The following is a 57671-nucleotide window of genomic DNA, read 5'->3' as shown; positions in this document are numbered from 1 at the left end:
CTATAGGAAAGACCGCGCACCGCACTGCCGTGATCATGGTTACGTACAATGCCGTCGAATACAACAAGGGCGCCCATGGCTTCTGTCATGACCTGAGCCTTCGCGGCGGCGGCGAGCGGCTCTAAGGCTTCCTCGGTAATATCGGTGAAAATGACTACCGAACCGGTGGGCTCAGCGCCGTGCGCCCCGCTGTGGTCGAGCCCCTGCGGCTTAGTGGTCATGATAGTCCTCCATCTGGCGGCAAATATGTTCCACGAGTGGGTCTAGGGTTTTCACTCCGTCTTTAACACCGCCGCGCGACCCGGGCAGAGTCATTACGAAGGTTTTATCGATCACACCCGCAACCCCACGTGAGAGCACGGCGGAAGATACGTTCTGCAGACCGTTCGCCCAGAATGCGTGCATGATTCCGGGGATTTCCTTATCCAGATGCGGGCGTACCGCCTCTACGGTCTGATCGTCCGTGTTCAGCCCGGTACCGCCGCTGGTGAGAATAAATGTGGGCAGGTTATTATTCTTCTTCCCATCGGCAATGAGGGAGTTGAAGTAGTCGATAATCTGCCGGTCTTCGATCACGACGGCGTCCGGGGTCTTAAACCCGCGTGAACGCAGCCATTCAACCGCGATAGGCCCCGATTTATCCTCATAGATACCGCGGGCGGCGCGAGTAGACGCCACGATAACAAGCCCGGTCAGATTCTCGGGAAGCTGGATTTCTTCTGCACTCACGATGTGCTCCCTCTCATGCTGTTGTTCATAGGTTTTCCTTCTGGGGCTTCACAAAATAGCAAAGTGCGAAACGCTAAACAGCCCAGTCGCCGGATTTTCCGCCGGATTTCTCTAGTACCCGAATATTGCTGATCACGGCGTATTTATCGATCGCCTTAATCATGTCGAAAATCGTCAGCGCTGCGGTCGAAACAGCGGTCAGCGCCTCCATCTCAACCCCGGTAACGCCCCGGGTTTTCACCGACGCCACGATGCGCACAAAATCCTCACCACGATCAAAATCCAGGGTAATTTTACCCAAGGGCAACGGGTGGCACAGCGGAATAATATCCGGGGTGCGTTTAGCGCCCATAATACCCGCCACACGCGCAACCGGCAGGGCATCACCCTTAGGCAAATCAGCATCAAAAATCTTGGCGATCACATCGGCACGAGTGTGCACGGTTCCCTCAGCGAGCGCCGTGCGTGTGGTGACGTCTTTCAAAGTCACATCAACCATATGGGCAGACCCGTCGGCGCGCACATGAGTCAAGTCTTGAGCTGGCTGTGCCGCATCGGGGTGAAGATTCTTCTCAGTCACGATTTATCCTTAAGGTCTGTGTTGGGGTGAGGGTTCAGCCGGGTTTAGTTATCCGTAAGCCGGATGCGGTGGTACCGCACCGCTTCTCCTCCAGTGTACGTGGTGCCCGGCGCCAGCTCGATGAGCACATCTGCGGTCGCAGCGTGATGCAGCAAATGCGATCCGGGCAAAACATCGGGGTATAGTTCCACCTGGTAGGTTCCCGGTTTGGACTCAACCATCGCCAGGTTACCGCGCAAAAATTGGCGTTTATTGGGCGGTGCCGTCAGCGGTTTGTCAATGACGAGCACGCCGCGCGGGGCATTTTCGAGAGTCGCCATGCGCGAGGCCACCTCGTGTGGAGTACCGTAGGGACCGCCCGCGCGCAGGTAGGGGCGAAGCATCAGCACATAGGAAATAAGGGTACTGACGGGGTTGCCGGGGAAAGAAATCATGGGCAGACGGTGCCCGTTGAAATCCAGCACGTTCACGCCCTGCGGTCCGCCAGGCTGCTGGCTCACATGTCCGAACCAACTAAGCGGAATTGGCAGCCCCAAAGACGGTGCCATAGCGATGGCATTACGCACAACCTCGTATTTTCCGTGGCTGATCCCGCCGGAGGTGATAATAATATCCGGTGCGAAAGTCTCATATTCTTCCCGCAAATGCTCGATCAGAAGCTCCGGGTCGTCTCCAATCGAGATGCGCCGCACCACGGCGCCGTCCTCGACCAGCATTGAGGTGAGCATGGGACCGTTAGCATCATAAATCTGGCCATAGGCGAGCTCTGTGGCCGTATCGTCGCCGTCTTCGGTGAGGGTGGGGCGAATCTCGTCGCCGCCGGTGCACACCAGCACGCGCGGTCCGCAGGCAACCGTCACGCGAGTATACCCCTGTGCGGCGAGTGTACCCAGTAACGCGGGGGTCACGCGCTCGCCAGAGCGCGCCATGATTTGCCCAGCCACCACGTCTTCGCCACGGCGACGTATAAATTGCCCTTTGGGCGCCTGAGGGAGCCTAATTTTTTCGCTGGGACGACCGAAAGATTCGGGTAAGTCGGGATATTCGATGCGCTCAGAATACTCAACCGGAACCACCGCCACATATCCCTTAGGAATGGGGGCACCGGTCATAATTGGATAGGTTAAATCGTCGGATGCGCGCGAACGCTGCAGCGGCCGTCCCGCCGGAATTTCACGCCCCACCGTAAAGATGCGGTTCTCACGGCTGGCGCCCTCGGCGGTTAGGGCATAACCATCCATCTGGGAGTTATCGAAACTCGGTACATCAAGCCTGGCCAGCACATCCTGCGCAAGGATGCGGTCGGTAGCACGCGCCAGCGGCAGGTTTTCGGCGCGACCAATAAAAGTATCACGCAGTAAAAGCGCCAGATAGGCGCGATACTCTTCGGTGCTGGGGGTGCCATCGAACTGGGGCTTGTGCATCTGTACTCCCAAATGGTGATGAATTATCTACTAGCTATTGTAAGAGGCTTTGGCACGCAGTTTCTTCACCACGGAAAATAGGCCGAGCAGGCCAAAGATGCACACGTATAGGCTTATGAGCATGAGGGCGTTGCCCAATGCGGAGCTCATGCTTCCACCAGCGATCGCCAATTCGATACCGAGCGGAATAGTTTCGGTTTTGCCCTGCACATTACCCGCGAAGGTGACGGTGGCGCCGAATTCGCCGAGCGCACGTGCGAAGGAAAGCAGGAAAGCAGTGGCAATTCCTGGTGCTGCTAAGGGAAGGAGCACCCTATAGGTGATTTCGGAGGATTTTGCCCCTTCCACCCGAGCTATCTGCTCATATTCTTCAGGGATAGCCTGCAGGGTTGTTACGGCGGTCGCCACGAAGAAAGGCAGCGCCACGAAAGTTTGGGCAAGAATAACTGCGGTGGGTGTAAAGGGAATTATGATGCCCAGGTGGTAAAGATGTTCACCGATCATGCCCTTGCGTCCCCAGAAGAAGAGCAGCCCCAAACCCGAAACCACCGGGGAGAGGATCACGGGCGTATAAATAATCGCGTACAGTACTCCCCCAAATTTTTTCAGGCGAGAGCGGCTGAGCACTTTAGAGAGCACCAGCGCTAAGGGGGCGCCTAAAAGCCCGCAAATCAGCGTTGAAATACTGGCGGTGGTGAGCGAGAGACGCGCGGCGTCAAGAACTTCTTTGTCGATAATGTCGTGCAGGCGCATCCAGGGGATGTTGTACAGCAAACCCACGAGCGGACCCAGAATGAGCAGGAAACCCAGGAGCGCGGGAACGGCAAAATAACGGGGAACGGCGGTGAAAGCGGTATGTTTTTTCACGGGTACGTCTTTCGGAATCTGCGGCGACACAGCCGCCTCCTGTAAGAATCTCGCAAAGTTCTTTCAGGAGGCGACCGTTACGTGACAGCTGTTGTGCGCTGAAGATTCTAGTTTGCCTGAGGAGACTCGAAGTCGTACTTCGCCAGAATCTTCTGGGCTTCATCCGAAGAGAGCCATTCGTTGAACTTCTTCGCTGCGTCTGAGGAAGAACCCTTGGTGGTCAGTGCTGCGGGGTACTCGTTCCTGGGAACATCCGGCAGGTCTACCGAGCCCAAGTTCTTGCCGTCTTTCTTAGCGGCGGCAAGGTCGGTCGTATAGATGAAGCCAGCATCCGCGTTACCGGTAGTGACCTTGGTGGTCACCTCGCTCACATTGCCTTCGGTGGTCGCGTTCTTAAGCTCAATATGATGCTTCTTGAGCTCTTCATCCGCCAGGGTACCGCAGGGTACGTTCACCTTGCATACGGCGACAACGCCTTCGGTGTTCTTTAAGTCGTCCAGCGAATTGATCTTGCCGGGGTTACCCTCGGCGGTGACCAGCACCAACTTGTTGGTGGCGATAACCTCGCGCTTGGCGTCCTTGAATTCGTCGAGTTTAGCCGCCTTATCCATGTTCTGGGTGTCGGCGGTAATCAGGAGATCCGGGCTTGCGCCCTGCTCGATCTTCTGCACCAGCTTGGAGGAACCTTCGAAGGAGTAGGTGATCTCAACGCCGGGGTTTTCCTTCTCGAATGCTTCCTTCAGCTCAGTACCCGCATTGCGCAAGGAAGCAGCCGCATAGACCTCAACCTTGCCAGACACGGATCCGGATGCTGCCGAAGAAGCAGCAGAGGCAGACGCATCGGTGTTAGAGGAGTTGGAACCGCATCCGGTCATGGCGACAGAGGCAAAAAGTGCCGCGCTGGCACTGGCAACCTTCAACGAAGTTTTCATAGTGTATGTCTCTTTCCGGTGGTGTGATGACGCACAATAACGTGCATTCCCGCCGCGATAATAATGTGCCGTACGTTTGCGCTCGATGTAACTTAAGGTACGCACACTATCACCCATACCCGCAGACATGGAATAATCTAATTGTCACCTCTAATATACGAATTTTCTTTGAGGTCATTCCATGGCATACACCGCCGGTTCAGGCCGGACACAGCTTATTGCGGGCCCCGTGTTACGCACCTTAGCTTCTGAGCAGGATGCGAACACGGCTTTTGTTACGCCCGAAAATTCTGGTGACGCCCAAAAGCCCTTACATAAACCCGCACGCAAGACCCCATATATTACAAACCGCGGTCCGCTCTTAGATAGGTGGGGGCGCATCGCCACCGATTTGCGGATTTCACTGATTGATAAATGTAATCTTCGTTGCATTTATTGCATGCCTGCCGAAGGTTTGGAGTGGCTGCCTAAAAATAATCTGCTGACATCCGCTGAAATTGCACGCCTTGCCGACATCGCCATTCGTGAACTTGGAGTCGAAGAAATTCGTTTTACCGGCGGGGAGCCCTTGGTGCGCGCAGACCTCGTCGATATTATCGGGCGAATTCACCGCGAACACCCCACGATTCCGCTGGCGATCACCACCAACGGCATAGGACTTGAAAAACGTGCGCAGGCGCTCGCCGATGCCGGGTTGAGCCGTATTAACGTCTCGCTCGATACCATCTGCCCCGAAACCTTCGCCGAGTTGACCCGCCGCGATAAGCTGGGGTCGGTTCTTAAAGGTATTGACGGCGCGGCAGACGCGGGTCTAAAACCTATCAAAATTAACGCTGTGCTCATGCCTGGTATCAACGACGCTCAGGCCCCCGAACTTCTGCAATGGGCGCTTGACGGCGGCTATCAGCTGCGGTTTATCGAGCAGATGCCGCTAGATGCCGATCACAAATGGACGCGTGAAGGAACGATTACGGCGGCACAGATTCGCACGATGCTCTCCGAACACTTCGTTCTGGGCACGGTCGCCGAAAAACGCGGCGACTCCCCCGCCCAGCTTTGGGAAGTCTATCCGCTGGGTACCGCCCTCGACAGTGCCGGGTTCCCGCGCGAAGATACCGCTTCGCTCGGGCGCGTGGGTATTATCGCCTCGGTCACCGAATCATTCTGCGGAGCGTGCACCCGCACCCGCTTGACCGCCGACGGCAAAATCCGTTCCTGCCTCTTCTCGGATTCCGAAACCGACCTGCTCGACCTGCTGCGTTCGGGCGCCAGCGACCGCGAGATTGCCTTGAGGTGGCGCGAAGGTATGTGGTTCAAACCGCGCGCTCACGGCAAAGAAGACGCCGATTTCGATATTGAAGAATTCGCTCAAGCAAGCCGCTCAATGAGCGCTATCGGAGGTTAAAACGTGCAGATACATTTCTTCGCTGCCGCACGTGCCGCATCCGGCGTTGCCGAGACACAGGTGAGCCTTACAGATTTGGCCGAGCCGACCCTGCGTGCGCTCGTCGAAAAATTGGGTGAGGCGTTTACCGGAAAAACTGCCTCCGGCATGACGCTCGCACAGGTTATGAACCAATGCTCGTTCCTGATCGACGGTACCCGCTCCGAACTCGATACTGTGCTCACCGAAAATGCGCGCGTAGACGTTCTGCCGCCCTTTGCTGGCGGGTAAACTCAGATTTATGGGCTGTCGTTCGCTTTTGACGGTTGCTTCATGTTTTCCGCCAGGATGCGCACCACGCTACCCTTGCTGCTATCATCCCGGAAGGTCTCACCTCTGTGCACACACCGCATGACCCATTACGTGCGCCGGATAACGGTACACGAACCCAGCATTCGGTGACCCGCGCCGCCCAGATTCCCGCGTTCTGCGCCATTATTGTGGCGGGCGGTAAATCTTCGCGCCTCAATCACACCCCGAAGGCCGGGCTTTCCAATGGTTCCCAGACCCTTTTGGAACGCGCGCTTGATGCCGCCGGGCAGGCGCAGCTGCGCGTAGTCGTCGGCCCCGAAACCTTACCGGTGCCATCGGATACACTGCATACGCGCGAAGACCCTCCCTATTCCGGTCCTGCGGCGGCGCTTCATGCCGGACTCGAAAAACTAGCGGCAGCCTATGCGGCGCGCGAGAAGGCTCCTCCCGCGTGGTGCCTTATTCTAGGAGTAGATACCCCGCAGATAGCGCCCGCAGTGCAGAAACTTCTCGCGTACACAGTAGACGCATCGACCGAAGCTCAGGGGTACTGGGGTGTAGCGGAGGGAGTCTTCCAACCGCTCGTCGGCATCTACCGGTTCGCACCCCTACGCGAAGTCTTTGCAGAGGGCAGCACCAACGCCTCCGTACGCTCTTTTGTGAAGCGTCTTGCCCCGGTCGCCGTCGAGCTCGATCCCGCGCATACTGCCGATGTCGATACCTGGGAACAGGCACACGAACTCGGTTACAGCACCCCACGCTGGCTCGACTACTAATAACCCATCAACTTCAGCAGAGGATTCCATGTCTCACCACCATCCACCCGCCGTTTCCTGGCATGAAGCACGCGAACTGCTTCACGCCGCCGCGAGCGCGCTCACCCCAACACTGAGCGCCGAGGCTCTCCCCCTGCAGGCGACCATCGGCAGGTATGTAGCGGAAGATCTGACGGCGCGCATGCCTGTGCCGCACTATAGTTCTTCGGCGATGGACGGGTATGCGGTCGCCGGTGCACCCCCTTGGCGTCTCGTATCGCCGGATTACCCCGAGGATGCGCGCACAAACGTTCACCGTCTGGCGGTTCCCATTGCCGCTGGGGAGGCAACTCCGATTCTCACGGGTGGGCTTCTGCCCGAGGGAACCGAGGCGATTGTGCGTGAGGAGCATTCGTACCGGTACGAGGGTGCTGGTGCGCTCGGTTCGGGAATTCACTATCTTGACATGGCGGAGGGTTATACCGTCCCGAAGCCCGGAACGGATATCCGTTATGCGGGCGCGGAGCTTTCTCCCGGCGCGATTCTAAGCTCTCGCGGCGATCTTATTACGGCGCAGCGCGCGGCATTCTTGGGAGTCAATGGTTTTGACGAGCTTCCCGTACTTAAGAACGTTCCGGTGCGGTGCGCTTTCACGGGGAACGAGGTTATTACCTTCGGCATGCCCTCTCCCGGCCAGGTGCGGGATGCGTTCGGCGGTTTTCTGGAGGTCTCTCTCGCCGGCGCCGGGTGCGAGGTGCGTCCTTCCGCGCGGCTTGCGGATATTGCCGAAGAATTCCACACCTTTGTGACGACCTCGACGGCGCGCATCCTGATTTTTACGGGCGGGTCGAGCACGTCCGGGGTAGACATGGTACGGCAGACGCTAACCGATATTGGTGCCGAGTATATTTTCGAGTCAGCGCGGGTGCGACCGGGGCATCCAGCGTTGGCGGCGAAGATTCCCGCACCCAAAGAGGGCATGAATGCGGGACAGGAGCGTTTGGTGCTGGGCCTTCCCGGTAACCCGTTGGCAGCGTATACGGCGTTATATTCGTATCTTCCCGTAATCCTGGCGGGGCTGCGTGGTCTGCCAATTCCGGCGCTTGATCGGGCCGAACTCGCTACAGATATTCCGCCTTTGCGCAAGCGTTCTCAGCATCGTCTTATGCCGGTGCGGGTTTCTGAGGGTAAGGCGTATCCTCTGGACGCTCTAGCCTCTCATATGCTTTCGGGACTGGCTCAGGCGACCCACTTCGCTCTCGTGGATGCGACCGGACAGAGGGCGGGCACGCACGCAATTCTCGTGCCTGTTTTCTAGCCCGCACATCGTTCTGCTGTACAGGCCGCGTTACCCAAGTACCCCGATCCCCGCTCAGTAAAAAACTTGCCGCATGAGGGAAGATATTCCGTACTTTAAACACGGGCCCGCATAGGGTTCTCGGGGTGTACAAGAGACTGTATAGTGTTGGGAGATTATCTGACACGCGAAAGGACGCGCTATGGCACAGCCTAAACTCGGCGATGTCGCCGCCCGTGCCGGGGTTTCGCCCACGACGGTCTCGCGAGTGTTGAATAACCGCGGCTATTTGAGCCAAAAGACTCGTGACAAGGTTTTTGCGGCTATCCGCGAGCTAGGTTATCGCCCTAATGCCATTGCCCGTTCACTTCAGGAACGGCGTTCGCATATTATCGGACTTATTTTTCCGACCGTGGCGCATCCTTTTTATGGGGAAATGGTGTACCGTTTGGAGTCTCGTTTGGCGAATGCGGGTTACCGGGTGATTCTGTGCAATAGCGATGAGCAGCCAGAGCTTGAGCACCGTTATTTAGATATGCTTTTTGCCCACCAGGTGGACGGAATTATTACCGGCTCTCATTCGCAGGCCGTCGCCCAACTTCCTCAGATACAGGCGCCGCTGGTGGCTATCGATCGCCCCGAAACCGGCCCTTACCCCAATATTCGTTCCGATAATTATGCGGGCGCACGGCAAGCGACCGAGCATCTGATCGGCACTGGGGCGCGGCGTATACTGCACATTACCTCGACCCTAAGTGAACAGAATTTACGGCAGAGAGGTTATGCGGATGCGCTTACCGCCGCCGGGCTGTCACCGGATTTTCTGGAGCTTGGGTTTCACGAGTCAGCGGAGCATCAGCGCAATATGCTGTACGAATATCTTGATGCGCATCGCGGCTCCCAACCCGTTGAGGCGGTTTTCGCGTCGAACGATACCTATGCGTCGCTCGCCTTGGCTTGGGCTCAGAGCCGCCGGGTGCAGGTGCCCGAGAAATTTCAGGTTATAGGTTTTGACGGCACGGATACGATTCACACACTTCTGCCCGAACTTGCGAGCGTGGTACAGCCGATTGATGCTCTTGCCGAGCGTGCCGTTCGGCGTTTAACGGAGGCGATCGCAGCCGAGACCGAGGAAGATATAGAACCCGCAGACGCTAGGGGCGGTGAGGACGTTCTGCCGGTAACCCTGCGATTGGGCGGCACGGTGCGACCTGCACGAGATTGAGTGTTGTGCATACACCGTATCATGTGTCTAATATGCCCAAACGACCGCTACAGTTTCAAGGTATTTCCTCTCAAGTACTTCAGATAAAAAATACGTGTCTTGAGCACTCGCAACGTCAGAATTACGAGTGCTCAAGACACGCGGCGATGAATTGGGTGCGTTCTATGAGGAGGAGCCGACGAGCTCCCGCATCATGAAATGTCCCTCGTCGTGAGAGTCTTCTTCACGGACAGATACGCTGTGCTCATCATCCTGAGCAGTTTTAAGATTCATGGGGTACAGCATGCCCATATAGGGGTCTCCCGAGGCGAAGGTGCCCATAGGAATGAACCCAAGACGCTCGTACAGAGCGGCACTGCGCGGGGTGGATGCCTCCAAATATGCAGCGGTACCGTCAAAGCGGTCAATCGCGTGGCGCAGGAGCTCCGTTCCAACCCCAAGACCCTGAGCTGCCTTTCGTACCGCAATCGTGTGCAGATACCAGTGCTTAAACTTCGGACGGTACTTGTGCAGTTCACGGTTTTCAGCCATCACATGCCGCATAGTACGTGGTCCCAAGATCCTCATGAACTTCGCGTTATCTCGAAGCTCTTGTTTGACATCGGTCTGCTGATTTTCGGGAGAAAGCCACAGGGCAGTACCCAAAATCTTTCCGTCGAGATCAACGGCGACGTCTACGCATCCGCGAGGCATATAGGTGCCTTCGAGCTGGATTTCAAAACGTGCGCGCAGTTTATCTTCCTGCGGTTTTTCGCCCAAGACCTTGTACATATAGGGGTCGTTCAGGAACGCCTCGGTGAGCGTATCAAGAACCTGCGATACTTCTTCTGGACGAGCTTGGCGGACGGTGTACGGGGTGGTATTCATGATGATCACCTTTCATGTGGTTGGGTACTGGCTATCGGCTGGGTTGGGTTCTCATCCCCTCTCAATCTCTGCATTTTTATGCAGAAAACACTGACATATATAACGTTATCTAACTCACCAGAAGCGAACAAGGAGGTACGACACATTTCCCTACAGCGTCACACCCCGTTCAATGTAACGCGGAATTCTGCGAAACCATTGTCACCACAACGAAAAACGTGGCACCCCATCAGAGATTTTCATGATGGGGTGCCACGTACTTTATGCACCTCTGAGCGTAAATTTATGTCTCGCTCAGTGAAATCTATGCCGATGTTTTCTCTTTGAGACCAACTTGAAGCAGGTTGTCACCGGCAGCAACCGAGGCACCCGAAGTCTGAGCATCACGTACGGCGGTGGTGAGTTTCTTCGCGTTGGTGATGACCAGCGGGGTCACCAGCACATACCCGGCATCCTTGATGGCGGGAATATCGAATTCGGCGAGAACATCGCCGCGTTTGACGGTATCGCCCTTGGCAACCTTGGGGGTAAAGTGCTTGCCGTCCAGCTCGACGGTATCCATACCGATGTGCATGAGCAGATCCAGCCCGTCTTCGGTGCGCATGCCGTAGGCGTGACCGGTGGGAAATGCCACAGTAATCTTACCGTCGGCGGGCGCCAGCAGCTTACCTTCGGTGGGTTCCACGGCGGTTCCATCGCCGAGCGCACCGGATGCGAAGGTCGCGTCCTTCACCTCGGCCAGCGGCACGACGGTCCCCGCCAGGTGGGTGGTGAGTTCGGTCTTCTCACCCTCAATCTCGGGCTCTTGAGCTGCCGCCGCGACGGTATCGGTCTTAGAAGCACCGTCCGCAGCGAGTACGGCAGCATCCGGCGAGGAAGCCTCGCTGCGTGCCACCTTCAGACCCCAGAAATATGAGGCGGCAAAGGCGAGAGCGGTCGTTACCAGCAAACAGGTAATGAAGCCAAGCCAACCGGCTCCAATCTGAGGATTAACGGAGGGAATACCCAAATATCCGGCAGATCCAAGGGCCGATGCTTTAACACCCAAAATTGCTGAGAGTGCTCCGCCGAGACCAGCCGAAGCTATCGCGATATAGAAAGGCCAACGCAATACCAGGTTCACACCGAAAAGTGCGGGTTCGGTAATACCCAGGAATGCCGAAGGGGCCGAAGCCGAGGCCACACCTTTGATCTTCTTGTTCTTGGTGGTCAGCGCGACGCCTGCCGCTGCTGCGCCTTGCGCAACGTTAGAGATCGATGCAATCACGAAGATAAAGGAACCGCCGCTTGCCCAGAGTGAGGTTTCGATGGGTGGGAAGGACTGGTGCAGACCGGTTATTACGATGGGCGCGTAAAGCACACCAAAGATCAGCCCGCCGATGGGACCAGCGGCAGTGTATAGCCAGTTCACTCCTTCACCCAGCCAAGTACCCAGCTGGAACATAGGCGGCCCCACCAGGAGGAAGGTGACAAAGCCGGTAATGAGCAGGGTCAGGGTGGGGGTAAAAATAAAGTCGATTGTGCCCTTGAGAATCTTATGGAAGAATTTCTCGATATTCGCAAGGATAAAGGAAACCAGCAAGATAGGAAGCACGGTTCCCTGATAACCCGCCTGCTGCACCTGAAGACCAAAAAGATCCCAGTACTTCATGGGGTCTGTACCCTCGGTGTGGGCGAGCGATGCCGCAACTTTATACCCATTCATCAGCGCGGGAGAGACCATAGCTGCACCCATCGTTAAGCCAAGGTAGGGGTTGCCTCCAAAGACCTTAGTTGCGGAGTATCCCACAAGCACGGGCAGGAAAGCGAAAGGCGCCGCCGAAAGCAGGTTCACAATATCCGCGAAGCCTTCCCAGGCGGGATACATTTCAATCAGAGGCTTTGGCCCAAAGATGTTCTTGGCACGTAGGACGTTATCAAGCGCCATCAGCATACCGCCGCCGACCAGCACCGGGATCAGTGGGATAAAAATATCGGCAATGGTTTTGATGAAGCGGGAGAAGATATTTCCCTGATTTGCCGCAATGGATTTCAGATCATCTTTGCTAACCTCGGGGGCACCCGATGCCACCATATGCTTGAAGACTTCGTTAACATCGCCAGGGCCCACAATAATCTGGAACTGTCCGGCATTCAGAAAACTGCCTTTAAGGTCTTCGTCATTGTCAATAGCACTTTGATCAACGGAATCCTGGTTCTTCAAGACCAGGCGCAGACGAGTTGCACAGTGAGCCGCCGCGCGGATGTTGTCCACGCCTCCGACATCCTGCAGCACGCGCTCTGCCACTGATTTGTGGTCCACGCTACTCTCCTTTGGATTGGCATCCCGAGGTGCTGTCTGTGTTAAAGGCGGTGAAAAATCACCGTTTCGTGATATGTCAATCGCTTGACATGTTAGCATGCAGTATACCCGAAGATAAGAGCCTGGGACCATGAAATCCCAGGCTCCTGCACAATATATTTTTTCTACTTATGAAACTCCCTAATGGGGCTAGTTTTTCCGGGCATACTCCAGCGAAAGAACCTTCCCGCCGGTCAGACGAACACGGCGTTTCTCACCTTTAAAGAAGGTGCGGGCGCTAAATACCTCTGCCCCCAGCGAAGCCGCAAGCTTACCGCCCACGAAGAGTTCGGCAGCCGAGCCATCGACGAGCAGCTCGAACTGGCGGGTCTTAGCACGTTTGAGGGTGCGGCGGCGCAGGCTGCCTCCCTCGGTGTAGCGGGTTCCGCCGCGATCCATCTGCACGAAATCCTGATCCAGTACGATACTCAGCGCCACGCCGTGCGTATCCTTAATCTTGATTTTCACGCGCTCATCGGCAACGTTCACGCGGCCGCGCAGGCGGAAGACACGCGCATCCTTAAGCTCTTTGAGCTTACCTTTCTCGTCTGGCTCGATTGGCTGAAGCGGCATGGCGTCGTCAAGCTGAGGCACAGGATGCTGATAGAGCTTACCATCGCGCAAGTGCAGTTCGCGGGGGAAGGTCATCATATGCACCCAGCGTTTCGACCAGGACGGCTGGTCGTCCTGCTCGGCATTGCCGAACCAGGCGATCATCACGGTTTCGTCGTGGGGCGCATCCTGAGCCGCTGAGGTTCCGGTGCCCGAGATAGTCTGCGGGGCGTAGAATTCGAAGCCTGCATCCAGCTCGGTAAAGGGGGTTTCTACCTTGAATTTGAGGGTTTTCGGGTTGAACTTACCCACAATATAACCGCTCTGGTAGATGTTGAGGTACTTCTCCCCCATCGGCTTCAAACCCTGCGGGCTGAAGATGAGCACATCCCGTATCTCGCCGGTGACTTCGTCACGCAGCTGCAGCAGAGAAGGACACTCGAACATGTAGCATTTCTCAAGTTCTTTAGCCTTGATGCCCAGCTCGCCCTTGAATTTCCAGTCGCGGCGATCTTTCGAGGTGTACACGACCACGGCACCGGTCTTATCTTTGCGCTGCGCGCCGATGACCATCCACCATTTTCCGTCACGCTCAAATACGTGAGGGTCACGATAATGAGCCGTGTAACCATCGTGAGGACCAGAAATAAGCGGCGGAAGCTGGCGAACGGGGCTCGCATCTTTACCTGCGGTGGCAAGAATCTGGTAGGATTCACGCTTATTCTTGGAGTCTTTGACGTTGCCCGTGTAGAAGAACTCGAAACCGCCCTTCACGCGAATACCCGAGCCCGAGTAGCATCCGTGGGAGTCGTAGCGGGTATTCGGAACCAGCGCGGTCCCCACGTCTTTCCAGTCTACGAGGTTGGTGCTCATGGCGTGGCGCCAGTACACTTTGCGTTCGGGGTGAAGCGGCGAGTACTGGTAGAAGGCGTGGTAGTTGTGCCCATCATAGACCAGCCCGTTGGGGTCATTCAGTCTTCCTACCGGAGGCGCTAAATGCAGCGCCGGATAGTCGCGGTCAGATCGAACAGCAGCGCCGAAGGTATCCAGAACGTCTTGTGCCTCAAGGGCTAGGTCTCGTTCGGGGCGTGCTTTCGATGCGTTCTTTGAGGTCTTGGTTTTCTTCGGGCTCATGGTCTCGATCTTTTCAACTCTCAGATATCTGTGCTCTGCTCCCCCGGCTGTTGGCAATATACCTCTGCGTGGGGGTTCAAGCGTTTATCATACCAGCCTATGAACGCCTTCCCTAGGGTCATGCGCCTTTTATTGTCCGATGTACAGGCAGACTCAGCATCGCCACAGCTGGCGTACAGCTTAAAGGTTTCTCCGGGGTTAGATTCCTTCCTGCGTATTGTAAGAACAACACGTTTCGTGTTTAAGGATTAAAAAGCCGCTGGGCGGCGCATCCGTAGTGGATGCGCCGCCCAGCGTAATAAGAATCGAGAAGAAATCGATTACTTGAGGGTAACGGTTGCGCCTGCGCCCTCAAGCTGCTCCTTAGCCTTCTCAGCGTCTTCCTTGGAAGCGCCTTCGAGGATGGGCTTGGGTGCGCCGTCAACGAGGTCCTTTGCTTCCTTCAGGCCGAGGGAGGTCAGGGCACGAACTTCCTTAATCACGGCGATCTTCTTGTCGCCAGCGGATTCGAGGATAACGTCGAATTCGGACTTCTCTTCAGCAGCGTCGCCGCCGCCAGCGCCGCCTGCTACAACTGCAACGGGAGCTGCAGCGGTAACGTCGAACTCTTCCTCAAATGCCTTAACGAACTCAGAAACCTCTACGAGGGACAGTTCCTTGAAAGCTGCAATGAGTTCTTCGATGGACAGCTTAGCCATGTGTGGCTCCTTCACTATCAGGTGCGGGTCTTGCCCGCGGTCTGGTTTATTAGTACCCTGCCCGGGCGGGCGGGTTGAAGTTTTGGTGCGTTTTCACGCGGTGAGGTGCGGGGAGCTTATGCTTCCTCCGAAGCCTCCTCGGCTGCAGCGGGGGCTGCGCCTTCCTGCTCTTCCAGCTTGACGCGCAGTGCATCCACAGCCTGGGCAACGCGGGCAATAGCAGCCTTTGCGCCACCGGCAACCTTGGACAGCAGAACCTCGCGAGATTCGAGGTCAGCGTAGCGCTTCACATCGTCCTCGGTCAGGGTTTCACCCTCGTAGTAACCGGTCTTCACGATAAGCTGGGGGTTTGCCTTGGCAAAGTCACGCAGTCCCTTAGCAGCATCAACGAGGTCACCCTTGATGAATGCCAGCGCGGAAGGACCCTGAAGCTGACCCTCAAACGAGTTGATGCCAACTTCCTTTGCTGCAATAGCAGCAAGCGTGTTCTTCACCACGGCGTATTCGGTCTCAGCACCGAGTGCGCGGCGCAGCTCCTTGAGCTGTGCCACCGTGAGACCGCGGTATTCGGTCAGGATGACTGCGTTCGAGGCTTCGAAGAGTTCCTTCAGCTCGGATACTGCAGCGATCTTTTCCTGAGTCGCCATGGTAGTTCCTTCTTCCGATTCTTGTAAGGTCGCCGAATAAGTGCAGTATTTGGGGCAATAAAAAATGCCCCGACGCGCAGACGTACGAGGCAGACAGCATGAAAATGCATCCATATAGGATGCAACTGTCACATCGGGCACCTGCGCGGGCGGCGATTTCCCGATAGGAAATCTGCTCTTATCAGAGATTATGCTGTATTTCGTGACAGTAAGATACCGAAATTTGCACAGCACATAGCTCTAGACCGGCGGTCTTTGGTCTAATCATCATGACAGGTTAAATCGGCAAAAGCAAGTTCTTCCTTCCCAGAAAGCGTACCTATGCGAAAAATCATTCTTTGGCCTGTCGTTCATAAAAACAATTGGTTGCTTTAGCTCATTATGCCCATGAGGCCGGTGAAGTTCTAGGACCTTGTGCTTTACAGATAGTGCCGCGTGCCGTCGGCAAAGATAAAACAGCGATGCGGAGGAACCTGCACCTGTACCCGTTCCCCCGATGTAAGGACGGGTAGGGCAAGCGCATCCGGCTCAAAAAATTCGAGGGGCTGCCCACCGGGAACCTGCAGAGGAACTCGCGCCGAACCGTCATGCGACGCGGCATATAAAGTCACCTCTGCCTGTGTTACAGCACGGTAGAGTGTGCCGCCCACCTGCGGGAGTACGCTCCGAATTTGCACCGGTATCGTATTCTCTGTGGGGTTCTCAACAATGCTCTCTACACGCCGCAGCGAGGTTGCACGCACATAGAGCGAAGCCCCTTCCGGAAGATGCTGCCCCTCCGTGAGAGTCAGTTCGTTCAGAGCTGGCGCTGCTATCAGCCGCGCCGCCTGCAGCGTATGTGGATTTGCCAACAGATGCTCGGGAGTATCGACCTGCACCAGGTACCCGGCGTCCATGACCGCCACGCGCTGCCCAAGCTGCAGTGCCTCATTCTGATCATGCGTCACGTACAGCCCCGTGAACCTGTATTCGGCGTGCAGACGCGCAATATCCACCCGAATACTTGCGCTCAGTTCCTCATCAACACTCGCCAATGGCTCATCGAAAAGAACCACAGGTGCTTTGCGAATGAGGGCACGCGCAATACCCACACGCTGCGCCTGCCCGCCTGAGAGTTCCTGGGGTTTGCGGTGCTGAAGCTCGCCAATCTGGAGCGCATCCATAAGATCCGTATAGTAATTTTTATCGACCTTTTGGCGGTAGCCGCGCAGGGTAGTTGGAAAAAGAATATTCTTACGAACCGACAGATGCGGGTACAGAATCGGGTGCTGAAAAACGAACCCTACTTGCCCGGCGCTCAACGGCTGACCCGCATAGGTAATACGCCCGGCGTTGGCTTCCTCAAGCCCCGCAATAATGCGCAAAAGCGTAGATTTACCGGTTCCGGATGCGCCCACCAGCGACACCATCTCGCCCGGCTCCACCTCAAGGTCGATCTCGCGCAGAACATGAGTATCCGCTCCAAAGCTCTTCGCGACACCACGAATCTGAAGCCCCCCGTGAGTCGTCGTTGAGGAAGGCTGAGGTGTTGAACCTTGAGTTGTCATGCTTCTATTATGACCTCCCGGCATTCTACCCGAAAAGCAGCGCCACAGCCCGCACGTTCCTGAGGATCTGTGTTCGATGAAGCTACCGCACTAAAAGCCTGCCGCGTATCGCCAGCATCAGCATCCCGAGCCAAAGCACCGCGATCAGTACGGTGCCAAGAATCCACAGCGCCCAGCCGAGCTGCACGAGCTGAGAAACCGCGACCAGGTGCATTCCGGTGCCAGCCATAGCGCCCAATCCGAAGGAGAATCCCCACAGACTCATGGTGTACCCGGCTTTGAGAACCCACGGCACTAAGCGAAGCAGGAACAGCAGCTGAAGCACCCCGTAACCCGTGAGCACTAGGAAAACCCAGTCCACGTGCCCGCCATTAGCTGCCAGATAGGCATTACCGCCCACAAACGGAGGGGCAAGCTGAACCCCTATAATGCCGCGTACTGCAGGATCCAATGCAGGTTCGGTGCGCAGGCGGCCCAGGATTGCAGCCTCCACGCTAAACCACGAGAGAAGACCCATACCGAAGAACAGCATCGCCCAGTCGTGGTGCCCCAACGCCCCTAACCCGGACGCGGAGGCAAAGTTCGCGGCAACCGTTGGTAGGTAGATGACCGGGGTTGTAGCCGCAACCGTGTGCGTTCCACGCCAAAGCCCGGCGGTGCGATACATCGAAAATGCCAGCTGCCCCAGCACACCGATAAGAATCAATGCATACCCGAGCGGTGCCGCATAGGGGTACGCGGATATCCCAACCTCAATGGTGGTGACCGGAACCAGCGCCAAGAAGCAGCACATCACGAGGTCTCGAAGTTCGCTCTGGAGCGCATCGCGACGGGTTATAAGTTTGACGGCAAACGCCGCGATCAGCGCCAGCCAGGTTGCCGAGGCGAGCGCCAGTATGCTCTCCCCTACCCAGGACGGTACCAGGTGTGCGGTGGCACCGTACCGCCACGACAGCCCCAGCGCGCTCGTTCCCAGCGCCACCGAAAAGTAGCTCGTTGGAATAGGGAACGGTTTTGTGGTGGTGGGCGTACCCAAAGGTACGGAATGCGCGGCGGCAGTACTCATGTAATCCTCCCGGGGTATATGCACAGTATACGGCGGCGCTCGCCCCTTCGAGAGCGATGCGAAGATCGTGTGTCAGCGTTTTAACGCCACGAAACATAAGGGGAAAGAAGCTCCGTTTATTCCCGGCGGCTTCATCCAGAATAGATATGTCGGCAGAACCGCTGGGAAATACCATGGGAGCGGAAATATGGATCGGAAGCGTGTTCCTCTAAGCCTGCTTCAGGCTGGGTGGTTCTTCTACAAATCTTGTGGGATACGGTGCCAGAATAAAGAAAACCCGCCGCCCGTGCGTGCAATACGCATGGGCGACGGGTTCTTTCACGTCTGAGAAGCCCACAGGCTTCCTAGAATCCCAGCCTTAGGCTGCAGCCGAAACTACGGATGCGGGATCAACCGGAATACCGGGGCCGAAGGTGGTCGCAACGGTAGCCTTCGAGATGTAGCGACCCTTAGCCGAGGAAGGCTTCAAACGGTTGATCTCTTCCAGAGCGGCGTTGAAGTTCTCTTCCAGCTGCTGAGCAGAGAAGGAAGCCTTGCCGATAATGAAGTGCAGGTTCGAGTTGCGATCAACGCGGAAGTCGATCTTACCGCCCTTGATGTCTGCAACAGCCTTCTCAACGTCCATGGTCACGGTGCCGGTCTTGGGGTTCGGCATGAGGTTACGGGGACCCAGAACCTTACCTAGGCGACCAACTTTGCCCATCATATCGGGGGTTGCAACTGCCGCATCGAAGTCGGTCCAGCCGCCAGCGATCTTAGCGATCAGTTCGTCCGACCCCACGAAGTCAGCGCCCGCTGCCTCAGCTGCGGCAGCCTTATCGCCAGCTGCGATAACAACCACGCGAGCGGTCTTACCGGTGCCGTGGGGCAGGTTCACGGTGCCGCGAACCATCTGATCGGCTTTACGGGGGTCAACCGAGAGGCGCAGAGCCACCTCAACGGTTGCATCAGTTTTAGCGGAGGAAGTCTCCTTCGCCAAGGCTACTGCCTCAGCGGGGGTGTAGAGTTTACCCTCTTCAATCTTGGCTTCAGCCGCCTTGTACGCCTTGCTGCGCTTTGCCATCTGCTTATCTCCTTATGCAGTTGTGGTCTCGTGAGCCGCGCTCGACTCTGCCACATCCCACGCTCAAACGTGGGCATTTACAAGTTAAAATGCGGAAAACCGCGGTGCCGAAAACGGCTTAATTACTCGACGGTAATACCCATGGAACGAGCGGTACCGGCAACGATCTTAGTTGCGGCGTCTAGGTCGTTCGCGTTCAGGTCGGGCATCTTGGTCTCAGCAATTTCGCGTGCCTGAGCCTCGGTAATAGAACCAACCTTCGTGGTGTGGGGAACAGCCGAGCCCTTAGCAACGCCAGCAGCCTTCTTGATAAGCTCAGCAGCCGGAGGGGTCTTCGTGATAAAGGTGAAGGAACGATCCTCGTATACGGTAATTTCAACGGGGATCACGTTACCGCGCTGCGATTCGGTAGCAGCGTTGTATGCCTTGCAGAACTCCATGATGTTCACGCCGTGCGAGCCCAGTGCCGGGCCGACGGGCGGAGCCGGGTTAGCGGCGCCTGCCTGGATCTGCAGCTTAATAAGGCCGGTGACCTTCTTCTTGGGAGCCAATGTTAGGTCCTTTTCTTAGCTGGGAAACTGACGTACAGGAGCGTACGCCAGCAGACGGTGACCGTGGCGCGGTCACCCGTGCGGGCGCATGAAAGCGTGAGCATGCGCATACACAAACGAATATTCTAGCGTTAAAGCAGCTTTAAATCCACCGGAATTTCTTGCAACGAGCCTTTTAGCCGAGGGCTTGCTCTCTAGGATGCAGAGACGAAGTGCGCACCTGACCTGGTTAGCTTGGAGTGCACGCAGGTTCAGGAAAACTCTTGGTTATCACAGAACTCGAAGGTGTACCGTTTTTGCGGACAACGGTACACCTTCGTGTCTATGAGCATGATGTTACGACTAAAGCACGGTGAGCATTGAAAATGGGGCTTCCACCACCGCTCACGATTACAGCTACCCAGGGTTATTTTTAATGTTTTGCAGTCGAGAAAGCATATCTGCACGTTGTTCTTCGGTCAAAGGAGCAGGAGCGTTTCCGCGCTGAGATTTGATGGTATTTACACGATTAATCAGCTCTGGAATGCGGGGATAGTACACGCCGGGACATAACCTACTAACGACATCCCGATGTCCGATGATATAGAGGGTATGCCCAATCTTGGTTTCAATATCTACGATAAGTTCGGCAAGGGTTGCAAAGTCATCGGAGTCGGCCTCAGGGCGGTTCTCGACTCCGATTGAGGCAACGTTCATATTCCAGTTACCCGCATGAAGCGCTACATCCTCGTTTTCTGCGATCTGCGCTACGCGACCGCCCTCCGAAACATAGTGTGCGGAAACTTTATTGTTATTTTTGCACAAAAAATTCACATTGCTATCAAAAGACAGTCCTTTTTTATCATCCCACCAGTGAACAACAAGGAAGAAAATATCGTTGACCTGGCGGTAATTTTTATGACGATTCTCGGTTTTACGGTTCGTCAAAAGCTCATAACTCATCTATTTCTCCTTATCTCTGTCCGCTCACATGGCGAAGCGATTTTCAAGGCGGGAGTATTCTCTATGGCAGACACTACCCACCCTGCCATTTCACCCTTCCAGATGCAAGGAATTTATCATGCTGATATGTAAAGTTTATTCGGTGAGTATCCTAAATTTTTAGAGTTCTCTTAAACATAATGAAAGGCTCTTTATTCAATATAAAGAGCCTTTCATATAGTGAAAAACAAAAGATTAGATCTTTTCGATCTGGTTGAATTCCAGGGTCACCGGAGTATCGCGCTCGAAGACCGAAATCAGGGTTACGACCTGCTGCGACTCCGGCTTGATCTCGGAGATAGTAGCATCCATGCCCTCGAACGGGCCGGACTTCACGCGCACATTCTCGCCCACCGTGTAATCGGATTCCACTACGGGCTGCGGGGTCGGCAGTCCCTTGCTCTGCTGGTCTTCCTCGAACACGGGCAGGAGCATGTCGAAAACTTCATCCATGCGCAGCGGCACCGGGTTGTATGCATCCTGACCTACGAAACCGGTTACGCCGGGAGTGTGGCGCACCACGCCCCACGAGTGGTCGGTCAGATCCATACGCACCAGCACATAACCGGGAACACGCACACGGCGAATAGTCTTCTTGACCGTGTTCTTGTACTCGACGACGGTCTCCATCGGAACCTGAACCTCGAAAATTTCGTCCTCGGCCTCAAGGTTCTGGATGCGGGTCTCGATACCGGTTTTCACCTTGTTCTCGTAACCCGAGTAGGTGTGCACCACGTACCAGTCGCCAATCTGGCGGCGCAGCTTCGCTTTGAACTCTTCGAGAGGGCTTACAGTGCTCTCATCGGGTGCGTTCTCGGCAGCGACGGGCGCATCGGCGGTTTCTGCCTCGACTGACTCAGTCTCTTCAAGTTCGGGTACCTGTTCCTGCTCGGACACGTCGCTCCTACTTTCTTTACATCGTGAATCTAACCCCACACCGGGGGCTCAATAAATAGTACGGGTATAAGCGCGGATGCGCCTTATGAAGACTATCGCCCGCCTTGATTAGGTGACAGAGTTCCGTTACCGAATACCCAGAAGGATCCCTGACCGAAAACCCAGTCAAGCCCCGAAATGAACAAAATCATGAAAACGACAAAGAAGAGAACGCCAAAGAAGTAAATAGCGAGTTCTTTGCGAGTGGGGGTGGTAACCTTTTTCAACTCCGAGATAACTTCGCGGAGGAAACGGAACATACGACCAAAGACGCCAGGTTGAACGTCATCAGAAATATCTGTATCTGTGGTCTTCACAGTGGCAGTTTTAGCCATTTTCGCTGCCCCTTTCTACGTCTAGTTGCGCATCCTATACGATGCCAGAACACTTCATCGAGGCACTAGCAGGGCGGACAGGACTCGAACCTGCAACCTGCGGTTTTGGAGACCGCTGCTCTACCAATTGAGCCACCGCCCTTCGAAGCATAAACTTCGTCGGTCGTGGATTACTCCACATGTTTACATCCTCGAATGCCTCGTAGCCGTGGGCCCACGAGGAGGCAAACTAAAACACCCTCATGGGGCGCTGACATAACTCTATCCTAAGCCCCGCGTCTTTGGCAACTTTCTACACAGTACTGGAGGCAATATTTTGTGCTTTTCGGGTTTCGTACTCAAAAAATCTTGCACATACACTTTCTCCACCCCCTCAATGTTCTCTATGCTTATAAGAAGGGCTCGACGTGCCTCACACACGCACCGCCGAGTTTCACTTTAGGAGAGATACTTCACGATTCCGCCTGCCGCGTAGAGCCCTCTCGAAGGCGCACGGCGGAATAACTATGAAAGCGAGTACATTCACATATGGCGCGCATATCCAGCCGTATCGGCGCAATCGCACCCTCAGCAACCCTCATCGTCGATTCCAAAGCTAAAGCACTCAAGGCAGCCGGACGTCCCGTAATTGGTTTCGGTGCCGGTGAACCCGATTTTCCTACGCCCGCACATATTGTTGATGCTGCCCGCGAAGCCCTCAATGATCCTAAAAACTTCCGCTACTCCCCCGCCTCGGGTCTGCCCGAGCTCAAACAGGCTATCGCGGATAAAACCCTGCGTGATTCTGGCGTTAAGGTCGATCCTTCTCAAGTACTTATTACAAACGGTGGTAAGCAGGCGGTCTATGAAGCCTTCGCTACCGTGATCGATGACGGCGACGATGTTCTGCTCCCTGCCCCGTACTGGACAACCTACCCCGAGTGCATCCGTTTGGCGGGCGGCAACCCGATCGAGGTTTTTGCCGGAAGCGACCAGGACTATAAGGTCACCGTCGAACAGCTGGAGGCGGCATACACCCCAGCGACGAAAGCGCTCATCTTTGTCTCGCCTTCTAACCCCACCGGCGCGGTGTACACCGAGGAGGAGACTCGTGCGATCGGCCAGTGGGCGCTTGAAAAAGGCGTCTTTGTGCTGACCGATGAAATTTACGAACACCTGACCTACGACGGCATTGATTCCGTTTCTATACTCAAGGTTGTTCCCGAACTTGCCGATACCTGCGTTATTCTCAACGGCGTGGCGAAAACCTACGCTATGACCGGTTGGCGCGTGGGCTGGCTTATCGGGCCCGAAGATGTAGTCAAGGCGGCTTCTAACCTTCAGTCACACCTTACCTCGAACGTGAACAATATCGCGCAACGTGCGGCTCTAAAGGCTCTCACCGGATCGCAGAATGACGTTGAGGAAATGCATGCCGCATTCAACCGCCGCCGCACCAAAATTGTAGACGGACTAAACGCGATCGACGGGGTTCACTGCCCCAGCCCCAAGGGCGCCTTCTACGCCTACCCGGATGTGCGCGGGCTTCTTGGCAAAGAAATTGCGGGCAAACGCCCCCAGACCTCTGCCGAACTCGCCGAGCTCATTCTTGAAGAGGCGGAGGTTGCGGTGGTTCCCGGTGAGGCTTTCGGTCCTAGCGGTTATCTGCGCCTCTCCTATGCGCTGAGCGACGACGACCTGGCGGAAGGCATTGCCCGCCTGCAGAAGCTGCTCGGTTCCGCACACTAAGCTTAGCGTTTTCGCGGCTCTCGAAAGAGGCGGTTAAGCGCTTCTGATCGCACCGCATACGATCTCGTGCATGAGGCACCCGTTATGACTTCTACGCAAAGTCCGGCGGGTGCCTCGCATATGCTTAGGGGGTTCAGGCTGAGGGGCTCAAGGCTTTTACTGAACGTTCTCTCATGATCGCGATTATTACCCGCGCCTTGGTTATGGAGCGAACAGAGAAACGGCTTTCTTGCCCAATGTCTTGCTTTTCTGGGTTACACCCCAGATACCACACACTCTCTCGGCAGCCTTGAAATACCAACTCGTCTACAGTTCTCTTCCGATAAGACGCTTTTCCGCGCTTTGAGTATTTAAAACCTGAACTTTAATGCCGTTTCGTGGCAAAACACAAGTAATTCCACAGCTACCCACATAACCCAAACGCGGCTAAAATAGTATCTAAGAGGATGGTCTCCCGAGCTCGCGCATCCACTGCACGACGCTGGCGGAGACCATATTTTTACCCACGCGCAGAACACCCAACACGCGCAGACATAAGGAGCCATCATGAAAATCGGTCTGCTTACCTCCGGAGGCGACTGCCCCGGTCTCAACGCCGTTATCCGCGGCGCAGTTCTCAATGGCGTCAAGAAGTACGGCTACGAATTCGTCGGTTTTCGTGACGGGTGGCGTGGCGTAGTCGAAGGCGATTTTATGGACCTTCCGCGCCAGAAGGTACGCGGTTTGGCGTCCCGCGGCGGCACTATTATCGGTACCTCGCGCACCAACCCCTTCGACGGCCCTAACGGCGGACCCGAAAACATCGAAATTATGATGGAACGCCACGGGATTGACGCCATTATCGCCATCGGCGGTGAAGGCACTCTCGCCGGTGCCAAACGTCTGGCGGATGCGGGTCTGCCCGTCGTCGGTGTGCCCAAGACCATTGATAACGATCTGCGCGCCACCGACTACACCTTCGGGTTCGACACCGCTGTTTCTATTGCGACCGAGGCTATGGACCGCATTCGTACCACCGGCGAATCGCATCACCGCTGCATGGTTGCCGAAGTGATGGGCCGCCACGTAGGCTGGATCGCGCTGCACTCCGGCATGGCTGCAGGCGCGCACGCTATTCTGATTCCCGAAGTCAAGGTTTCAATGGACGAAATCTGCCACTGGGTGAAAGAAGTGCACGATCGTGGCCGTTCCCCGCTTGTCGTGGTTGCCGAGGGCTTTATTCCCGAAGGCTTTGACGAGGTTCTGGCCAATAAGGGCACGGAAAAGGACGGTCGCCCCCGCCTGGGCGGTATCGGTGAATACCTCACCCAGGAGATTGAGGAACGCACCGGAATCGAAACCCGCAACACTATTCTGGGCCACATTCAGCGCGGCGGCGCACCCACCGGCTACGACCGCGTGCTGGCGACCCGTCTGGGTATGGGCGCCGTTGATATGGTACACGAAAAGAAGTGGGGCATGATGGTCTCGGTTCAGGGCACCGAAATCAAATACGTTCCCCTTGAGGAGGCTCTGGACGGTCTCAAGTCGGTACCGCGAGAGCGCTGGAACGAGGCTGCGGTTCTCTTCGGCCGCTAAGGGTTTGGCGGCAGTCCGCCTATCACAGAACGCAACGGGTGCCCGGTCAGAGTGTTTCTGACCGGGCACCCGCGTTTTCTATGCTCGCAGGTTCGTTAGCGCCTGAGGAAATCTTGCCCCGCAAGGGATTTACGGGCGATTTCGCCAGCCTCGGGAGAGACGATGAGGGTCTGTGCTGCGGCATATTCGGTCGCAGGGGCTGGGGCTTCATCGGTTGAAGCCTCACTGGTATCTACCGCACGCAGAGGTGCCGCGGGGTCTACGGCCCGCTTGATGACGGCGAGCGCTATGGGGCCCGCCTCGTGATGCAGCGCCACCGAGGTGATGCGCCCCACCGCACGGGGTTTGTCCTCTACGAAGAGTTCGCTACCCGCTGCGGGCAGGGTGTGCTCAGAGCCATCAAGGTCGAGAAAGACGAGGCGGCGCGGCGGATGCCCCAGGTTGTGCACACGCGCGACGGTTTCTTGTCCTTTGTAACATCCCTTCTCGAAGTGCACGGCGGTGCGGGTGTAGTCCAGCTCTTGCGGAATGGTTTTATTGTCGATTTCGGTACCTGCGCGCGGGCGCCAGGCTTCAATGCGCAGTGCCTCCGCCGCCCAGACGCCCGCCAGCTGAGCGCCTTCCGTGAGGGTGGCGAGCTTTTCGCGGGGAATAATGCTCAGGTACCGTTCGTAGTCGGTGCCGGGATGCGCATCAGGCGTTGCGCTGTAGTGGTAGCCGCCTTCGACGAGTGCCGTCCACGGGTCGCGCCATATCAGGGCATCCGCAAAGACCGGATGGATAGCGCCCTGTTCCCCGCGCGGGTTTCGGGCGGTCTCGATAACGGCGTACTCTCCGCTCATATTCTCAATATCGACGCGAAGCATGAATTTCATGCGGTTCAGGTAGTCGGTCAGCGGTTCCGCCTGTGCACCCTCGACGATGAGCCAGAGCGCCTGCCCGTCCTCGACGGCGGCGGGTGCATATTCGATGCGTCCCTGCGGGGAGAGCAGCAAAAATTCGCGGCTGTTCCCCGGGTTCATGTCGGTCAAAATCTGGGATGCGAGGGAGGTGAGCCAGCTGGCGCGGTCGGGGCCGGAGACCCTCACGATACCGAGGGAGGAACGGTCCACAACTACGGGTTCTCCCGTTGTGGCTCCACGATCGCGGGCTAGGGCACGCTGTTCGGCGAGGGGGTTGCCGTAATGCGCCGCGATGCCCGTATCCGGGCCGTCTGCGGCGAAGGCACCGTGTACCTGCATGAGGGGGCTGAGTGTGGGGGTGTATTCAGGCGCATCGGCGGCGGTATTTTCGGCGGTGCTCATGATGTTCCTCTCGTGCTGTTTTTTATCGTGAGTGGCGGCCAGACGGTCTGCAAAACCCGCACACCGCAGCGGAACGGCGGGTATGCGGGTTTTACTCTGCGTGGAGTAGTCCTAGTTTTCGGCAGAGTCTTCTTCTGCGCCGTCATCAAGGGAACCGAACATGCCTGTACCCAGCGAATCGCCGCTCATGGAAGAGGTCTTGCGCAGTTCCGCCGAGGCGTGCTTATGCAGGTTGCCTTCCTGATCGGCGATCTCCCAGTCCCACATGAGGTTGCCGTTCACAAGCCCCCACAGACGCACGGATCCGGCGTAGTCGTGCGAGATTTCGTCGCGCAGCAGGTTACCGGTCTGCATGCGCACAACCGGGCCCTTAATCATGCCTACGTAGTTCTCGCTGATGCCACCGGGGTGCGCGATGGTGGCGATCAGATTGAATCCGTCGTCTTCGTTGCGCAGAGTTTCAACCGATTCCGCATTGGCAAAAGCGGGGACGATATCTTTGGGAACCAGCCCAAAGCCGCCGTCGGCATCCGTGAGGGGACGGTCGATCTGCCAGAAGCCGGTTTCGATGGTGATAGGGCGCAGCTTTTGTCCGTTATCGTCGAGCAGGAAAGACTCGGCGCGGTATTCCAGGTAGGGCAGACCGTCTTGTGTGAAGTTAATAATCTGCCCGAAAGGAGTATTTTCTTGCCCTTCATACCACATGGTTCCGGTACCTTCCCAGGTACCCAGAAGCCATGCGAAGGGAACGAGCTCAGGGGTTAGGTTGGTTGGGATTTCAATTGCCATTCCCCTATTCTAGGCGTTTTCTGCGGTCAGCAGTTCAAAACGTGGGCTATTTCGCCATAGGCTGGGATGCACTCGCCGGGTATGCAAAAGCCCCCGGCACTGTCTGCTGCACACCCCTCCTGGGGTGCCTCAGCGTTAACCGGGGGCACCGTGAGCCTTCCTCGGCTCAAAAAATTTTACGCTCTACTTCTGCCCTGCGAAGAGACCCTTAAGTACTGCGTATGCACCAACGGCGATGCATACCGAGATGAGAGCCATCAAACAGATGAAGAAGATCTCTAAGTACAAGATGTTGTCCATGCCTTAAAAATACCATAGATAGCTGAGCTAAAGCACGGTTCACGGCGCTCTTCCCCTGGGTAAAAATAACTTTAACACACGTCGTTGCTGCGTGTTTTAGCGCCGTTGAAGGTACCGTGCCCGAAGAGCACACAAAGGCATGAGTAAAATAGTACAAAACCGTGCGAGTAAGGATTGCAGATTCAGGAGGGTGTATGTACCGCATTGCGTTACTGAGCGATGCGCCGCGAGCGCAAGAACTCATTCCTGCCCTCAGCCTGCTCAGCCACCGTGTGATAGAGCTTCCCCTCGATTCGCCCCTGAGTACTATCGGCACGGAACACGATATTGTTATTCTGGATGCGCGCCAAAATCTGCTCAAAGCACGCAATACCGCCCAGCTTTTGAAGACCGCGGGGATCACCATCCCGCTCATGATTGTCCTGACCGAGGGCGGAATGGCGGCTGTTTCCGCCTCGTGGCAGGTGGACGATATTGTGCTGGACCAGGCTTCGCCCTCCGAAATGGATGCTCGCCTGCGCCTGTTGGTTACGGCACCCGAGCTCAAAGATACAGACGATCGCAGCCAGCAGATTATCCGCATCGGCAATCTGGTCATTGATGCACAAACCTATTCGGCGCATCTGAATGGAGCGGCACTCAACCTGACCTTCAAGGAATTTGAGCTTTTGAAGTTTGTGGCCCAGCATCCCGGGCGAGTATTTTCGCGGGCGCAGCTACTCTCGGAGGTCTGGGGCTACGACTCGTACTATGGCGGCACTCGCACGGTCGATGTGCACGTTCGCCGGCTGCGCTCAAAGCTCGGTTCTGAGCACGAACAGATGATTACCACGGTGCGCAACGTGGGGTATTCGTTCCACGCGCAGAATACGCATCATGACCCTTCTGCCGAAGACTAACGGCGCGGCGAAATACTTTTCTTTTTCTGGTGCGCCGAAGATTGCGCTTATTGCATCAAACCGGTTCAAACGCAGGCTTTCACCCGGTAAAGTTAAACAGTAGGCAATGTGAAAGAAGGCGAGAATGGCGGCATCACCCGAAAACTTCACCCTCGACTCTGGGCACTACGAAAATATGCCCCTCAATGCTGAGCTTCTAGAGCATTTCACGCAGTTCGCACGCGCCGTACAGAAGCACGACGGCACCCCGGCTTTCTCCGAACAAACTCTGGTGGAGCTCTCGAAAGCGGTGCGCGGTGAGAGTTTGGTTCATCCGCAAGTTTTCGCATTCACTCCGGCCGCTGATAATTCCGAGTTACAGGCTGTGCTCGTTGCCGTTCCCTCCCCCGAAGACTCTGACGAGCCCGGTGTACTTGAGGCAGCCGTTCACCCGCAGGTGCGCGGGCAGGGGCTCGGTCCCGCTTTCTTCACTCGCGTTATTGAGGATTTAGGAAGCGAGGCCAGCAACTACAACCTCTGGGTACACGGAAGCGCAACCGACACCGGTATTGAGAGTCCCGCCAATGAGCTCGCCGAAGCCGCAGGTTTCACCCCGGTGCGCGTGCTGTACAAAATGGTACTTCCGCTTGACGAACAAACCCGTGAGAATCTTGCCGAGCTCTCGGATGCGCGCGCCCTGCCCGATTCGTTTGAGCTGCGCACCTTCACCCCCGCCGACGAAAACCCCTGGCTTCGCGTCAACGCGGAAGCCTTCGCTGAGCACCCCGAGCAAGGTCGCCTGACTCTCGCGGATTTACGCGAGCGCACCGGCAGCGATTGGTTCCGCCCGGAGGGGTTCTTTCTCATCTCCGAGCGGGAGGACCCGCATAATATTGCGGCGTTTACGTGGACGAAAATTCCAACCGCTCAGACCGAGCCGGGGCAGCCGCTCGACGATCTGGTGCCTGCGGGTGAGATTTATGTGGTGGGGGTCAGTCCAAACGCCCAGGGTAGCGGTCTGGGGCGTACCGTGACCCTGCGTGCCCTGGCGTATTTGGCGCTTGCATCCGACGAAAACGGCGAGCCTCTGCATGCAATCGAACTGTATGTGGACGCCGATAACGCCCCTGCGTTGAAGCTCTACGAGTCGTTAGGGTTCGCAGTTGCGACCGTGGATCGCATGTACGCCCCCAAACGCGGATCCGGCAAGAGTCCGTCTAACGGTGTGGATGCGGGCGTGCTCTCCGCTGTTACCACGGCGGTTATCTCGACCGGCAGCATCTAGCGTTTATTCGGGGTGGGGCGCGGGTTCTTTACCGGCTCACACCCGTACCGAACGTTCTTTCTGCGTTGTGCTCGATGACGAGCGGCACATCGTAAACTTAGTCCCTCAACATAGTAAGGAATAGCCTGTGGCACCCCACCCGCATACCAAAAAGAATACCGAACCGGCACCGATGACCGGGTTGATTCACATCGGAAACGATATCTCGAAGATTGAGCGTGCCGATACCCGTGCCGACCGCATTGAGGCGGGAGAAAAACTCGATCTACCCAATATCGAAGGCGATTTTGGCGCCGAGCGTTTTCTCGACCGTGAAAGCAGTTGGCTCGATTTTAATTCCCGGGTGCTGGAGCTTGCCGAAGACCCTGATCTGTACCTGCTGGAGCGCCTGAATTTTCTTTCTATCGTGGCCTCGAACCTTGACGAGTTCTTTATGGTGCGCGTGGCGGGGCTCAAACGCCGCATCGCTACCGGACTGGCAGTACCTTCCGCCGCAGGGTTGAGCCCTGACGAACAGATGGAGGCGATCTCAACCGCCGCTCACAGCCTGCAGAAGCGCCATGCCCAGGTTTTCCATGAGCAGATACTTCCCGAGCTGAAAAAACAGAACATTCATATTGTGGGCTGGGATGACTTGGATGCAGACGCTAAAACCCGTTTGCGCCAAGAATTCCTGCGCGATATTTTCCCGATTCTCACCCCGCTCGCGGTAGACCCGGCGCACCCCTTCCCCTATATTTCGGGGCTTTCGCTGAACCTTGCGGTGCTGGTTCGTAACCCACAGACCGGCAAGGAACTTTTCGCGCGTGTGAAGGTGCCCGATCAGCTTGACCGCATGATTTCGGTGGACGGTCCCCGCGCCGCCAACACGACCGGCAAGGAATCCCGCTATATTCCATTAGAGGTCATTATTGCCGAGCACCTTGACACTCTCTTCCCCGGCATGGAGGTTGTTGAGCACCATGTCTTCCGCGTAACCCGTAACGAAGACCTTGAGGTTGAAGAGGACGATGCCGAGAACCTGCTGCAGGCCCTCGAAAAGGAGCTGCTGCGCCGCCGTTTCGGCCCGCCCGTGCGTCTTGAGGTTGAAGATACGATCAACCCCACGATTCTCGACCTGCTCATTTCTGAGCTCAATATCGACGACTCCGAAGTATATAAGCTCCCTGCGCCGCTGGATCTGCGTGGTATGGGCGCGATCGTGCGCGCCAACCGTCCCGCCCTGCACTACCCCAAGCATATTGCGCATACCTCCCGCTGGCTCAACGCCGCCGAAACCGCCAAAGAGGCGGACGTGTTTGCCGCAACCCGCGATCACGATGTGCTTCTGCACCACCCCTACGATTCCTTCGCCACCAGTGTGCAAGCGTTTCTTGCGCAAGCGGCGGCCGACCCGAAGGTACAGGCTATCAAGCAGACCCTCTACCGCACCAGCGGCGACTCCCCCATTGTCGATGCGCTGATCGAAGCCGCTGAGGCAGGCAAACAGGTTGTCGCACTCGTTGAGATTAAGGCACGGTTCGACGAGGAAGCCAATATTTCGTGGGCACGCAAACTCGAACGCGCGGGCGTGCACGTGGTCTACGGTCTGGTCGGACTGAAAACCCACTGCAAGCTCTCCTTGGTAGTGCGCCGCGAAGGCAACCAGCTGCGCCGTTACGCGCACATCGGCACCGGCAACTATCACCCTTCCACCGCGCGGTTCTACGAAGACCTCGGCATTATTACCTGCGATGAGCAGATTTGTGAGGACGTCTCGCGCCTATTCAACCAGCTCTCCGGGTACGCGCCAAAAACCACCTACAAATCGCTGCTGGTTGCCCCGCGTTCGCTGCGCAGCGGGCTCATCGAGTGCATCAACCGTGAAATTGAGAATCATAAGGCGGGTAAGGAGGCGCGCATCCAGATCAAGTGCAACTCCATGGTGGATGAGGCGATTATCGACTCCCTCTACCGTGCCTCTCAGGCCGGAGTTCCCGTCGATGTGGTCGTGCGCGGTATTTGCGCCCTGCGCCCCGGTGTGCCCGGACTCAGCGAGAATATCCGGGTGCGCTCAGTGCTCGGGCGTTTCCTGGAGCACTCGCGCGTCTTCGCGTTTGAGAACGCGGGTGAGCCCATCGTCTATATCGGGTCTGCAGACATGATGCACCGCAACCTCGACCGCCGCATCGAGGCACTTGTACGGGTCAAAGACCCCCGCCATATCAAGTACCTGCTCGACATGTTCACGGTCTACATGAGCGATGAATCCCGCACCTGGCACCTCTCGGGTGACGGCACGTGGAAGCGTTTCGATACCGATGCCGACGGCAACCCGCTGCGCGATGTGCAGTCCTATTACCTGCGCTCGCGCTCTCGGAAGAACCACGACAAGATTTAGCGGTTTTCCCTTTCCGTAACTTCTGTATGCAGGTGGCTTTCAGACCGAAAAGTAGCATTATGCGAATTTTCGGTCTGAAAGCCACACTATATGCCCATAATTGTGCTCCACAGGGTGCCAAGCCACGTAACATTCGGATTTTTACTACGAAGGTGAACACAAGGTTACGGGAGGGTGACGCCTCTGAAGATTTTTCCCCTAGAATGGGAGTACACCGCATCATCACTACCAGCTCGTAGAGGATCCCGTGACCACCGAATCAACGTACTATTCCGCCCACGTATACGATAATTCACTCGCCATCACCCGCACCCGCGAAAACACAGCGCCAGTCGTTGCCGCAGGTGCCCTCGTCTGGCGCTTGCACGGGGAAAAACTTGAGGTGCTCATGATTCACCGGCCCCGCTATAACGACTGGTCTTGGCCCAAAGGCAAACAGGATGCGGGCGAATCACTCGTTGAAACCGCCATTCGTGAGGTAGGCGAAGAAGTCACCCTTAGAATAACCCTCGGCGTGCCGCTGGCGGTCACCAACTATATGGTCTCGGGGCGCCCCAAGGATGTGTTCTACTGGGCCGCGCAGCTGCCTGTGGGGGAGCATCCCCGCGCTGACGAAGGCGAAGTTGATGAAATCCGCTGGGTAACCCCCAAAGAGGCACGCAAGCTCTTGAGCAACAGCACCGACCACGAGCCTTTGGATGCGCTCGTTGCTCACCATAAAGCCGGTACCCTGCACACTCGCCCGGTCGTCATTATGCGGCATGCCAAGGCAAAACCGCGGTCTAACTGGACTGCCGCCGACGACGAGCGCCCACTCGCGGGAACCGGTAAACGCCAGGCGCTTGCGCATAGCCGCCTGTTGGAGGCATACTCCCCCACCCGTTTGCTTTCATCTCCGTGGCTGCGGTGCATGCAAACCGTGGCGCCCTACGCGAACGACCATGCAATCGCGATCAAAGAGAAGAAGTCCCTCTCAGAGAGCGGCGCGGCAGGGCATCCTAAACGCACGGCAAAAGTGACCGAATCGCTGTTCGTGAAGGAAGTTCCTTCGCTGCTGTGCACGCACCGCCCCGTTTTTCCGCTGGTTTTTAAAGCTCTCAAAGGGCACCTCATGAAGGGCTCGGCGAAAATTCTTCCCACCGAAGATCCCTATATGGAGCCAGGGGATGCGGTAGTCCTGCAGGTCTCAACCGCCGAGCACGGTGGTATCGTCTCGGTTGAGACCATCCGCCCGGTTATTGATTAGCACCAGAACTTTCGCGGTCCATGTGCATGGAAGTGCGCGAGTTTTGAGCCCCTCGAAAACTTTCGAGGGGCTCGAAGTATTCCAGATGACTAGACAGGCTCATGCAACGCCTCAGGCCCCTACAGGATGTGCTCATATTGGGGGTTCACATCTGGTAACATAAGTTGAGCTTCAACCTTTCACTTAGGTTCAGCATAGTTTCCAGCCACGCATCACGGAAGATACATAAACTATGGGCGAATACGACAACATGCACGTTCTAGAGCGTGATGTTGAGTTCGATTTTAATCATGCCGATATTCTGCTCAGTATATTCAGATATTTAAAAAGAAAGTTAGAAATACAGCTTCCGGAACGGCAGCGGTATATTGGCATAGCCCAACGTGAGTTTAAAGGACATTTCGCACGAGTTTTTGATCAAAACTGCAAATATTCCATCTCTGAATGTAAAAACCTGATTACAGCCCTAGGCGATGCCGCCGCCGACCTGCAGAAATATACTGATGCCGCACACCAAGAAAATGAGAATCGTAAAAAATTCCGTGAAGCTATGGCACATTGGGAGGAAGAAAAGAAGAAGATCAGAGATAACATTGAAAATGATAATCGCAATACATTTATAAGTTTTCAGAAAGATCCCGCTGCCTATTACCCTCCCCGACCACAGCCTAATCTAGATAGCGAAGGTCCCAAGTTCGACGAACGCGCCCCGATTATCAAATCCCGTAATACAGGCAGAAATGCAGAGGTTATCGGGCGCAACCGTAAGCATCGCGCCGAAAAGAGGGCTCGGGATGCCGCCCAGGATGCTACCGAGACTACATCGGCTATTCCCGGCAACATCGTGAAATTTGCGCAGAAGAACTCTACATTAGATCAAAGAATTGCCGAGCTTTACTCCAATATCACCAAATGCTACAGCTCTTTTGTTGAGCATACGTCATGGGGTTTTTTTGATGCCACAAGCCTTTTTAACTCGCTAGCAAAATGGGTTGATGCCAACCAATCTGATGTTCGTTGGATTCTCACTGTTGCGGAAGCTTTCGCGACAGCTGGTTCTCAAGGAATGTTAGGTCCTATTTATTCTGAAGCAGATTTTTTGGATTATCCGCAGTACCTTAATACGGGGTATATTCGGAATTATCTGAAGGAACAGAAAATTTCTACGGATCGTCCGAGTATTGATGTTTCTCGTGCGACAATAACCGGCGCGGTATACTCAGCGGGATATGCGCTTGATCCCGTGAATGTTGCCACAGGGAATTTCATTGAGCATGAGTGTGATCTCTCCTTCGAGCATGCTCCCGCGGCATCGCTCATCAAGCTTGAACGTATGTACAACAGCGTTGCCGTTACCTATCCTGAAGAAGCTCCTTCGGGTATCTTTGGTCTCGGTTGGTTTTCTACGCTTGATACTCAGCTTACGTTGAGTAACACGGGCGCTGTATGGCACACGCCTGATGGTCGGGCTCTTGCATTCCCTCGTATGGGTGACGGTTTTGGTCGTGTTCCTTCCGAATCGTATTGGCTTAGCAAAACTGTTCCCGGCGACGAGCTTTACAGCTATGTTTCCACAGCGACGACGAAGGCAATCAAGACGGCAGAGAATGCTGGGCGCAAGGTCAGCGCGCCTACTACACCCGCATATTATTGGGTTGTTTACAATTCCAAGCATGTTCGATACTTCTACGATCCTTCTGGCGCCTGGACAGGCGTCATGGAGGGGCATTATGCAACCTTAACACTGCCTCTTTACTCATCGGATTCCGCAACGGGTGCGTTAGAGCTAACTGACATCATTCACCCGGCCTCAGGTCGAGGTCTTCAGATACGCTATGGCAGCTCACCCCGTGATAACCGTATTCGCCCTGAAGCTGCCAGCACCTACCTTATAGATCATGATGTGCAGATACTTGATACCGTCACCTACATTTACGACGATGATGATCTGCTAGCAGCGGTTAACCGTCCTGACGGTATTCGTCGTTACACCCACAACGCTAAGCGCCTGATTGAAGAAGTCTGGGACGTGAACGGCCATCGTGAAGTCACTAATACCTATGACGGCCAAGGACGCGTGGTCCACCAGCTGACAGAACATTCCCGTGAAGTGTCTTTCGTCTATGCTCCGGGCATTATGACGATTGTTGCTGATGCGATAACCGGCGACAGCTCTAATATTTGGCGCTCTGATGAACACGGACGTCTTAGCTCTATGACAGCTGCTGATGGCAGCCGCCAAGTCATGCGCTACGATAAATTCGGCAACCGCATCAGCGTTACTGAACGCGATGGCTCTACGATAAGCCGTTCCTACGACTCTTACAGCCGTTTAGCGAAACAACTTACCCCCGAGGGTGCACTGTCTAAGTACACCTGGGACGAACATAACCGCCTGCTCACGACCTCTGTATGTGATTTCCGTGATCGGCTCAACCCCGGTGATCCCGTGGTAGTGTCATATACCTACGAATCAACAGGCGCAAACCCAAACCCCATCACTATGACTGATGGGAATGGGCATACTACAGAATATAGCTGGGATGAGTACGGCAACCTTCTAAGCGTTACTGACCCCACCGGTGTACGTACCACATACACCTATAACGCACGTCAAGAACTGATCAGTATAACAAACGGTGTTGGCGATACAGTCCATCTAGAGTACGACAAACACGGTCGAATAGTGCAGGTTAGGGATGCTCTAGGCCACGTAACCTCTACCCATTGGAACTCCGCCGGGCAACTCGCCACAGTCACGGATGCTGCCGGTTCACGCTGGTCCCTCACGTACCCTGAACTTGCTCCCGAAGAGCTGGATGTTCCTGCTTTTGTACGCCAAAACCTTACGTCAAGCGACACTCACCGTGTACACAATACATCGCGGCCTATAGGTCAGCTGCCCGTTTCTTTGACAGATCCTTACGGTCATGTCACGCACTTTGAGTACAATAACGGCAACCAAATCACCGCTGTCACCGATCCACTGGGTCGTACCAACCGCGCAGTATTTGATGCCTGGGGCAACATGGTCAAGACTATTAATGCCCTCGGTGCCGTAACCAACTATGAATACGATGGCCTGTCACAACTTATTGCGGTGACAGATCCTCTGGGTGCCCGGAGTGAGTTTGACTACGACTTGGCTGGCGAAATCAGCCAGATTACGGATGCTACTGGCGTTGTTACACATCGCGCTGTAGACCGTAGAACGGGCAAAGAAACTACGTCCTCCGGCGGAATACTCGGATCTTCATTCCGTCACGTCGATTATCTGGGACGGGTGATTATTGAGGGCGAGAACAATACCCAAAATTTCGCCTCTTCGCAGCCGGTTAGACGTGCATCTCAAAACTCAAAGTCACCAAGTGCATCCCCAAGAAACAGCGAAACTGTTACCGAGTTTACAACCTATGATGCCACAGGCAATCCTGTTGAAACTCTTGATGCTCAGGGCGGGCTCACCCGCCGCACCTACGATGCGGCAAACCGGCTGATACGCGAGGTATCTGCGGCGGGACGTACCCAAACATTCGACTATGATCAAGCTGGGCGGCTGCGGCGCATGGGCGTGGGGCTAAGCGTGCCCGAACAGAAGCCGACGGTGGGCGAGAACGTGGAATGGGAAGAGCCTACCGCTTGGGCGTACACAACACTAACCTACGACGCCGCATCTCGAATTATTGCCCGAACCTATCCTGACGGCACAACTGAGCATACGACGTACGATGCCCTTGGCCGGATTGTACGGGTGCAGCATGGGGCTCGCACGGCAACGTATGCATACGACCGGTGCTCACGCCTGATCCGTATGAGTGATAACAGCGCTGGTACCCGCAGATTCGTCTATGATGCAGCCGGCCAGCTAGTGACTGCTGTAGATGCCTTAGGGTATCGCACCCATTTCGAGTATGACGCTGCCGGGCAGATGGTGCGCACCCTGGATGCGACCGGCCAGGTCACCACGTATATTTATGACGCCGCAGGTCAGCTTATCCGCACCGTTAAGGGCGCGGGTTCTACGGCAGAGATAACATCTACGTACACCTACGATGCTGCAGGTCGTCTGCTGTCTGAAAATAATGGTGAGCGAACCCGTGCATACTCCTACGACTATCAGGGTGGCGGTCTGCTCGCGTCTTTGAGCGTCAATGGTGTGTGCGCGGCGGAGTATTCGTACTCCCCCGGAGCATCATCTATTGGTCATCGAACCGTGACGGTGCGTGACTATGCCTCTGCTTCTGCACTCCGGGAGCGCGATTCTTCCGCCTTTGCTGGCGTCGAAAAGCCGTACCTTGAGCATCGTTTTGTCTATGATTCCTCCGACCGTCTGATCTCTCGCAGCCGTTCAGGATTCCTAAGATTGAACGAGCAAAGCAACGCTCATGCAGACGACGATATGTACGAGCGTCTTCACGCTTTGAATACCTTTATCAAAACCGGCGCATATACACTAACGTACTCGTATGACGCCGATGGTTATCTGATCACGTCAGTAACCCCTTACGCAAAATCTACACGTACTGTAGATGGTGCCGGTCGAACGGTAGCTGTAACAACACACGCCACGGGACAGCCCGCTCACGACGTTATCTCTTCAGTATTCTCCTACGATCCTCTGGGACGTCTCACGCGGATTCAGGTGGGAGATATGGTATCTTCCTGGACGCACGAGCGCACTACCGGGCTAATCTCAGACTATGTGCGTGAACAGATACCCGCCGATGTCCGAGGGTTTGAAGAATCAAAGGTTCTTGAACGCACACAAGTAATCCGTGACCATAACGGCCGTGTGATTGGGTTGGATTCAACGGGATCTGATACTTCACCGGATGGTCTTGTGCTGTACTCCTATGACGATGCCGGGCAGCTTGTGGGCGCCCGTTCAGCATCCCACGTGTGGGAGTGGGAGTACACAGCCGGAGTCATGATGCGCGAGCGCGTCTTTGCTCTCGATAGTTCTAACGGGTCTGAACGCACGGCTGCAGGTTCTCGTGTTCTGGAGGGTGAGCGTATCTTCACCCATAACGAAGCGAACCAGTTAGTCGCCGTTGAGGCTCGCGCATACGCAGGTGCACGGGGCGACGCTGGGGAGCTTGCCGCTCACAACATCACGGAATACGCCTACAATCTGGCAGGCGAACGTAGTGGTGAAGTCACGACCGATAAGCTCACCGGCACCTCATACTCTCGCGAATATAGCTGGGGTGCCTACGGCGGTCTGACATCGGTAACAGACTCTATTTCCTCACGTGCAGGTATTTCACGCACTTCACTGATTTCTGATGCGGTGGGTGAGGTATCCGCTGTTTCTGATGGTGAGGGCATTACAGTGCCTCTCATGTGGGATGCCAGGTCGGATATTCCGCATCTTCTGGGTGCTGGGGCAACGAGCGCACCCAGCTCTGACGGCGGCTTTTCGCAGGCGGGTATACCCGGCGGAGTGACACCTTGGTATACCCTCAACGTCCCCGGATTGACCGGCAACACCCTCGATTCGACGTTAGGTAACACACCCGGACTGTCAACGGACTGGGGCGTGCCCTCTGCAAGCGCTACCCCGGTGCCCGGGCTGCCCACCGGTTTCGAGTTCACGGGTGCAGGGTCGCTACGCGTAGCCGGTCTAGATATGCTAGGCGCTCGCGTCTATGACACCCCTTCACGTCGTTTCCTCTCAACAGACCCGAAGGCCGCAATAGCTGGTTCATCCTGGTTTGCTGACGTTTACGCATATGCAGGCAATAATCCGCTGGAGTATGTGGACCCTCGGGGTGAGCGCCCCCTGACGGTTGCAGATTACCGTAAGTATCAGAGCCAAGAAGGCGAACGTTTCATGCAGCAGAGTCTGCGCCTTCTGGCTCTTGTAGGTGTTATTGGTTCCCTGTTCATAGCGCCGACAAGTATCCTCTTGGCCGGCGGTGTTGGTTTTATTTCTGGTGCCGCCAACGGTGCCGCTGATGGCATGGATTTCCACACCCCCGACGGCAATATCGACTGGGATAAAGTGCAGGCTTACGCCCTTCAGGAAGGCGGGAAAGAAGCACTCACAGCCGCACTCATAGGGATGCTCTTCAAAGCCGGGCCGCCCGTAGCACGCGCCACCGGCAACCAAGCGATGAAAGTCCCCGTTATCTCCAGAACGGTTGATCGGGTTAAGACGTCCCCTGTTGTCATTAAAACCCAAAACACCGTTAACGCCGTCAAAACCCGCATCAACGGAATCCAAGACCGCATTGCCACATGGACGCGCACCAGCCTGCTGGGCATCGAGCACGTAGTGCCCAAAGTGCACCCCACACCACACAATAGCCCACATCAGATAGACATACCCAACGGTCCCAAACCTGCCCATACCGGTTCTCTCGATCACAGGACATCAGGAACAGTAGACGAACCCAATGTGCAGCTGAAACCTGTGGAGGAACCGAAGGTTGAAAACCTGCCTCCGGCAAAAGGTGCGGCGGGTGATTCTACGGCACTGGAGAATCCTGTTACGGCTGACAGGCATGTATCTTGGACAGAGCATCCCCCTGGGTCTACTGTGCAGAATGGTGATCAGACGGCCACATATCTTGCTGGTGATGACTTCAAAAAGACTCTTGTGAAGAATACTAAGGACAGCTCTCGGTATGTACCTGCTGAAGAGCCTGGAACGTACAACGTGTACGGGTTCGACGAAGCTAGGAAATTGAGGGATGATTACTATAAAAAGCTCAATGGGCAGCATTCTCCCGCCGATCTATCTAAAGGTGAACCTAGGTTTGCCCTGTGGCGTCCTGAAGTTGGTGAGCCTAATCTAGATACGGCGATGACTGGTTTTAGGGATGTTACCCGACATGGTAATACGGTTGAGGCTCAGGTTGGTTCTCATAAATTTATAGTGACTAATCTGGATGAGTACACCGGAACAATTCCTGATGATGTGGTTCCAACGGCTAAATCTCTTTATGAAGATGGGAAAGTGTACTGGAAAAATAAGGATCATAAGCCTGAGGGTTTTGGGAATGTGCCGGATCCTCTGCCTTTTGATAATAAGGAAGCTCGTATCCTTCCCACGCATGATTACGCTGGGAATGAGATAGAGTATACGAAATACAAGGTTAGGAGGCGAGCACGTGTTCCTAATCAAATGAGTGCTGCAGGTGAAGAGCGTTTAATTGTGGGGTCTGACGGGAGTATGTACTACACTCCAGATCATTATGAAACCTTTGTTCGGATCTTTTAAGGGAGGTCATAATGGCATACAAACGCGAATATAAAGATGAGTTTGTTGTTCCGGTGTTCACTCACGAGAGCGGGTATTGGGGGCAGGTGATGAAGCCTCGTTTGCAGGAACAGGGGTGGTTTATTGTTGAGGTGGATTGTGCTGGTGTGGATACCTCGCACGAACTTGGGCGCAGGCTTTTACGAGCGCTTGGGTTTAATATTGCGCCGGATCAGTGGGTGAATGGGTTTTGGGTTAAAGATGCTGTTGAGGAAGCTGATTGGAATGATATGCGTCAGGGTCTTTTTGTATTCTATGAGAACTTTGAAGATCTCTTTAGCGTACGGGAAGAGTGTTCGCCTTTTTATGCCCCGGAGTATGCGCTTCAATTAGCTGAACGTATGAGCTACTACTATTCTGATCTTCGTGGGTATATTTACGAGCAGTATCCTGTGGTGGTGGGGTATGGCGTTGGTCTTCCATCGTCGTATCTCCCACAATTTGAGGAACTGATGGGTGCAGAAAATGTGATGATTGCCGGTGAGGGTATGCGGTATCCATGGTCCGATTTTGAAGAAGAGCGACGGAGGAATTTCCCGAACGGCGCCCCGGACCCTCTCTACGATAAGACAGGTCAGCTCTTTGGTGGGGTTATAAACCATGATCCGCAGGCTACGGGTATCTATGTTGCTGATCCTCGGTATTATCCTGAGTCACCGTTTTATGACCCTGCTCTTGCCTCCAAGGTACACCTGGTGCATAGTGAAGATGTTGATGATACAGAATAGTATATAAGCACGTTTGTATATATTGAGGGTTATTCATGATTGGGATATTGCCACTTCATGGCTGACCCTCAAATTTTTTATTTCCGCATCATGATGAGACGTTTATTTTGACTAAGGAATGAAAATATTATGAATTATTACGAACCTATGGGGTTTTATGATGATGGCTACGGAGAGACATTCTTCCCGGTTGTTTATGTGCGGGAGGATGGTGTTTTAGAGCGGCAATTAGAGCTGTTGCGGCATGCTGGGTGGAAGATTATTGAGTTCTCCAGTGAAAAGTTATTGGAGTCTTCGGGGTCTGAGGAGGCTGCTGTGATGGTTTTTGAGGCTATTGAGTTTCCGTATGAGGTTCCTCGGTTGCCGGATGATTGGATTCATGAGTATCTTGAGGATTTGCATTGGTTGGATTTGAGTCAGGGGTTCTTTTTTGTTCTGAAGAATTATGATGCACTATTTCAGAGCCCTCATGATCCTCATTATTATATGGCGAAGTGGGCTGCACAGCTGTTGCAGACTGTGGATACTGAGTTGAGGTACCGGTATTCGGAGGACGAGGATGGGGAGTATGATCCTGCGAATATTCTTTATGGTATGGAGGTGTCTCAAGAGCATCTTGATCAGGTGTTAGAGTTTTTTGAGGGTCGGGCGATTGTGGTGCCTGATTTTGATGAAAATGACCCTGGGGCGGAGCATCCTTTGTATGTGAAGAATAAGGATGAGGTTTTGGAGAGCTGGAAATATGAGAGTAAGTAATACCAGGGATTCTCATTTTTGGCTCTTTAACCGGATTTTACAATATTTATTCACGTGGAGCTCTCTTCAGGTAAATTAGTGGAGACAGCCTCATATAAAAACTACTGGTTCCTGCGGCTTTGCTTTGTTACAGGATCCAGTATTTTTGTATTTTAAATTTATTAGTCGTGTTTAAGGGTTGAGTAGTTCTAAGGTTTTCGAGAATAGGCCTGTGGGTAGTAAAGATGGTAGCATACTCTCAACAAAAGATAAGGATGGTAATCTTATTACATATACTGAATATGATGCAAAACCGCCAGAGCCTATCGTTAAAGAAAATGGTAAACCAGGACTTAATCGGGGAACACATCGTATCGTAGTAGGCAGCAATGGAAGTATTTACTATTCGCCAGATAACTATTTAACTTTTGTCCGCCTTGTTGATTAATTTTGAAAGGAAACGAATATGCCTTATGAGGCTTTATATTCTAAACCGTTTAGTATCCCTGTTTTTATACGAGATAATAATTATTGGGAAAACTATATGCTTCCTTCTCTGCGTCAGGAGGGGTGGCATGTTGTTATAGTTGATTGCGCAGGGGTTGTGGATGCCTATGATTTTGCTATTCGTTTTATGAATGCTATCAGTTTTGATTGGAGTTCATTCCCGCATAAATTTGATTTGAAATGGGATGAAGAATATGCAGAGGATATCGATTGGCTTGATATGCGTCAAGGATTGTTTGTCTACTATAAAAACTTTGAAGATGTTCTATCTATGGCTGACGGTTTAAACATGGAGGGTTATGTTAGGTATAGTGTGGATATCCTTTACATTATGAATGCTTATTACCCACGGCGTCCTATGTGGCGTGATGACGAATACGAGGTTCTTTTTGGGTATGGGCTTGAGGTGTCGAAAGATTCCCTTCCTCGCGTTGAGGAGTATTTTGAAGGTCACGAAATAATCTTTGCTGGCCCTGATACTGAATACCCTTGGTCTCAGCAGGAGGAGCGGAAGAAGAAATACTTCCCTAATGGTTTTCCCGATCCTCGGTATGATGAGAATGGTATCTGGATAACTGACCCCGATGAGTACCCTGAAAGCACCACCTACACTGGCAGTAAGGACTCATAGTATCAAGGCATCTGGTGGTTAGCTAGATGACGTATATGGGTTATACCCCAGGTCGTGCTCTATATCTTTATTTGCCTCGTGAGTTATTTTTTGGGAAAGAAACAGTATGCCGTATGAACATAATCTTTCAAAACCCTTCATCGCCCCGATCTTCATTGAGGAAGATGGGTATTGGCAGAATTGTATGAAGCCCTATCTTGAGCGTGAAGGATGGTATATCGCAGAGGTTGACTGTGCTGGAGCCACTGGATCATTGGAATTTGGGCGTCGGCTTCTAACAGCTTTGGACTTCGACTGGGATTCTTTTCCGTATGAGTTTGATGTCCATTGGGCTTTTGAATATGCTACTGAGGTTGATTGGCTTGATCTGCGTCAGGGGCTGTTTGTGTACTATAAAAACTTTGAGGACGTACTGTCGATGGCGGACCGTTTAGGGAACGATAGTTACGCTATTTATGCCGTGCATATGGTTGATTATATGCGTCTGGACTATCCTATGCGTCCTAGCCCACGTCCTCGGTCTGGGGATGATTATGAGGTGACTTTAGGCTACGGGTTCGGGGTGAGTCGGGCTTCTTTGCCGCGTGTGGAGCAGTTCTTTACAGGAAATAACAAGATCCTCATTTCTGGCCCGGAGGTGGTGGAGTATCCGTGGACTTGGCATGAGGAGCGGAAGAAAAAATATTTCCCTCAGGGGTTCCCGGCTCCTCGGTGCGATGAAAAGGGTAACTGGATCTTTGATCCTGAAAGGTACCCGGAGAGTCCCGCGTACACGGGTAACGCAGGATATCCTGTAGAAGAATAGTCGTCTTGAGGTTCAGCCTGTATCCGCTTAATTCAACGGGTACTGGGTTCGAGAATCAATCTATAGATCAGGCATGGATGCAGGCCCATGGGTCCGATATGGTCAAGACCATTCAAACTTCTATAGATTGGTCGCTTGAGAATTTTATGCTGGCCTGGATTGCGGGTAAGAAACCTAGCCTGCAGCAGTACCGGTTTAGTCCGCATGCTGAGTCACGGTTGTTATCGGCTGTGTTGTGTTCGGTGATGGATTCGGTGGATAAGGCTGGTATGACTGAGGTTGTGCGCTCGGGTATAACCTATTTGGCGGATTAGTAGTCAGAATAATGAAGTCAACTAGCTTACCGAATAGAGTTTCGGTGTACCCTAGATGGTCCGAGGCTTATAGGAATGGGATAGACGTAATAGCATTTGAGGTTAAAATTTTGGAATGTTGCTTAAGGGTTTATTCATAAGGGACTTAAGTAGGTTTTTATGAATACCCCCTGTGTAGGATTTCTTAAGGAAATAACTATATGGTTTATGAAAAAGAATATAAGGATGAGTTCATTGTTCCGGTGTTCACTCAGGAGAGTGGGTATTGGGAGCAGGTGATGAAGCCTCGTTTACAGCAGCAGGGATGGTATATCGCTGAAGTAGACTGTGCTAGGGTAAAGGATATTGAGGATTGCGGTACGAGGCTTCTACGTGAACTCAATTTTAAAGTTCCTGAGCATGGATATATTAATGCCATGGCGGTCAAAGGAAATCTTAGGGATATCTATGGCATTAATATGCGCAAAGGCCTCTTTGTTTTTTATAAGAATTTTGAGGATATCTTCTCTACCCATCCTGATCTATATACTGGCTATGGAGCCGAGTTTATGCTCCAACTGATTGAAGATATTGTTTATTATTATTCAACCTTACGTGGATATATCTATGAAGAGTATCCTGTAGTGGTGGGGTACGGCGTTGGTCTTCCCACCTCGTATCTCCCACAGTTTGAGGAGCTGATGGGTGCGGAAAATGTGATGATTGCTGGTGAGGGTGCGCGGTATCCCTGGTCTGATTTTGAGGAAGAACGGCGAAGGAACTTCCCGAACGGCGCCCCGGATCCTCTATACGATAAGACAGGTCAGCTCTTTGGTGGGGTTATAAACCATGATCCGCAGGCTACGGGTATCTATGTTGCTGATCCTCGGTATTATCCTGAATCACCATTTTATGACCCTGCTCTTGCCTCCAAGGTGCACCTGGTGCATAGTGAATTTACTGAGCCAGATCCTTCTGTATAAGCATTATGGGGTATAAATGCGGCTATAAGGATGAGTTTGTTGTTCCTGTGTTCACTTACGAGAGTGGGTATTGGCACCGAACCACGAAATAGTTTTTACCGACCCTGATGCTAAGCGCCCCTTGGCCTCAATAGGAAGATCGGAAGAAGAAATATTTCCCTAGTGGTTTTCCTGACCCGTTGTATGAGGATGGTACGGAGTGGATTAATGATCCTGATGAGTACCCCGAGAGCACCACCTATACCGGCGGGAACAGCTAACAACGCACTGATAGCCAAGGATTAACCAATTATGGGTTACTACGACGACGGGCGTGGCAATAGCTTCTTCCCAGCTGTGTATGTAAAGGAAGATGATGACGTCTTAGAGCGGCAACTAGAGCTGCTACGAAAGCAGAGGTGGAAAATTATTGAGTTTTCTTGCTCTGCTCTTGTCCAGGCAAGGACCGAGAATGAATATTTTAAGGAGCTTTTAGGGCCTATTGAATATCCTTATGGAATGCCTGATGATCCAGTAAATCTGATCTATGAGTACATGGAAGATTTGCATTGGCTGGATTTGAGTAAAGGAGTTTTCGTGGTCTTGCGGGACTATGACGCGTTATTCCGAGAGGATAAAGGCCCTGAATACTTGCAGGCAAAGTGGATGGCACAGATTCTGCAAAGTGCGGATAATGACTTACGGTATCGGCATTCTTGGTATGTGAATGGAGACTACGACCCACCGCATGTGCTTTATGGTATGGAGGTGTCTCGGGAAAAACTCGATACTGTGCTGGAGTTCTTCGAAGGTCGAGCCACTGATTATCGAAGACTTCGATGAAGATAACCCAGGAGCAGAATACCCACCCCTTGCGGAGTATCGCCATAAAGTCGTTAGGAGTTGGCAGCACAAAAAATAATTAACGCTATACTCCTCTATACCTCAACCACCTATTTTGCGCCCAGGGTGAAGCACAGCCCAATTTATCTGAGAGACTCGTACAATAGAATTCTGGTTACAACAGTGCCTACGCCCAGGAGTCAAGCCACCATGAGCATGTCCGCACCCGCGCATCACGCCTCTGGTCAGCAGAGTATCCCTACCCCCTATGAGGATTTGCTGCGCGAAATTCTTGACGAGAACCGTGATGCTATTGCCGCCGATGCTCAGCGCAAAGACCGCACGGGCACCGGCACGTTCGGCGTATTTGGGCGGCAGATGCGCTTCGATCTGCGTGACTCTTTCCCCCTGATTACCACCAAGCGCGTGCACTTCAAATCAGTGGCAGTTGAACTTCTGTGGTTCCTGCGCGGCTCCTCAAACATACGTTGGCTGCAGGAACGCGGCGTGACTATATGGGATGAATGGGCTGACGAAAATGGTGACCTCGGCCCGGTCTACGGGGTGCAGTGGCGTTCATGGCCCACCCCCGACGGCGGCACCATCGACCAGATAGCGAAAGTAATCGAATCTCTCAAAACGAACCCGTCGTCACGTCGCCACATTGTCTCGGCATGGAACCCCGCCGAGGTTGATGAGATGGCACTGCCGCCCTGCCACGCCATGTTCCAGTTTTACGTGCATGAGCGCCCTGACGGCGTGAAGGAATTGTCGTGTCAGTTGTACCAGCGCAGCGCCGACATGTTCTTGGGTGTACCCTTCAATATCGCCTCCTACGCCCTGCTGACCTACCTGATAGCCCACGAGGTCGGCATGGAACCCGGCGAGTTCATATGGACAGGCGGCGACTGCCATATCTACTCCAACCACCTGGAACAGGTGAAAAAGCAGCTCGGTTACGGCAACGACCCCGAGGGTAATCCCTATCCCCCGCGTGAGCCTTACCCGTATCCCAAACTCGTTATCAAAACGAAGAAACCTTCTATCTTTGATTATGAGTATGAAGACTTTGAACTTGTCGATTATAAGCATCATCCGGGGATTTCTGCCCCCATCGCGGTTTAGGACAATCGATGCGTGAGTATGATTCCTCCTCCCCCGCACGACCGTGCCTTGGCGCTATTTGGGCGCAGACCGATGCGGGTATTATTGGGCGCGACGGCACCATGCCCTGGCGTGCCCCCGAAGACCTTGCGCATTTCAAAACCGTCACCATGGGTAAGCCCGTCATCATGGGGCGGCGCACTTGGGAGTCTTTTCCACCACGTTTTCGACCGCTGCCTGAGCGCACCAATATCGTCATCAGCCGCAGTATTACGGGAGATTCAGCCGCGCCTCTTAAACGCGATGGCGCGTTTTGGGTTCCGTCGCTGGATGCGGCTCTCACCCTCGCGGGCAACACGCCTTTAACGCCCAACGCTACCCGACACCCGGATTCACCACATCAGCAAGTTGATGCTTGGATCATTGGCGGCGGCTCCGTCTATGCGGAGGCACTTTCCCGCGAGGATTTACCCTCCTTTGGCCGCGTCGAAATTATCGAACGCACCTTCTTCTATTGTCAGGAAGGTAACGAGATTACGGGCGATACCTACGCCCCCGAACTTGCGGTAGAAGGATTTGTGGCTGCGGACGAACCGGCGCGATGGCGCATCCTGGGTGAAAGTGCCTGGGAGAAGAGCGAGCGCGGCTATCTGCTGGATGCTTCGGGCGGGAAAAATCCCATGTACTATTCATTTCAAACCCTAGCCCGCCTCTGATATACCTGGCGCGGAAATTCCGTACAATAACGTTCGCTTGTGCGAACGGCAAAGTGTAGTCTCGTTTGTCTGGGGTACATTCGTTCCCCTCACAACGTCTTACGCCAGAACTCATCGCACCTATCTCGCGTCTCCTGGTCTTTACCATACTGACTAGGGGTTATGACGCTGTTCCACGCGATATGTGGTACACGGGGTAGACTAGAAATTATGAATTTTAATCCCGGTGACTCAGTAGGTTTTGTAGGTTGGCGCGGCATGGTTGGTTCCGTGCTGATGAAGCGCATGCTTGAAGAGAACGATTTCAACGATATTTCTCCCGTTTTCTTCACAACCTCCAATGTGGGCGGTGAAGCCCCCACCTTCGACGGCACGCTTGAACCTTCTACGCTGAAGGATGCGTACGATCTGAATGAGCTTCGCCAGCATAAGATTATTGTGACCGCACAGGGCGGTGACTACACGAAAGAGGTTCACCCGAAGCTGCGCGAATCTGGCTGGGAGGGCCTGTGGATTGATGCCGCTTCTGCCCTGCGCATGAACGATGATGCCATTATCGTGCTCGACCCTATTAACCGTGATGTGATTGACCGCGGGCTCGAATCCGGTGTGAAAGATTTTATCGGCGGCAACTGCACCGTCTCATGCCTGCTCATGGGGCTGGGCGGTCTCTTCAAACAGGGGCTGGTGGAATGGACCACCTCGATGACCTATCAGGCGGCTTCAGGGGGCGGGGCCCGTCATATGCGCGAGGTTCTGGGGCAGTTCCGCGACCTCGGCAATGAGGTGTCTGCCGAGCTTAACGATCCGGCAGCGGCGATCCTGGAGATCGACCGTAAGGTGCTCGCTAAGCAGCGTTCGGGTGAGCTTGATACCGCGCAGTTCGGGGTTCCGCTTTCCGGTTCGCTAATCCCGTGGATTGACTCTGACCTGGGCAATGGGCAGTCCCGCGAGGAATGGAAGTCTGATGCCGAGACCAACAAAATTTTGGGTCTCGAGGGCGATAACCGTGTGATTATGGACGGTTTGTGCGTGCGTATCGCAGCCATGCGTTCGCATTCTCAGGCACTCACGATGAAACTGACCGAAGACCTGCCGGTTGCCGAGATTGAGCGCATTATCGCTGAAGACAACCAGTGGGCCCAGGTGGTGCCAAATACTAAGGATGCCACGATGGAGGGGCTGACTCCGGTCGCCGCTTCCGGCTCGCTGAATATTCCGGTGGGGCGCATCCGCAAGTTGGCGATGGGTCCGCAGTATATTAGTGCTTTCACGGTGGGCGACCAGCTACTGTGGGGTGCCGCTGAGCCGGTGCGCCGCATGCTCAAGATCGCGGTCGGAAAGCTCTAAAGTAGCCTTCTCAAAGTACTCGTGGGCGCGGTGCCGTAAGAACGGTTCCGCGCCCACGTATGTTGGGCCTAGCCCACAAGCTTTGAACGATATGCGTGGGAGAGCAAAACGTTGCCTGCACCCGCCTCTTGGTGAATAAGCTTTCTGGTTGCCCCGAACCTAGCGGTAGCGGATAAACCTGTGCCCCGCATCCTGATTGAGGATGCGGGGCACAGGCTCAAAGTAGACAGGTACGTTTTCAGGCTATGCTTTACGCGCCGCCTTCTGGGCTTTTCGTTTTTCACGCCAGGCTACGTAGCGGTGCCAGAGCGAAATCACCAGCTTTTTGAGTCGCTGATTCAGACGATGCGCCCACGCGAACTCGGTTCCCCAGATTCCCAAACCGATAAAGATAAACAGCCAGCCGGGGCCAGGCGTGACAAGCATAATCAGACCGGCAATGAAACAGAAGCCGCCTACGGCAATCACAAGAGGCTTGTAGAGATGCTTCAGCACCGGGTGAGCGTGCATCCGAGCTTTCTTTTTCTCTAGCCACAGGTGAAACTTGCTGGTTTCACTCTCTGTAACTTCATCCTCTAAGGTTTTCACACATCACCTCTTCTCAGGGCGGCTCTCACCTGTGCGTACACGATACAGCACCAGCCTAGCACCCGCGCCTGGGAACTCCCTGATAGCCTAACATCGTAAAAAATATCTTTTATGACACCCTCACTATCGCGGCGCCAAAAGATTATAGTATTGTTATCACAACATCTTAATAGCGGACAGGGTTTATAAATATTTGATAACAATATGGCAATGTCTTCTATTTTTAGACCTTTTACCTCATATTAAGGAAATGCACCTCTACACACGCAGAGAGAATCATGGAAAAACTTTCCTATACAACAGAATTTACACTCTGGCCAGTTCCCCATGCCCGACCCCTGATTGATGGAAAGCCAGAGCCGGGTGCGCATCCGGCAGAATATTTGCATCCCGGTAAGCTGCATCTTGAAACGAGCGATGATAATTACGTTGATTTATACATCGTTCCTCCCCTTTTTAAACCCGGATATCCCCCGGGATACCAGTTTTATGCTGATCTTATTTTTAGCAATATTTATATTGCACAAGATTTACAGTTTTATTATCGAGCATTTCATGATGAATTACAGTTTGCAGTATCCTCTGATACTATTTGGCAAAATCGCGATCATCAATATGCTGTAGCAATTGTTGACAAAGATTTGAACCTAAGCTGGACTCTGCGCGATTCCGACCCCTTGCGCATGGAATTTATCGAAACCGTTATCAACACCATTCACGCAAGCATGTTCAAGATGCCCCCCATTCTTGCCGAGGGCGAGTATATGGAGTTTATAAATGAGAGGAATATTCTGGACTCCGCTCACCTATGCTGCGGCGATCGTGTTCTTCGCGCGATTGATGTTAAGGCACACACGAATGACCCCGTGCGAGTTCTCACAGAAACCGATTACAGCGCTGTTATACGCGGTACCGTCTACCCTAGCGCCCGCCTCATCTGGAGCGTCCCTCTAGAAGATGCACGCTATTGGCACAACGCCTACAACGTTTTGACTGTTGATCCGGTCATTGGCGCCAAGATCCCCGCCGATGTGCGCGCCATCTTGGAGCATCTGCCGGCCGCGCCCGCCTATACACAGGGACACTCGTAGGTTACTGCGGGTTCTATCCCGTATATCCAATCGGTATTAGATGCGTGATGTCCTGCCCGTGGGCCGTGATGTGCTGGCACACTGTCAGGTTTCGCAGGATGCGGTACCACATCCTGCCGCCACCCGAGATGCAGACAATACACCCCAGGCTCCTCTGCTGGCGTGAGATATTGTCGATACAAATCACGACCGCATGGCGTATATTCGTGCTGTTTTGAGGGTATCGCCAGGCTCTCGCGGTTAGACAGTCCTGTGATGCCTGCGGGCGAACACTATATTTCCCGGGACTCTCAGAGGGTTTAAGACTTTATATGACATGTTTAGGTCATTAATACCTTATGTTGATGTAAACTATAGACACGGGAACAAAATTCCCCTTTAGGTACCTATTCCTCGTCAATACTTTCGCATTATCTTAGGCTCCTCATGGCAAAGACCTCTCTGACAGCACGACTAGAAACTCTCCCCTTTACCAAGAAACACACCAAGCTCTTGGGCGTCACCGGTATTGGCTGGGCGCTCGACGCCATGGATGTTGGGCTTATCTCCTTCATCATGGCGGCACTCACCAAACAGTGGGCGCTCTCCCCCACCGAAACAAGCTGGTTAGGCTCCATCGGCTTTTTGGGTATGGCGTTGGGCGCTACCGTCGGCGGGCTTCTCGCCGACCGTTTTGGGCGACGCTACGTTTTCGCCGCAACGCTGCTCGTCTACGGTTTGGCGACGGGCGCATCCGCACTCGCCGGTTCACTGGCCGTTTTGATGGTTTTCCGGTTTATCGTGGGGCTGGGGCTCGGGGCTGAGCTGCCGGTCGCATCCACGCTGATGTCGGAGTTCTCGCCGCGCGCTATTCGCGGTCGCGTGGTCGTTATTTTAGAGGCGTTTTGGGCGCTCGGATGGATTCTTGCGGCGCTTATCGGCACCTTTGTTGTGCCAAACCCAAACGGCTGGCGGTGGGCGCTTGCCATCGGCGTGATTCCGGCACTGTATTCGCTAATTATTCGCTGGGGAACACCCGAATCCGTGCGGTTCTTAGAGTCGAAAGGGCGCACTGACGAGGCAGAACGCGTAGTTGCCGAATTTGAGAGCTCCGCGGCCCTCAGCACACGAACTCACACAGATGAAACCGCCAGCGACAATGCACCTGAGACTCCTGCCAACGACGCCCAGGAGGCAACCTCCATCTGGTCGGCTCCGCTGCGTAAACGCACGCTGGCGCTGTGTACCGTATGGTTCTGTATTAACCTCTCGTATTACGGGGCGTTCATTTGGATACCCTCACTGCTGAGCGCACAGGGGTTCAGCCTGGTGAAGTCCTTCGCGTTCACCTTGATCATGACCCTGGCGCAGCTGCCCGGCTACGCGGTGGCCGCCTACCTGATTGAGAAGTGGGGGCGCCGAGCCACCCTCGCCGTATTTTTAGCAGGCTCGGCGGGCGCAGCGGTATGCTACGGCCTCTCGCATTCGGATTTCTACATTATCCTCAGTGGGTGCTTCCTCTCGTTCTTCAACCTGGGCGCATGGGGCGCGCTCTACGCTATCAGCCCGGAAGTATTCCCCACCCGACTGCGCGGCACCGGCACCGGCACGGCGGCCGGGCTGGGGCGCATCGCATCAATTCTGGCGCCGCTTATCGTTCCGCCACTCATCTCTTTCGGCGGCACCGGGGTACTGTTCGCTGTTTTCGCGGCGGCGTTCCTTCTTGCGGCAATAACAACCTTCGCGCTGCCCGAAAAGCGCGGGAAATCGCTCTAGCGGCTAAAACCTTCAACACAGGAATGATGTGAAACATAGTGTGCCGAGAAGGTGGGAATCTCTCACCTTCTCGGCTTTTTCCTTTGTTTATCAGGTGCTCATAGAGTCACAGAAGGCAAGGGGAGGGTGCATAATCTGCGGGGCACGCCGCAGGCACACACTATGTTGACGTATTTCCATGTGCCGATACGTTATGATGGCTAAACATCGCGTGTTGCCGCCTCATTATTGTGTACAGGGTGGGGCTCAGTGCGTATCTCAAGTGAGATAGAACGGTCTATACATCAACCTCAAGGAGCGCGGCATGGCAGAAACCCCCGCAGTCACCTATATTCCCTGGCCAATTGCCCATACGCCCGCGCCGCTTGAGAACGGTGAACCGGTCGCAGGCAGGCATCCTGCTGAGTATCTGGGGCCCGGGGTGCTGCACTATATTGGTTCGGAATTTCACCTGATGGCGGAGCTGAACCCCTACCCTTTCGATCCCGAAAACCCGCATCTGTTTAGGGGCGATCTGGTGCATCGGAACACGTATTTCTCAGGCAATATCACGTTCAGTTTCGAAGCTGATGAGGATTATCTTTACTTCACGGCGCACGTTTTTCTGACCTGGCAAGAGCCCTCTGACCGCACGTACGCGCGCGCCCGGGTGGATCGTAATTTCGCTTTTCACTGGGAGCAGCACGATGATGACCCGCAGCGTTCGGTCTATATTGAGGCGGTCTTCATGGCGCTGTACCGCGGCCTCAGCGTACAGCATCTGGAGCTTGGGGATGGGGAATTTTTTGACCTAAACGAAGACAGGCAATACCACTCGTACCATATGCGTCAGGGCGATGATGTGGTGCGACTGGCGTATGTGACAGGATATGTTTCTCAGTCTTATCTTGATACGGTCACCGACTACCGGGCAACGGTTTTGAGCTACTGCCACCCTCCGGCGCGGCTGGCATGGAGTGTTCCAACCGAAGATGCGCGCTACACATTCGAACATACCGATCCCCTCATCTATCCCCCGGACACGGGCGAGGATATTCCCAAGTACGTACGCCGTATACTCCCCTACTTGCCGACGGCACCTTACCGACGGGCGAAACGCACGTATGCGCCCGCCTCCGCTTATCGGGCTACTTTTACCCCCTGGCCCATGACGGTTCAGCAGGGTAAGACCATTCACGATGCGCAGTACCCGTGGCAGCGGCTTGTGTCCGGGGAATTCCTGATTGAGAGTCGGCAGAACACCCCTTTCAGCAGGTACCTGAACGCATGCGAGTTCAGCATGTACCTGGACGCATGCGAGCCCGACTGGGATTCAATGAAGGGCGACCGCCAAGTCTACGCCGAGCTCATGCCCAATGTGGGCGGCAGAAGGCCTTGGTTCGGCACTGATTTTACGTTGTGCATGCGCCGCTGGCAGAACAATTTGGTGTTTTCCGCGGAGCATCTGACGAAATGGCGTGCCACCGACTGGGAGACCTGCGCCATCGCGATCCTGGATGCTGAAGGGAGCCTGACCTGGGAGCTTCGCGATGAGGTTGCCGGGCGCGGCGCCTATATTGAAGCCTTGGTGGGGCATATTGTGGATTCTCTGGGAACCGAGCCGCCCGTACTCGCCCCGGGCGAAGGCAAGGTTCTCTACGATGATTACGGCCAGGTCTCGTCGGTGCACGTCAATACGGGTGAAGCCATGCTGCGGGCGCTCATCACACGCACCTGGTACGGGGTAAACCCGGCGACCGGTGAGAGGGCACCGTACCTGTATGAGGCGCGGGTCAAAGATCAGTTTGATGAGGATTCCGACGGCGGGTTCAGCACGATCGCCTGGAGTTCGCCCGAGAAGTTCTACTATTGGAGCTGGGATCGGGTCCCCGGGTTCGTGCCCGCGGTAACCGACACCGAGATTCTGCGCCGCGACGAGGTGGATCTGCTGATTCCGCATCTTCCGGTTGCCCCCGGCGTACCCTCACAGGAGAATGAAGACGATGCAGCGGTGCCGTGGTTTTACGAGGCTTCCACTGCTACGAAAGAGTAAGGTCAAATGTGCTAAGTGCAGCATCATGATGCGGCAGCAGGCAGAGCCCGGCGTGCATGAATTAGTTTCCACGCTAGTACGAAGGTGCGGCTCATAACCTCGCAGAGAGCCATCATGATAAGGGCGCTGGCCCATGCGTCTATGGGAATGGAGCAGTCGAGAGAAAATCGATAAATCTGTTCCGCCCCACCGTGTTCTGCATATAAGCCAAAAACAAGACGTCCGCTCATCCCGACCAGCCAGAAAACGACAGCCCAGCCGCCTGCTCGCGCATATATCTGGCGGTTCTGCGTATACACTGCCGTCGTCATACCGCACGCCACGCCGAGGATTAGCCCGATCGTTATGCATCCAATGATGAGTATCCACCCGTTGTTGTGCAAGGGGAAGCCCGTCATATATTCAATAACAGCCCATCCGACGAGAAGTATTGGCCAGATGAGGCTAAAAATTGTGAGTTTTCGCCCTCTAATTTGCCGTAGCACCAACATCATTAGGGCACAAGAAACCAAAATATCTATCAGCGTCATAATTATATCTCCACAGATATATCTTAGCAGATATATTTATGCCTGAACCTCAACCTTTTATACTGGAATCATGACTCTGGGGGAACTGTACCAACTTGCACGCATGCTGCGCGATATTACTATCACGGCTGGGTCACTTACCCATATGTCGGTACATCCGAGTGAAGCGATGGTATTTGAAGATATTGTGCAGCACCCCAACACGACTATCAACCAGGTAGCAGAGCGCACCCACCTAGCACAGAGCCGTGTTTCGACAATGGTTAATGCCATGGTCGCAGAAGGCGCGGTTACGGTCAGTACCGACTCTCAAGATCAGCGCCGCAAGACGCTCCAGGCAAGCCCTCAGCTACTGCAAGACATCAAGTCTATAAACCCCGATGAAGCCATTCGCCAAGCTATACATCGACTTTATCCGAGCCTGTCGGAACATCAGATAGTGAATGTCACACAACACCTCGACCACATTTTTACCCTGCTCAGCGCAGACTCAAGGAGCGAGTCATAGCATATGCAGTACATTCTTTTGCTCAGGAGCGTTAACCTGGGGAAGCTGCGTAAGGTGTCGATGCCCGAACTGAAGAAGCGGCTGGCTGCACTGGGATACGAGAACGTCACAAGCTATATCAACTCGGGGAACCTACTATTTGTGAGTTCGCGGGATAAAACCACCGTGGCGCAGGAGATTACCGAGCTGCTGGCGGAGCATTACGATTTTGAGATTCCATTCTCGCTTCTCACCGCTGACGAATACCGCAAGGATGCGCACAACCTGCCCGAGTGGTGGAATGAGGATATGCCTCGTCTGGACGCCATGTTTTTCACCACTGATGCTGATCGCGATGCGCTCGCCGCCGAGCTCGAAATGCTGGATGTTCCCGACGAGGTGCTTCATGTAGGGACCTGCGCCGTCTACTTTGGCAACTACAACACGCCCGATTATAAGAAGGCTCAGTACGGCAAGTTCATGTCAAAGAAAGCCTTCGCGAACCAGCTGACCCTGCGCAATGCTAAAACCTGCAACAAGATACTAGACCTGCTGGATTAACGCCGCCCCACCTACATCACAGTTTGAGTTTCGTATAGGGTGGGTGATCCGTTTAACTTTGCTGGCTAATCCTCAAAATCCGCAGGACGGCGTTGGGCACGGCTACGGGGTTTCAGCTCCAGATCAATGTCTGCCACATTGGGATCGCTCGAGCACAGCGCATCTGCAATGCTTATAAACGGTTTATTGTGGTGAACGTTTTTCTCATACTCGGTATAGGTCATGAGCACGTATGCAGGTTCGCCCTGGTCGGTAATAATGACTGGTTCGGTGTGCGCCGCTTTCTGTGCTTGGCTGACGTTCTGCTTGAACTCTTGATTGGTCATCACGGTCATTACGATAATAGCTCCTTACACAGCGATATACCCGCAAGAATAGGATGCGCCCCTGAGAATGGCAAGAAAACTCCTAAACTTACAGACCCCACAAACCGCGAGCAGATAGGATTTCGACGAGCAGATAACTGAGCGCTATCTTTTCGTCAAAATCCTATCTGCTCGTGAGAATAAAGAGACTAAAGAGTCCTAAATCGTCCCGTTCACCACAACCGGCTCGGGCACCAGCTCAACCCCGAATTTCTCGGCAACACCGGCGCGCACCGCACGGGCAATCGCGAAAATATCCTCAGCGGTGGCATCCCCACGGTTTGTAATCGCCAGCGTGTGCTTGGTCGAGAGCGAGGCGCGACCGCCCGCAATCTCGCGCGCATCGCCTTCGAGCCCGAAGCCTTTCTCGAACCCGGCATGCTGAATCAGCCAGGCGGCGGAGAGCTTCACGTACTCCTCACTTTCCTGCTGCTCGGTTCCGAACACTCCGGTGCGCGTTACGACCGGGAAACGTGGCGCTTCCTCGGGCAAAGAGTCCAGTGCAGACACCGGCACAATCGGGTTTGTGAAGAACGAACCGGTCGAGAAGGTGTCGCGGTCGGAGGCATCCAGCACCATCCCCTTGGAGGCACGCAGCGCCAGCACCTTATCC

53 protein-coding genes and 1 tRNA gene (2 of these 54 only partly in view) are annotated in these 57671 nt (G+C 54.5%); 29 read left to right on the top strand and 25 right to left on the bottom strand.

The genetic code is table 11. The features are described from left to right. The 6 genes from HMPREF2625_RS05000 to modA form a co-directional block, all read right to left on the bottom strand. Positions 1 to 221 carry the beginning of a molybdenum cofactor biosynthesis protein MoaE gene (locus tag HMPREF2625_RS05000; RefSeq protein WP_013397633.1) on the bottom strand. Its footprint begins 268 nt before the window's first position, so only the first 221 of its 489 coding nucleotides appear in the window; its start codon is at positions 219 to 221; its stop codon lies beyond the left edge, outside the window. Beyond that, complete coding sequence (locus HMPREF2625_RS04995; RefSeq protein WP_037231153.1) at positions 211 to 729, bottom strand: MogA/MoaB family molybdenum cofactor biosynthesis protein; 519 nt, start codon at positions 727 to 729, stop codon at positions 211 to 213. Before HMPREF2625_RS04995 ends, HMPREF2625_RS05000 begins: the two co-directional genes overlap by 11 nt. Before the next feature lie 73 nt (positions 730 to 802). Then, complete coding sequence (moaC, locus tag HMPREF2625_RS04990) at positions 803 to 1309, bottom strand: cyclic pyranopterin monophosphate synthase MoaC (protein WP_070522415.1); 507 nt, start codon at positions 1307 to 1309, stop codon at positions 803 to 805. Positions 1310 to 1353: 44 nt separating this feature from the next. Beyond that, on the bottom strand, positions 1354 to 2733 hold the full coding sequence (locus tag HMPREF2625_RS04985; protein ID WP_070522412.1) for a molybdopterin molybdotransferase MoeA: 1380 nt from the start codon (positions 2731 to 2733) through the stop codon (positions 1354 to 1356). 30 nt (positions 2734 to 2763) lie between these two features. After that, a complete protein-coding gene (locus HMPREF2625_RS04980; protein ID WP_048754775.1) occupies positions 2764 to 3630 on the bottom strand; it encodes a molybdate ABC transporter permease subunit in 867 nt (288 codons plus the stop codon). 77 nt (positions 3631 to 3707) lie between these two features. Then, positions 3708 to 4532: a molybdate ABC transporter substrate-binding protein gene (gene modA, locus HMPREF2625_RS04975; protein ID WP_070522409.1), complete on the bottom strand. Its 825-nt coding sequence runs from the start codon at positions 4530 to 4532 to the stop codon at positions 3708 to 3710. A 181-nt stretch (positions 4533 to 4713) separates the two neighbouring features. On the opposite strand from modA, the gene moaA reads away from it, so the two are divergent. From moaA to HMPREF2625_RS04950, 5 genes are all read left to right on the top strand, one after another. Continuing rightward, a complete protein-coding gene (moaA, locus tag HMPREF2625_RS04970; protein ID WP_004005314.1) occupies positions 4714 to 5937 on the top strand; it encodes a GTP 3',8-cyclase MoaA in 1224 nt (407 codons plus the stop codon). A 3-nt stretch (positions 5938 to 5940) separates the two neighbouring features. Next, positions 5941 to 6207: a MoaD/ThiS family protein gene (locus tag HMPREF2625_RS04965; RefSeq protein WP_070522405.1), complete on the top strand. Its 267-nt coding sequence runs from the start codon at positions 5941 to 5943 to the stop codon at positions 6205 to 6207. A gap of 107 nt (positions 6208 to 6314) precedes the next feature. Then, positions 6315 to 7004, top strand: a complete 690-nt coding sequence (locus tag HMPREF2625_RS04960) for a molybdenum cofactor guanylyltransferase (protein WP_246826675.1) — start codon at positions 6315 to 6317, stop codon at positions 7002 to 7004. Between the two features lie 28 nt (positions 7005 to 7032). Next, the gene (locus HMPREF2625_RS04955; protein WP_070522402.1) at positions 7033 to 8301 is read left to right on the top strand and encodes a molybdopterin molybdotransferase MoeA; all 1269 of its coding nucleotides are present in this window, start codon (positions 7033 to 7035) and stop codon (positions 8299 to 8301) included. Positions 8302 to 8482: 181 nt separating this feature from the next. Next, a complete protein-coding gene (locus HMPREF2625_RS04950) occupies positions 8483 to 9505 on the top strand; it encodes a LacI family DNA-binding transcriptional regulator (RefSeq protein WP_070522399.1) in 1023 nt (340 codons plus the stop codon). Positions 9506 to 9667: 162 nt separating this feature from the next. Here the strand turns inward: HMPREF2625_RS04950 and HMPREF2625_RS04945 are convergent, their stop codons facing one another. From HMPREF2625_RS04945 to HMPREF2625_RS04885, 13 genes are all read right to left on the bottom strand, one after another. Continuing rightward, positions 9668 to 10372, bottom strand: a complete 705-nt coding sequence (locus HMPREF2625_RS04945; RefSeq protein ID WP_070522396.1) for a GNAT family N-acetyltransferase — start codon at positions 10370 to 10372, stop codon at positions 9668 to 9670. A gap of 304 nt (positions 10373 to 10676) precedes the next feature. Beyond that, on the bottom strand, positions 10677 to 12674 hold the full coding sequence (locus HMPREF2625_RS04940) for a sucrose-specific PTS transporter subunit IIBC (protein WP_070522393.1): 1998 nt from the start codon (positions 12672 to 12674) through the stop codon (positions 10677 to 10679). Positions 12675 to 12863: 189 nt separating this feature from the next. Then, positions 12864 to 14399, bottom strand: coding sequence for a glycoside hydrolase family 32 protein (locus tag HMPREF2625_RS04935; protein WP_070522390.1), 1536 nt, complete (start codon positions 14397 to 14399; stop codon positions 12864 to 12866). A gap of 320 nt (positions 14400 to 14719) precedes the next feature. Further along, positions 14720 to 15097, bottom strand: coding sequence for a 50S ribosomal protein L7/L12 (gene rplL / locus HMPREF2625_RS04930; RefSeq protein WP_004005325.1), 378 nt, complete (start codon positions 15095 to 15097; stop codon positions 14720 to 14722). Between the two features lie 116 nt (positions 15098 to 15213). Beyond that, a complete protein-coding gene (rplJ, locus tag HMPREF2625_RS04925; RefSeq protein WP_004005327.1) occupies positions 15214 to 15744 on the bottom strand; it encodes a 50S ribosomal protein L10 in 531 nt (176 codons plus the stop codon). A 419-nt stretch (positions 15745 to 16163) separates the two neighbouring features. Continuing rightward, complete coding sequence (locus tag HMPREF2625_RS04920) at positions 16164 to 17291, bottom strand: ABC transporter ATP-binding protein (protein WP_070522387.1); 1128 nt, start codon at positions 17289 to 17291, stop codon at positions 16164 to 16166. A gap of 82 nt (positions 17292 to 17373) precedes the next feature. Further along, positions 17374 to 18357, bottom strand: coding sequence for a dicarboxylate transporter/tellurite-resistance protein TehA (tehA, locus tag HMPREF2625_RS04915; protein ID WP_070522384.1), 984 nt, complete (start codon positions 18355 to 18357; stop codon positions 17374 to 17376). Between the two features lie 358 nt (positions 18358 to 18715). Next, positions 18716 to 19420 carry a 50S ribosomal protein L1 gene (rplA, locus tag HMPREF2625_RS04910; RefSeq protein ID WP_070522381.1) on the bottom strand — a complete coding sequence of 235 codons (705 nt, stop codon included), beginning with the start codon at positions 19418 to 19420 and terminating at the stop codon, positions 18716 to 18718. Between the two features lie 122 nt (positions 19421 to 19542). Further along, entirely contained in the window at positions 19543 to 19971 is a 429-nt protein-coding gene (gene rplK, locus HMPREF2625_RS04905; RefSeq protein WP_004005333.1) for a 50S ribosomal protein L11, read from the bottom strand. Positions 19972 to 20367: 396 nt separating this feature from the next. Beyond that, entirely contained in the window at positions 20368 to 20913 is a 546-nt protein-coding gene (locus HMPREF2625_RS04900) for a peptidoglycan recognition protein family protein (protein ID WP_004005334.1), read from the bottom strand. Between the two features lie 234 nt (positions 20914 to 21147). After that, positions 21148 to 21849 carry a transcription termination/antitermination protein NusG gene (nusG, locus tag HMPREF2625_RS04895; RefSeq protein ID WP_070522378.1) on the bottom strand — a complete coding sequence of 234 codons (702 nt, stop codon included), beginning with the start codon at positions 21847 to 21849 and terminating at the stop codon, positions 21148 to 21150. 92 nt (positions 21850 to 21941) lie between these two features. Beyond that, positions 21942 to 22223, bottom strand: a complete 282-nt coding sequence (gene secE, locus HMPREF2625_RS04890; RefSeq protein ID WP_004005336.1) for a preprotein translocase subunit SecE — start codon at positions 22221 to 22223, stop codon at positions 21942 to 21944. 69 nt (positions 22224 to 22292) lie between these two features. Continuing rightward, positions 22293 to 22365 (bottom strand) — tRNA-Trp (locus HMPREF2625_RS04885). 386 nt (positions 22366 to 22751) lie between these two features. Between HMPREF2625_RS04885 and HMPREF2625_RS04880 the strand changes: the two genes are divergently transcribed. Both HMPREF2625_RS04880 and HMPREF2625_RS04875 read left to right on the top strand, forming a co-directional pair. Beyond that, the gene (locus tag HMPREF2625_RS04880; protein WP_070522374.1) at positions 22752 to 23951 is read left to right on the top strand and encodes a pyridoxal phosphate-dependent aminotransferase; all 1200 of its coding nucleotides are present in this window, start codon (positions 22752 to 22754) and stop codon (positions 23949 to 23951) included. Between the two features lie 546 nt (positions 23952 to 24497). After that, complete coding sequence (locus HMPREF2625_RS04875) at positions 24498 to 25529, top strand: 6-phosphofructokinase (RefSeq protein WP_070522372.1); 1032 nt, start codon at positions 24498 to 24500, stop codon at positions 25527 to 25529. A gap of 95 nt (positions 25530 to 25624) precedes the next feature. On the opposite strand, the gene HMPREF2625_RS04870 is transcribed toward HMPREF2625_RS04875, so the two are convergent. Further along, the gene (locus HMPREF2625_RS04870; protein ID WP_070522369.1) at positions 25625 to 26833 is read right to left on the bottom strand and encodes a CAF17-like 4Fe-4S cluster assembly/insertion protein YgfZ; all 1209 of its coding nucleotides are present in this window, start codon (positions 26831 to 26833) and stop codon (positions 25625 to 25627) included. A 111-nt stretch (positions 26834 to 26944) separates the two neighbouring features. Continuing rightward, on the bottom strand, positions 26945 to 27622 hold the full coding sequence (locus HMPREF2625_RS04865) for a heme-binding beta-barrel domain-containing protein (protein WP_070522366.1): 678 nt from the start codon (positions 27620 to 27622) through the stop codon (positions 26945 to 26947). A gap of 494 nt (positions 27623 to 28116) precedes the next feature. Here HMPREF2625_RS04865 and HMPREF2625_RS04860 point away from each other — a divergent pair, with 494 nt between their 5' ends. The 16 genes from HMPREF2625_RS04860 to asd all read left to right on the top strand — a co-directional run bounded on the left by HMPREF2625_RS04860 (position 28117) and on the right by asd (position 49649). Further along, entirely contained in the window at positions 28117 to 28821 is a 705-nt protein-coding gene (locus HMPREF2625_RS04860; protein WP_004005341.1) for a winged helix-turn-helix transcriptional regulator, read from the top strand. A 124-nt stretch (positions 28822 to 28945) separates the two neighbouring features. Continuing rightward, positions 28946 to 30085, top strand: a complete 1140-nt coding sequence (gene mshD / locus HMPREF2625_RS04855; protein ID WP_070522363.1) for a mycothiol synthase — start codon at positions 28946 to 28948, stop codon at positions 30083 to 30085. 127 nt (positions 30086 to 30212) lie between these two features. Beyond that, complete coding sequence (locus HMPREF2625_RS04850; protein ID WP_013397658.1) at positions 30213 to 32465, top strand: RNA degradosome polyphosphate kinase; 2253 nt, start codon at positions 30213 to 30215, stop codon at positions 32463 to 32465. Between the two features lie 247 nt (positions 32466 to 32712). Further along, the gene (locus tag HMPREF2625_RS04845; RefSeq protein ID WP_070522361.1) at positions 32713 to 33711 is read left to right on the top strand and encodes an NUDIX hydrolase; all 999 of its coding nucleotides are present in this window, start codon (positions 32713 to 32715) and stop codon (positions 33709 to 33711) included. 232 nt (positions 33712 to 33943) lie between these two features. After that, complete coding sequence (locus HMPREF2625_RS04840) at positions 33944 to 40936, top strand: DUF6531 domain-containing protein (protein WP_070522358.1); 6993 nt, start codon at positions 33944 to 33946, stop codon at positions 40934 to 40936. Positions 40937 to 40947: 11 nt separating this feature from the next. After that, complete coding sequence (locus HMPREF2625_RS04835; protein ID WP_070522355.1) at positions 40948 to 41703, top strand: hypothetical protein; 756 nt, start codon at positions 40948 to 40950, stop codon at positions 41701 to 41703. A 129-nt stretch (positions 41704 to 41832) separates the two neighbouring features. After that, positions 41833 to 42459, top strand: coding sequence for a hypothetical protein (locus HMPREF2625_RS04830; RefSeq protein WP_246826674.1), 627 nt, complete (start codon positions 41833 to 41835; stop codon positions 42457 to 42459). A 211-nt stretch (positions 42460 to 42670) separates the two neighbouring features. Next, a complete protein-coding gene (locus HMPREF2625_RS10755; RefSeq protein WP_168162329.1) occupies positions 42671 to 42886 on the top strand; it encodes a ribonuclease domain-containing protein in 216 nt (71 codons plus the stop codon). Positions 42887 to 42904: 18 nt separating this feature from the next. Beyond that, positions 42905 to 43576: a hypothetical protein gene (locus tag HMPREF2625_RS04825; RefSeq protein WP_070522352.1), complete on the top strand. Its 672-nt coding sequence runs from the start codon at positions 42905 to 42907 to the stop codon at positions 43574 to 43576. 106 nt (positions 43577 to 43682) lie between these two features. Continuing rightward, positions 43683 to 44381: a hypothetical protein gene (locus HMPREF2625_RS04820; protein WP_070522349.1), complete on the top strand. Its 699-nt coding sequence runs from the start codon at positions 43683 to 43685 to the stop codon at positions 44379 to 44381. Positions 44382 to 44386: 5 nt separating this feature from the next. After that, complete coding sequence (locus HMPREF2625_RS04815; RefSeq protein WP_070522346.1) at positions 44387 to 44695, top strand: hypothetical protein; 309 nt, start codon at positions 44387 to 44389, stop codon at positions 44693 to 44695. 200 nt (positions 44696 to 44895) lie between these two features. Continuing rightward, positions 44896 to 45657 carry a hypothetical protein gene (locus HMPREF2625_RS04810; RefSeq protein ID WP_070522343.1) on the top strand — a complete coding sequence of 254 codons (762 nt, stop codon included), beginning with the start codon at positions 44896 to 44898 and terminating at the stop codon, positions 45655 to 45657. A 291-nt stretch (positions 45658 to 45948) separates the two neighbouring features. Continuing rightward, positions 45949 to 46479 carry a hypothetical protein gene (locus tag HMPREF2625_RS04805; protein ID WP_070522340.1) on the top strand — a complete coding sequence of 177 codons (531 nt, stop codon included), beginning with the start codon at positions 45949 to 45951 and terminating at the stop codon, positions 46477 to 46479. Positions 46480 to 46695: 216 nt separating this feature from the next. Then, positions 46696 to 47604: a thymidylate synthase gene (locus HMPREF2625_RS04800; RefSeq protein ID WP_070522688.1), complete on the top strand. Its 909-nt coding sequence runs from the start codon at positions 46696 to 46698 to the stop codon at positions 47602 to 47604. Positions 47605 to 47612: 8 nt separating this feature from the next. Further along, positions 47613 to 48299: a dihydrofolate reductase gene (locus tag HMPREF2625_RS04795; RefSeq protein WP_070522337.1), complete on the top strand. Its 687-nt coding sequence runs from the start codon at positions 47613 to 47615 to the stop codon at positions 48297 to 48299. A gap of 210 nt (positions 48300 to 48509) precedes the next feature. Continuing rightward, positions 48510 to 49649, top strand: a complete 1140-nt coding sequence (gene asd / locus HMPREF2625_RS04790) for an aspartate-semialdehyde dehydrogenase (RefSeq protein ID WP_070522334.1) — start codon at positions 48510 to 48512, stop codon at positions 49647 to 49649. Between the two features lie 243 nt (positions 49650 to 49892). Here the strand turns inward: asd and HMPREF2625_RS04785 are convergent, their stop codons facing one another. Further along, positions 49893 to 50237 carry a PGPGW domain-containing protein gene (locus HMPREF2625_RS04785; RefSeq protein ID WP_048754332.1) on the bottom strand — a complete coding sequence of 115 codons (345 nt, stop codon included), beginning with the start codon at positions 50235 to 50237 and terminating at the stop codon, positions 49893 to 49895. A gap of 278 nt (positions 50238 to 50515) precedes the next feature. Between HMPREF2625_RS04785 and HMPREF2625_RS04780 the strand changes: the two genes are divergently transcribed. From HMPREF2625_RS04780 to HMPREF2625_RS04770, 4 genes are all read left to right on the top strand, one after another. Further along, complete coding sequence (locus tag HMPREF2625_RS04780; protein ID WP_070522332.1) at positions 50516 to 51328, top strand: hypothetical protein; 813 nt, start codon at positions 50516 to 50518, stop codon at positions 51326 to 51328. A 40-nt stretch (positions 51329 to 51368) separates the two neighbouring features. Continuing rightward, complete coding sequence (locus HMPREF2625_RS11130; RefSeq protein ID WP_256387828.1) at positions 51369 to 51494, top strand: hypothetical protein; 126 nt, start codon at positions 51369 to 51371, stop codon at positions 51492 to 51494. A gap of 260 nt (positions 51495 to 51754) precedes the next feature. After that, on the top strand, positions 51755 to 53083 hold the full coding sequence (locus HMPREF2625_RS04775) for an MFS transporter (RefSeq protein ID WP_070522329.1): 1329 nt from the start codon (positions 51755 to 51757) through the stop codon (positions 53081 to 53083). A gap of 304 nt (positions 53084 to 53387) precedes the next feature. After that, positions 53388 to 55115 carry a hypothetical protein gene (locus tag HMPREF2625_RS04770; RefSeq protein ID WP_070522326.1) on the top strand — a complete coding sequence of 576 codons (1728 nt, stop codon included), beginning with the start codon at positions 53388 to 53390 and terminating at the stop codon, positions 55113 to 55115. Positions 55116 to 55138: 23 nt separating this feature from the next. Here HMPREF2625_RS04770 and HMPREF2625_RS04765 read toward each other — a convergent pair whose 3' ends face one another. Beyond that, a complete protein-coding gene (locus HMPREF2625_RS04765; RefSeq protein WP_070522323.1) occupies positions 55139 to 55645 on the bottom strand; it encodes a DUF1453 family protein in 507 nt (168 codons plus the stop codon). A 70-nt stretch (positions 55646 to 55715) separates the two neighbouring features. Between HMPREF2625_RS04765 and HMPREF2625_RS04760 the strand changes: the two genes are divergently transcribed. Together HMPREF2625_RS04760 and HMPREF2625_RS04755 are read left to right on the top strand one after the other, a co-directional pair. Beyond that, positions 55716 to 56153, top strand: coding sequence for a MarR family winged helix-turn-helix transcriptional regulator (locus tag HMPREF2625_RS04760; protein WP_070522320.1), 438 nt, complete (start codon positions 55716 to 55718; stop codon positions 56151 to 56153). A gap of 3 nt (positions 56154 to 56156) precedes the next feature. After that, positions 56157 to 56693, top strand: a complete 537-nt coding sequence (locus HMPREF2625_RS04755) for a DUF1697 domain-containing protein (protein WP_070522318.1) — start codon at positions 56157 to 56159, stop codon at positions 56691 to 56693. Between the two features lie 65 nt (positions 56694 to 56758). On the opposite strand, the gene HMPREF2625_RS04750 is transcribed toward HMPREF2625_RS04755, so the two are convergent. Then, positions 56759 to 57028 (bottom strand): type II toxin-antitoxin system Phd/YefM family antitoxin, encoded by a 270-nt coding sequence (locus HMPREF2625_RS04750; protein ID WP_070522315.1) that lies wholly within the window; start codon positions 57026 to 57028, stop codon positions 56759 to 56761. A 189-nt stretch (positions 57029 to 57217) separates the two neighbouring features. Continuing rightward, positions 57218 to 57671 carry the 3' end of a UDP-N-acetylmuramate dehydrogenase gene (locus HMPREF2625_RS04745; protein WP_070522312.1) on the bottom strand. It continues 656 nt past the right edge of the window, so the window shows 454 of its 1110 coding nt (coding positions 657-1110); its start codon lies beyond the right edge, outside the window — the gene reads right to left on this strand; its stop codon occupies positions 57218 to 57220.

It is taken from the genome of Rothia sp. HMSC064D08, from assembly GCF_001809525.1.
Lineage (GTDB): Bacteria > Actinomycetota > Actinomycetes > Actinomycetales > Micrococcaceae > Rothia > Rothia dentocariosa.
This window is presented reverse-complemented; position numbering and strand designations above follow the sequence as displayed.

Coding starts and splice junctions, on each gene's coding strand:
- HMPREF2625_RS04780 (WP_070522332.1), top strand. CDS start 50,516: ATGGAAAAACTTTCCTATACAACAGAATTTACACTCTGGCCAGTTCCC.
- HMPREF2625_RS04760 (WP_070522320.1), top strand. CDS start 55,716: ATGACTCTGGGGGAACTGTACCAACTTGCACGCATGCTGCGCGATATT.
- HMPREF2625_RS04935 (WP_070522390.1), bottom strand. CDS start 14,399: ATGAGCCCGAAGAAAACCAAGACCTCAAAGAACGCATCGAAAGCACGC.
- asd (WP_070522334.1), top strand. CDS start 48,510: ATGAATTTTAATCCCGGTGACTCAGTAGGTTTTGTAGGTTGGCGCGGC.
- HMPREF2625_RS04945 (WP_070522396.1), bottom strand. CDS start 10,372: ATGAATACCACCCCGTACACCGTCCGCCAAGCTCGTCCAGAAGAAGTA.
- HMPREF2625_RS04810 (WP_070522343.1), top strand. CDS start 44,896: ATGGTTTATGAAAAAGAATATAAGGATGAGTTCATTGTTCCGGTGTTC.
- HMPREF2625_RS04830 (WP_246826674.1), top strand. CDS start 41,833: ATGAATTATTACGAACCTATGGGGTTTTATGATGATGGCTACGGAGAG.
- HMPREF2625_RS04820 (WP_070522349.1), top strand. CDS start 43,683: ATGCCGTATGAACATAATCTTTCAAAACCCTTCATCGCCCCGATCTTC.
- mshD (WP_070522363.1), top strand. CDS start 28,946: ATGGCGGCATCACCCGAAAACTTCACCCTCGACTCTGGGCACTACGAA.
- HMPREF2625_RS04750 (WP_070522315.1), bottom strand. CDS start 57,028: ATGACCGTGATGACCAATCAAGAGTTCAAGCAGAACGTCAGCCAAGCA.
- HMPREF2625_RS04800 (WP_070522688.1), top strand. CDS start 46,696: ATGTCCGCACCCGCGCATCACGCCTCTGGTCAGCAGAGTATCCCTACC.
- HMPREF2625_RS04870 (WP_070522369.1), bottom strand. CDS start 26,833: ATGAGCACCGCCGAAAATACCGCCGCCGATGCGCCTGAATACACCCCC.
- HMPREF2625_RS04755 (WP_070522318.1), top strand. CDS start 56,157: ATGCAGTACATTCTTTTGCTCAGGAGCGTTAACCTGGGGAAGCTGCGT.
- HMPREF2625_RS04900 (WP_004005334.1), bottom strand. CDS start 20,913: ATGAGTTATGAGCTTTTGACGAACCGTAAAACCGAGAATCGTCATAAA.
- HMPREF2625_RS04955 (WP_070522402.1), top strand. CDS start 7,033: ATGTCTCACCACCATCCACCCGCCGTTTCCTGGCATGAAGCACGCGAA.
- rplA (WP_070522381.1), bottom strand. CDS start 19,420: ATGGCAAAGCGCAGCAAGGCGTACAAGGCGGCTGAAGCCAAGATTGAA.
- HMPREF2625_RS04840 (WP_070522358.1), top strand. CDS start 33,944: ATGGGCGAATACGACAACATGCACGTTCTAGAGCGTGATGTTGAGTTC.
- moaA (WP_004005314.1), top strand. CDS start 4,714: ATGGCATACACCGCCGGTTCAGGCCGGACACAGCTTATTGCGGGCCCC.
- tehA (WP_070522384.1), bottom strand. CDS start 18,357: ATGAGTACTGCCGCCGCGCATTCCGTACCTTTGGGTACGCCCACCACC.
- HMPREF2625_RS04835 (WP_070522355.1), top strand. CDS start 40,948: ATGGCATACAAACGCGAATATAAAGATGAGTTTGTTGTTCCGGTGTTC.
- rplL (WP_004005325.1), bottom strand. CDS start 15,097: ATGGCTAAGCTGTCCATCGAAGAACTCATTGCAGCTTTCAAGGAACTG.
- HMPREF2625_RS04795 (WP_070522337.1), top strand. CDS start 47,613: ATGCGTGAGTATGATTCCTCCTCCCCCGCACGACCGTGCCTTGGCGCT.
- HMPREF2625_RS04860 (WP_004005341.1), top strand. CDS start 28,117: ATGTACCGCATTGCGTTACTGAGCGATGCGCCGCGAGCGCAAGAACTC.
- HMPREF2625_RS04920 (WP_070522387.1), bottom strand. CDS start 17,291: ATGACAACTCAAGGTTCAACACCTCAGCCTTCCTCAACGACGACTCAC.
- HMPREF2625_RS04770 (WP_070522326.1), top strand. CDS start 53,388: ATGGCAGAAACCCCCGCAGTCACCTATATTCCCTGGCCAATTGCCCAT.
- HMPREF2625_RS04985 (WP_070522412.1), bottom strand. CDS start 2,733: ATGCACAAGCCCCAGTTCGATGGCACCCCCAGCACCGAAGAGTATCGC.
- HMPREF2625_RS04805 (WP_070522340.1), top strand. CDS start 45,949: ATGGGTTACTACGACGACGGGCGTGGCAATAGCTTCTTCCCAGCTGTG.
- HMPREF2625_RS04950 (WP_070522399.1), top strand. CDS start 8,483: ATGGCACAGCCTAAACTCGGCGATGTCGCCGCCCGTGCCGGGGTTTCG.
- HMPREF2625_RS04775 (WP_070522329.1), top strand. CDS start 51,755: ATGGCAAAGACCTCTCTGACAGCACGACTAGAAACTCTCCCCTTTACC.
- HMPREF2625_RS04765 (WP_070522323.1), bottom strand. CDS start 55,645: ATGACGCTGATAGATATTTTGGTTTCTTGTGCCCTAATGATGTTGGTG.
- HMPREF2625_RS04825 (WP_070522352.1), top strand. CDS start 42,905: ATGCCTTATGAGGCTTTATATTCTAAACCGTTTAGTATCCCTGTTTTT.
- rplJ (WP_004005327.1), bottom strand. CDS start 15,744: ATGGCGACTCAGGAAAAGATCGCTGCAGTATCCGAGCTGAAGGAACTC.
- HMPREF2625_RS04880 (WP_070522374.1), top strand. CDS start 22,752: ATGGCGCGCATATCCAGCCGTATCGGCGCAATCGCACCCTCAGCAACC.
- HMPREF2625_RS04875 (WP_070522372.1), top strand. CDS start 24,498: ATGAAAATCGGTCTGCTTACCTCCGGAGGCGACTGCCCCGGTCTCAAC.
- modA (WP_070522409.1), bottom strand. CDS start 4,532: ATGAAAACTTCGTTGAAGGTTGCCAGTGCCAGCGCGGCACTTTTTGCC.
- HMPREF2625_RS04865 (WP_070522366.1), bottom strand. CDS start 27,622: ATGGCAATTGAAATCCCAACCAACCTAACCCCTGAGCTCGTTCCCTTC.
- HMPREF2625_RS11130 (WP_256387828.1), top strand. CDS start 51,369: ATGCGTGATGTCCTGCCCGTGGGCCGTGATGTGCTGGCACACTGTCAG.
- secE (WP_004005336.1), bottom strand. CDS start 22,223: ATGGCTAAAACTGCCACTGTGAAGACCACAGATACAGATATTTCTGAT.